Origin of the sequence: Flavobacterium sp. F52, assembly GCF_000278705.1 — a bacterium.
Lineage (GTDB): Bacteria > Bacteroidota > Bacteroidia > Flavobacteriales > Flavobacteriaceae > Flavobacterium > Flavobacterium anhuiense.
Genome location: NZ_AKZQ01000034.1, coordinates 57,672 through 115,342, shown reverse-complemented (window position 1 = coordinate 115,342; position 57,671 = coordinate 57,672). Strand labels below are relative to the sequence as shown.

Genomic DNA, 57,671 nt, shown 5'->3' with positions numbered 1-57,671 from the left:
CAAAGCAAAATGAAAATTAAATACTTACTAATCGCCATTTCAGCACTTATCCTAACAAGCTGTGCAACTAAATACAAGAAAAGAGAAATTACCGAGAGCGTAATGCAGGAGATTTACGAAGAAATCAAAACGCCTTACAAATACGGTTTGGTAATGGTTCCTACCGACAACTCATACAAAATGGATTGTCCAAGTGTGTTTAGAAAAGACGGGAAATGGTATATGACGTATTTAATTTACGATGGAAGAGGTTATGAAACCTGGTTAGCAGAAAGTGATAATCTTTTAGATTGGAAACATCTTGGAAAAGTAATGTCTTTCTCAGAAAACGAAAAACATTGGGATGTCAACCAAAAAGCAGGATATATTTCGTTGCAAGATATGACTTGGGGCGGGAGCTACGAATGGGAAAAATACGATGACAAATACTGGATGAGTTATTTTGGCGGAGACAGTAAAGGTTACGAAGCAGGCGTTTTATCTATCGGAATGGCGTATACGAAAGAAGTGCCGACAAAGCCACATGAATTTCAAAGATTAGAAAATCCGGTTTTGACACCAAAAGACAAAGACGCCAAATGGTGGGATAACAGCACGATGTACAAAAACAGCGTAATTCGTGATAAGGATAAACTAACTGGACACAATTTTATCATGTATTACAATGCCCGTGGAGACAGTATCAATCCTGCTAAAGGAGCAGAACGTATAGCGATGGCAGTGTCAAACGATATGAAAACCTGGAAACGTTATGGCGATAAACCATTAATCAATCATCATAAAGGAATTTCGGGAGATGCTTATATTCAGCGAATTAATGATACTTGGGTGATGTTTTATTTCGGAGCTTTTTGGACGGGTTGGAATCAAGGTGCATTTAACCGTTTTGCCGTTTCAAACGACTTAGTAAACTGGACCGACTGGAAAGGCGAAGATTTAGTAAAATCAACTGAACCATACGACGATTTGTTTGCGCATAAATCATTTGTGGTAAAGCATGATGGCGTTGTCTATCATTTTTATTGTGCTGTTAATAAAGCAGAACAAAGAGGAATCGCCATTGCAACTTCGAAAGATTTAGGGAAAAGTAAATTGAATTTTGTGGCACCGCCGGAGAAAAAGAAGAAGTAGTTATGAGTTATGAGTTATGAGTTATGAGTTATGAGTTATGAAATATCTTAATACTGCCAACTGAAACGACTCCGTTAGGAGGCTCTCGTCGGTAGAAAAAAACGAATTAATATGTATTTATGTCCCTTAGGGACATTTGAAACAATAACAATGAAATACAATATAAAACCAATGTTTACATCAAAATTAAATTATAATAATCCATTTCTCAGATTACGATTTTTGACGTATGCATTTTACATTTTACTTTTCACAATTAACATAAAGGCCCAATCCGTTACAGGAGAACCTGCAGGAGTTCCAGAACTTCACAAAAAATACCAGTTTGCTCCTTGGGAAGACCCAACGATAACAAATATCAATAGACAGCCAGCAAGAGCAACTGCTTATTCTTACGCAAGTGTAGAAGATGCATTAAAAGGCGACAGAACCAAAAGCCGAATCCAAATGCTAAATGGTGACTGGGATTTTAAATATGCTGTAAACCTAAAAGAAGCTTCTAAAGATTTCTATAAAAATACTGTTTCAGGATGGGATAAAATCGAAGTGCCTTCAAACTGGGAAATGAAAGGATATGACAATCCGATTTATAAAAGTGCCGTATATCCTTTTAGACCTATAAATCCGCCTTATATTCCTAAGGATTATAACGGAGTGGGTTCGTATCAAAGAAGTTTTACGGTTCCGGAAAACTGGAAAGACATGACTGTGACTTTACATTTCGGAGCCGTAAGTTCAGGTTTTGAAGTTTGGTTAAATGGAGAGTTTTTAGGATACGGAGAAGACAGTTTTCTACCATCAGAATTTGATATTACGCCTTACTTAAAAGCAGGCGAAAATGTGGTTTCTGTTCGTGTAATTCGTTGGACAGATGGTTCTTATTTAGAAGATCAGGATCACTGGCGTATGAGCGGAATCCAGCGTGAAGTTTTCATTATGGCTGAGCCAAAACTCCGTATTCAGGATTTCTTTGTCCAAACCAAATTAGACAAAGAATACAAAGATGCTATTTTCAAGTTGCGTCCGAAAGTGGAGAATCTGACAGGTGCAAAAATCAAAGATTATACGATGCATGTTCAGTTGTATGATGCCAATAATATAGCCATGTTCAAAGAACCGCTTCAAAGGCCTGTAATTGATTTAATTAACGAAAGTTATCCGCGTCTGGATAATGTTCGTTTTGGATTCTTTCAGGAAACGATCAAAAATCCTAAAAAATGGAGTTCAGAAGAACCAAATTTATACACAATGGTCATTTCCATAAAAGATAAAAATGGCAATGTCACAGAAGCAAAAAGCTGTAAAGTGGGTTTCCGTTCGATTGAATTTTCAAAAGAGAATGGAAAAATGCTCATTAACGGAAAAGAGACTTATGTGTATGGCGTAAACCGTCACGATCATCATCCAACACGAGGAAAAGCCGTAACGAGAGAAGACATCAAACAGGATATTACCACGATTAAAAAGTTCAATTTCAACTTTATACGAACAAGTCATTATCCAAACGATCCTTATTTCTACGAATTATGCGATCAATACGGAATCATGGTGATGGACGAAGCAAACCAAGAAACGCACGGAATTGGTGGTAAATTAAGCAATGATCCGCTTTGGACAAATGCTTATATGGAAAGAATGATTCGAATGGTCGAAAGAGATAAAAACCATCCCTCTGTTGTAATGTGGAGTTTAGGTAACGAAGGAGGAAAAGGCCCAAATCATGCTGCAATGTCAGGCTGGGTTCACGATTTCGACATTACCCGTCCAGTTCATTACGAACCAGCACAAGGAAATGCCAAATTAGACGGATACATCGATCCACTTGATCCACGTTATCCAAAAACAATCGATCACGCGTATCGATTCGAAAATCCGCAGGATGATTGTTATGTCGATATGGTCAGCCGTTTTTATCCGGGCGTTTTCACACCTAAATTTTTAGTAGATCAAAAGAAAGATACAAGACCGATTATTTTCGTTGAATATTCGCATGCGATGGGAAATTCAGTTGGAAATTTAAAAGAATTATGGGATGAATTCCGTTCGCTTCCTAGAGTTATAGGAGGTTGTATTTGGGAATTCAAAGATCAGGGAATCGTGAAATATGATTCTAGATCAGGTCAGAATTATTTTGCTCACGGAGGAGATTTTGGCGAAAAATACCATGATGGAAATTTCAATACCAAGGGAATTGTAGATTCTTACGGAAAACCAAAAGGCTCGATTTTTGAGAATAAATGGGTGTACCAGCCAGCGATTTCAACTTTAAACGGAAATCAATTAGAAATTAAAAATCGTCAGGCTGTTAAATCTTTGGAAGGATATATTCCTGTTTTAAAAGTGTTGGAAAACGGAAATGTAATCAAAACTCAGATTTTAAAACCATTTAAAATAGAAGCAGGACAATCGACAACTTTAGATATCAGTTCTTATCTTCCAAAAATGAAAGCCGATGCAGAATATATTTTAAATATAGAATTCCAGCTTTCAAAAGACGAGCTTTGGGCGTCGAAAGGTTACGCTGTCGCGGAAGATCAGTTTGTGTTGAAAAAGAAAGAAACTTCAATTGATTTTAGAAATGAAAAAGATGCAGCTTATAAAACAACTGAAACAGATTTCGATTTCCAAGTTAAAGGAAAATCTTTTGAAGTAAAAATCAGCAAAGAAAATGGAGCTTTGACTTCGTATGTTTATAAAGGGGAAGAACAAGTTTTTGCTCCTTTACTTCCAAATTTTGTTAGACCTTTAACTGATAATGATAAAAGAGGATGGAAGTCTCAAAAATTATTAAAACAATGGTATAAAGCAAAGCCAAAAGTTTTAAGTACAACAATGGGAATTGGAATTGATGGTACTGTAATTACAAGTGAATATGAAATTATAAAAGACAGTGCGAAAGTGCAAGTTGCTTATAAAATCAATGAGAATGGAGTTATAAAAGTAGATTACAGTTTAAAAGCCTCAGACAAACTGCCAAACATTCCAAAAATTGGAATGCAGATGGGGGTTAAAAGAAGTTTCGACCAGATTTCATGGTACGGAAAAGGCGAATTGGAAAATTACAGCGACAGAAGTTTTGGTTCGTTTGTTGGGAAATATTCGCTTCCAATAAATGATTTTATCGAACATTATCCAAAACCGCAAGAAAACGGAAACCGATGCGATGTAAGGTGGATGGCACTTAGTACTCCACAAAAAAGCAACGGATTTTTAGTAGTAAACGATACCAAAGTTTTAAGTATGAGCGCATGGCCTTACACACAGGAAAACCTAAGCGCATCGGGACATACGTACGATTTGAAAGATCCAGGATTTTTGACCGTAAACATCGATTTAATCCAAATGGGAGTGGGAGGAAATGATAGTTGGACAATTGTAGCACAGCCATTAGAACAATATCAGATTAAATCTGGAAATTATGAGTATAGTTTTTATTTGATGCCTTTCAGAGGTTCGAAGAATGAATTGGAAAGTAGTTTGAAGAAGTTTAAATATTAGTCAATTGATAATTAAAAATTAAGAATTAAAAATTAAAAGAAATCTGCAAAATCAGCTAAATCTGCGAGAGTAAATTTTCCCGCAGATTTTGCAGATTAGCCAGATTTGTAAAAATTAATTAAAAATATAGTTTGTCATTTCGACGTAAGGAGAAATCTTCGCGAGTAGCTCCCTAACGAGAATCCAATCTTTGTGGACTTTCTTGCGAAGATTTCTCCTTACGTCGAAATGACAAAAAAGACGAAAAAAAAAGTAAAAAATCTGCCAAATTTGCTAAATCTGCGGGAAAAATTTGCTCTCGCAGATTTGGCAGATAAAGCAGATTATCAAAAAAAACAATAAAATGTTTCAAAAAAAACATCTCTTTTTTATCCTGCTTCTCGCAAGTATCGTCTCTGCACAGGAGATTCATAAAAAAGAATCTTTTCAGCCAACATTAGAATCCTCAAGACCTTGGGTGTATTGGTATTGGATGAAATCGGCGTATTCTAAAGCGGGAATCACAGCCGATTTAGAAGCTATGAAACAAGCCGGAATTGCAGGCGCTTATTTAATGACCATCAAAGGCCCAGCAAATCCGCCATTGATAGATCCGCCGGTTTTACAGTTGACACCTGAATTTTGGGATATGATTCGTTGGGCATTCAAAGAGGCAGATCGTTTAGGTTTGAAACTGGCTTTTCACGGAGCAGACGGATTTGCGGTTGCAGGCGGGCCGTGGATAACACCAGAAATGTCGATGCAGAAAGTAGTATGGTCAACAACTGAAATTTTAGGCGGAAAAAAAGTTGCGTCAAAATTGCCAATTCCAGCACACTACAAAGAATATTATAAAGACATTGCCACTTTTGCGATTCCGATTAAAGAATACCAAATCACTTCGCAGACGCAACTGCCAAAAGTAACGACATCCAATAACACCGATGCTTTGTTTTTGGCTGATCCTAAAAAAGATGAAAACTTCAAGTTTGCAGATGCAGGTTGGATTCAGTACGAATTTGCGCAGCCTTTTACCTGTAAATCTATTGTAATTGAAACCAAAGGAAGAGATTTTCAGGCACAGCGACTGATTGTAGAAGTGAGTGATGATGGAGTTAATTTTAGATTCCACGAAAGAATGATCGCACCACGTCACGGCTGGCAGGATATGGATTTACCAAATACACATACGATTACGCCTGTAACATCAAAATATTTCCGATTTGTTTATGATCCAAAAGGAACAGAACCAGGAGCAGAAGATTTGGATTTTGCGAAGTGGAAGCAAAACCTGAAAGTAAGTAAAATTACACTTTCGAATCAATCGCTGATCAATAATTATGAAGGAAAATCAGGAGCAATTTGGCGTTTGACTCCGCAGATAACTGAAAAAGAAATTCCAAATTCTGATGCATTCAAAAAATCAGAAATCATCAATATTTCCAATTTTGTTGATGCAGATGGAAATCTGAACTGGAAAGCACCAAAAGGAAAATGGAAAATTATCAGAATGGGACATACTTCTACAGGGCATGAAAATGCTACTGGCGGAGCAGGAAAAGGATTGGAAGTAGACAAATTTAATCCGGAATTAATTCGTTTTCAATTGGATCATTGGTTTGGAGAAGCCGTTCGTTCTGCTGGCCCGGAATTGGCTTCAAAAGTGCTGGAAATCCTTCATTTTGACAGCTGGGAATGTGGAAGCCAAAACTGGTCTTCAATTTTTCAGACTGAATTTAAAAAGAGACGTGGTTATGATCTTGTAGAATATTTGCCAGTAATGGCTGGAATTCCAGTAGAAAGTGCCGATTTTTCAGAGAAAGTTTTATATGATGTACGTAAAACAATTGCCGATTTAGTTGCTGATAATTTCTACGGGACTGTCGCTCAAATTGCAAAAGAATATAACGTTAAGTTAAGTTCAGAAAACGTTGCGCCAACCATGATGAGCGATGCTTTATTGCATTATAAATATGTTGACTATCCAGGTGGTGAATTTTGGCTAAAAAGCCCAACACATGACAAACCTTTTGATATGGTCGATGCCATTTCTGGCGGACATATTTATGGAAAAGACATTATTCAGGCCGAATCTTTTACGGCTCTGCGAATGGATTGGGACGAACATCCCGGAAATCTAAAAACAACGGCAGACCGCAATTATGCTTTAGGAATTAACCGATTATTCTATCACGTTTTTGTCCATAATCCGTGGACGGACAGAAAACCGGGAATGACTTTAGACGATATCGGAACTTTTTTCCAAAGAGACCAAACTTGGTGGAAACCTGGGCAGGCATGGTTTGATTATTGCCAAAGAGTACAGTTTCAATTGCAAAAAGGAAAACCTGTAATTGATTTGGCTGTTTTTATTGGCGAAGATTTCCCTTCTCGTTCTTTTGTTCCAGATCGATTAGTTCCTTTTATTCCGAATGTGTTTGGAAAAGAAAGGTTAAAAAGCGAGAAAATCCGTTTAGAAAATGAAGGGCAGCCAACGGCAAAAATGCCAAAAGAAGTGACCTATTCTAAAAATATCACCGATTTATCACAATGGATTAATCCGCTAAACGGTTATCAATACGATTCTTTCAATGCTGATGTTTTGATCAATCGTGCGAAAGTCGTTAACGGAAAAATTTCATTTGAAGGCGGAATAGAATACGGAGCTTTATTGTTTCCGGGAAGTCATAAAATGGCACCGAATAAAATGCTTTCTTTGGCTTCCGCCGAAAAAATCCTGCAATTGCTACAAGAAGGAGCAACTATTTTTGTGGATGAAAAACCGAATCTTCAACCCGGAATTCATTCAGAAACAGATCAAAAGAAATGGCAGCATGTAATTGATGAAATCTGGAATAATGCCAATTCATCAACATGGAAAATAGGAAAAGGAACAGTTGTCAAATTGCCCTATTTAGGAAGCGATTTTGCTTCAATTGGAATCACGCAAGACGTTTATTTTCCAAATCTAAACAGAGCCGATTCAGAGACATTAGCTTGGACACATCGTAAATCGAATACTGAAGATATTTATTTCATTTCCAATCAAAAAGCGGAAAAGAGAACATTTGAAGCTTCTTTTAGAATAGCTGGAAAAGTACCGCAATGGTACAATCCAGTTACAGATGAAACTTCGGCTTTAGCCAATTGGAAAATAGAAAACGGAAGAACAATTGTTTCAATAACTTTAGAAGCCAACGAATCTGGTTTTGTGATTTTTAAGGAAGGAACAAAAGAAGTTTTAGCAAAAGGAAAAATAGCGGAATTTGAAAAAGTTCAGGTTTTAGATGAAAATTGGGAATTGCAGTTTGATCCAGAATTCAAAGGTCCTAAAGAAGTTGTAAAAACTAATAAACTTTTTGATTGGAGTACTTCGGGAAATGATCAGATTAAATATTATTCTGGTACTGTGATTTATAAAAAAGAATTTGTTTGGAAAGGAAAAGATACCAATAAAATCTGGCTTGATTTAGGTGAAATTTCTAATATGGCAGAGATTTCTATTAATGGAAAGGACTGTGGAACGCTTTGGACTTTCCCTTTCAAAACTGATATTTCAAAAGCTTTACAAAAAGGAAAAAATTCAATAGAAATTAAAGTCACAAATACTTGGGCAAATAGATTAATCGGCGATCAAAAATTGCCAAAAGAAGAAAGATTGACGTGGACAACAGCGCCATTTCGATTAGAAGGAGAACCGTTGTTGAAAGCAGGATTATTCGGACCGGTTACAATTTTACAGGAGAAATAAATATTAGCCACGAATTCACGAATTTTTTATAAAATGAGATTAATAAAAAATTCGTGAATTCGTGGCGAAAAAAAATAGAATATGAAAAAATCAATTATTGCATTATTAACGGTTTTAGCAAGTTTTCAAATCAATGCCAAAATCAAACTACCGGCCTTATTCACCGACAATATGATGTTGCAGCAAAAATCAAATGCACCAATTTGGGGTTGGGCAGAAAAGAACGCCACTGTCGTAATCAAAACTTCATGGGATTCTAAAACCTACAAAACAAAAGCAGATGCTTCAGGAAAATGGAAAACAGAATTACAAACCTCCTCTTTTGGCGGACCTTACACCATTGAAGTTTCGGGAGGAAGTGAAAAAGTAACCATCAAAAATGTATTGTTGGGAGAAGTTTGGCTTTGTTCTGGACAGTCGAATATGGAAATGCCATTAAAAGGATTTCAGGGACAGCCTGTTAAAAAAGGCAATGAAATTATTGTAAGGTCAACCAATAAAAATATTCGTTTAATTACAATTCCGCGTGCGACGGTTTTAGAACCTAAAGATGATTTCGAAGGAAAATGGGAAGAAGCTTCTCCAAAATCAACATCCAATTTTAGTGCAACGGCTTGGTATTTCGGATCGCTTTTACAGGAAGTTTTAAATGTTCCTGTCGGATTGATTCACGTCTCGTACGGAGGTTCAAGCATGGAAGCGTGGATGAATGCGGAAATGCTGAAAGATTTCACTAGTGCTAAAATTCCGACTACAAAAGAAGAATTGGCAAAAGATCCAAATCGTGTTCCAACGACTTTGTTTAACGGAATGCTTTCGCCTGTAATTGGTTATGGAATTAAGGGCTGTATTTGGTATCAGGGAGAATCAAATTACGAAAGAGCTTCTGAATACACCGCTTTAATGAAGAAAATGGTGGGCAGTTGGAGAGCCTTATGGAAACAGGGAGATTTTCCGTTTTATTTCGCTCAGATTGCGCCTTTTAATTATGCTTCATTTCATCCAAAAGATTATCAGGAAAAATACAATTCGGCTTATTTGAGAGAAGCGCAGTTTAAAGCTTCGAAGGAAATTCCGAATTCGGCAATGGCGGTTTTAATGGACGTTGGAGAAGAAAACAACATTCATCCAATGGATAAAGAAAAAGGAGGAAACCGTTTGGCTTTTCAGGCTCTGGCAAGAACATACGGAATTGAAGGTTTTGAATACGAAAGTCCGAAATACAAATCGATGGAAATAAAAGATGGTGCTGTAACCGTTTCTTTTGATGATGTTGCCAACGGAATAACATCTTATGACAAGGAAGTTTTAGGTTTCGAAATTGCAGGAGAAGACAAAGTTTTTTATCCTGCGAAAACGGTCGTGAGAAGAAAATCAGTAGTTCTTACTTCAGATAAAGTAAAAAATCCAGTTGCAATTCGTTATTTATGGAAAGACTTCGCGAAAGCGGAATTGTTTAGTGCTGGAGGTTTGCCGGTTTCTTCGTTTAGAACAGATGAATGGTAATTATGAGTTTTGAGTTATGAGTTATGAGTTTTGAGTTTTGGCGTCTAATTTGTCATTTCGACGAAGGAGAAATCTTCGCAAGTAGCTCCGCAAAGATTTGGACCAAGCATGATGATTTTTAAGGCAACTTAATTTATAACTCTCGCAGATTTGGCAGATTTTGGAGATAAAAATAAATCTGCTCAATCTGCAAAATCTGCGAGAGAAAAATAAAAAATAAATAGCTACAAGGTTTTGAAAACCCTGCAGGAAAACGAAAAAATGAAATATATAAAATACATACTTTTCTTCACCACGCTTTGCCTCAAAGCTCAAATTCCTACGCTTGATAATTACAATCAAATCTGGACAACGCAAAGCAACAATTCATCAGAATCGATGCCTTTGGGAGGCGGGGATATTGGTATGAATGTTTGGGTGGAAAAAGGCGATTTGTATTTCTATTTTTCACGAAGCGGAACTTTTGACGAACATAATACTTTATTGAAATTAGGAAGAGTAAAAGTGACGTTAAGTCCGAATCCGTTTGAAGGAAAAAATGGTTTTCGTCAGGAATTGAAACTGAAAGATGGATATGTTTTAGTTGGACAAAATAATACTAAAATCAAACTTTGGGTAGATGTTTTTAAACCGATTATTCATGTTGATTTAGAAAGTAAAAATCCGTTGAAAATGACAGCTTCTTATGAAAGTTGGCGTTATAAAAACCGTTATCCGAAAGGAAAAGAAAATAATGCCAATTCTTATAAATGGGCTCCTCAGGGAGAACTTATTACGTATAAAGATTCTATTTTATTTGAAAATAACGGAATCAAATTTTACCACAGAAACAGGGAAAATACAGTTTTTGATGTAGCGGTAAAACAACAAAAAATGGAATCGGTTAAAGACCAAATGCTGAACCCGATTGCGAATCTGACTTTCGGCGGATTTATGACAGGGAATAATCTCAAGCCAGACGGAACGTATTTAAGGAAATATCAAAATACCGATTTTAAAGGTTTTAATTTATCGAGTATAAAACCTGCAAAAAAGTATTCGTTAGAAATATATTTAAACACGAATCAATCTGATTTTTCAACTTGGAATAATGGGTTGAAAAGTTTGATTTCTGCTAACAAAAACACCTCGAAACAAGCCGAAAAAAACACGATAAAATGGTGGAATGATTTCTGGAATCGCAGTTTTATTTTTACTCAAAAAAATCAATCGTTTGTTAAAGATTCGGTATATCAAATCGGACAGAATTATCAGTTGTTCCGATATATGCTTGGGTGCAATGCGTATGGAAAATATCCAACAAAATTTAACGGTGGACTTTTTACAGTTGACCCTGTTTTTACCAATAAAGATCTGAATTTTACACCCGATTTCAGAAATTGGGGAGGAGGAACGATGACAGCTCAAAACCAGCGATTGGTTTATTTTCCGATGGTAAAAAGCGGAGATTTTGATATGATGAAATCACAATTGGATTATTACGTAAGTCTTCAAAAAAATGCCGAATTACGTTCTAAAGTATATTGGAATCATAACGGTGCATCATTCACAGAACAATTAGAAAATTTCGGACTTCCAAATCCTGCTGAATACGAATGGAAACGTCCCGCAGATTACGATCCGGGAATGGAATATAATGCGTGGTTAGAATATGAGTGGGATACGGTTTTAGAATTCTGCCAAATGATGCTACAGCAGAAAGAATATGCAGGAGAAGATATTCAGAAATACAATTCATTCATAATCAGTTGTCTTCGTTTTTTTGATGAACATTATCAATATTTAGCCAAACAACGTGGAAGAAAAGCTTTGGACGGAAACGGAAAATTAGTTTTATATCCCGGTTCGGGAGCAGAAACGTATAAAATGGCTAATAATGCCAATAGTACCATTTCGGCTTTGCAGGTTATTACAGAAAGCCTTTTAAACCTTTCGGGGAATCAATTGTCTAAAGAAGACTCAGAATATTTAAAAGCATTTCAAACTAGAATTCCGCCTTTGAATTTTGGACAGATTGAAAATCATAAAGTTTTAGTTCCCGCTAAATCTTGGGAAAGAGTCAATAACTCTGAAGTTCCTCAATTATATCCAGTTTATCCGTGGGGAATTTATGGCATCGGAAAACCAGATTTAGAAACAGCTTTGAATACTTGGAAATACGATGCTGATGCTTTAAAATTTAGAAGTCACATTGGTTGGAAACAAGATAATATTTTCTCGGCTCGTTTGGGATTAACAGAGGAAGCTGCAAAATACAATACCATGAAAATGGCAAACTCAGAAAGACGTTTTCCAGCATTTTGGGGTCCGGGCTTTGACTGGGTTCCTGATCATAACTGGGGTGGATCCGGAATGATTGGTATGCAGGAAATGCTTTTGCAGGAAGCAGATGGGAAAATTTACCTTTTTCCGGCGTGGCCGAAAGAGTGGAACGTTCATTTTAAATTACATGCCAAACAAAATACTACGATTGAAGCCGAGCTCCTAAATGGAGAATTGAAGGTTTTAAAAGTTATTCCAGAAGAAAGAAAAAAAGACATTATAAATCTGCTTGGAAAATCTGAAGCAGAGAAAACGAAATTAAACTAACTATTACTAACAAAAATGATTAAGAAATTAATAAGTGGTGCTCTTTTGTCCATACTTTTAACCACAAACGGACAAGCACAATCAGTTCAAAATACTGATAAACAAATTATAAAAGTCGATTTTGACTTTTTTCAAAGAAGATTAGAAGAAGTTCATGATCCGAGTTATGATTCTTGGGTGATTAACGAAGGAAAAGAAGCCGAAAAATCATTTAACAATGTGTCATTTAAACTAAAAGGAAACTTCACTTCAAAATGGTACAAAGTGGGCATGAATGCTCCGTTTTACAATAAACTAGGAAGCGACGGTTTGGTTACAGCCGAAAATTTAGAATTAAAAATCAGCGGATTGAAAGCTGGAAAACATACGCTTTTGACTTTTCATAACGCTTTTGATGTCATTACGGGAAAAACATTTTCTCCGATAAAAATCTTCGTAAACGGAAAACTAGAGGAAACGGTAAATGCAAGCCAAAGGGCTAATGCTAAAGTTGATGCTTCGATGGCATATATTACTTTTAATGCAGAAAAAGGAAAAGATGTAATCGTCCGTTTTGAAATTGATCCAACTTCAAGCCCTGATATCGTAAAACAGATCGTAATCAATGGTTTTGAATTGGATACGCCAAACTTAATGAATCAGGCGCGTACTCCAGAACCAAAAAATAGAGATGAACATGTTGAAGTAACCAAAAGTTTACTTTTAAAATGGGATGCTCCAAAAAACGTAGTGGCTCATAAAGTTTATTTTGGAACCGATAAGAATGCGGTAGAAAATGCAACAGAAGCTTCAAAAGAATTTAAGGGAAAACTGACTGAAAAGTCTTTTACGGTTTCTGATTTATACAGCGGCACAACGTATTACTGGAGAGTGGATGAAGTAGATAACAATGGAGAGGTTACTTTAGGAAATGTCTGGTCGTTTAAACCAGCCCAATTGGCTTTTCCGGGAGCTGAAGGTTATGGGCGTTATGCCGTTGGAGGACGAGGCGGAAAAGTGGTTGAAGTAACCAATTTAAATGACGACGGACCGGGAAGTTTACGCGATGCCATCAATCAGGAAATTGGACCTAGAACGATTGTTTTTAATGTTTCGGGGAATATAAAACTGGCTTCAAGATTGGTTGTAAATCAGCCTTATATTACTATTGCAGGACAAACTGCTCCTGGAGAAGGAATTACAATTAGCAGGGCGCCAATCGGATTAACAGGAAATGATGGTGTAATTCGATTTTTAAAAGTAAGAATTGGAGGCGGAACGACTTTTGACGGAATGGGATTAACGGGTGCCGATTATAGTATTATTGATCATTGCTCAATCAGCTGGACGATCGATGAATCGTTTAGTTCGCGAGGAGCGCATCATATTACATTGCAAAGAACTTTAATTTCGGAAGCTTTAAATGTGGCTGGCCATGATAAATATGAAGCAGGAAAAATGCATGGTTATGCTGCTACAATTGGCGGTGATATAGGAAGTTTTCATCACAATTTACTAGCTCATAATTACGGACGAAACTGGAGCATTGGCGGTGGTCTAAGCGGCGACGGATTTTATACAGGAAGATTAGATATCACCAATAACGTAGTTTACAACTGGGGAAAAAGAACAACTGACGGTGGTGCAAACGAGGTTAATTTTGTCAATAATTATTATAAGCCAGGTGCTTCGACAGGAATTTTTGTAGCGTTAAATGCACAGCACGAAGGCGTAGGGAAAGGTATGCAGCGTTATTATTTTGATGGAAATGTGATGCCAGGTTATTTTGACGAAAAATCTCAGGAGAAAGGGAGAAAATCTACTGTAACCAATAAAGAAAAAGTGGAATATGAGACTTTCGTAGACAAGCCATTTTTCCCTTCTTATGTAAATACACAATCTGCTAAAGGAGCTTATAAAAATGTGCTTTCAGATGTTGGGGCGAATCAGCCGTTTTTTGACAAACATGATAATCGAATCATAAATGAAACTTTAAAAGGAACTTTCACTTACAAAGGCAGTAAAAGCGGTTTAGGTGGCATGATCGATAATGAACAAGATGCAGGAGGATGGCCAAATTTTGTTGCAGAAACTCGTCCGTCAGATTGGGATACAGATCATGATGGATTACCAAATTGGTGGGAGAAAGCTTTTGGTTTGAATGAAAATTCAAAAGCTGGAGATTTTTCAGATGCTAATCAAGATAACGATAAAGACGGATTTACGCAGTTGGATAATTATTTAGACTGGCTGGCTCAGCCTCATTATTTTATTAATTTAAAAGATAAAAAAGTTTTAAATGTGGCAGATTATTTTAAAGGTTTTGAAAATAAACCCGTTTACACTTTCTCTGAAGTAAAAAATGGAAAAGCAAGTTTAAAAGGAAAGGAAATTCAGTTCACAGCTTCAGATAATGGTTTCGCTTCTTTCATAGTAACAGTAAAAGATGCAGATGGAGATTCTATGAGCAGAACTATTAATTTCTTTGTTAAGTAAAGAGATTTCACGCAGATTTAGCTGATTTAGGCAGATCTGCGCAGATTTTATTTATAGAGAAAAATCAAAAAATAATCTGCTAAATCTGTTGAATCTGCGTGAAAAAATAGACTGCAGAATAGAAGATTATAATAGATTAAAAAAGAAAAATAAATCAGCACAATCTGCTAAATCTGCGGGAAAAATTAATCTCCGCAGATTTGGCAGATCTAGCAGATAAAATTAATATCAAAATGAAAAAGAATATCATTATCTCAAGTTTGTTTCTTTCAACCGTAATTTTTGCTCAGGATAAAGGTTTGGTTGCGAACTCACAAAGTCCGTATTCTAAACTCCAAAGTGTTGGACTTCAAGACGTAAAATGGACCAACGGATTCTGGAAAGAACAATTTGATGTAGAAACCAAAAATACCTTGCCGTATATGTGGGATTTGTATCATAGTGAAACATCTCATGCCTATAAAAACTTTGAGATTGCAGCAGGATTAAGCAAAGGAACTTTCAAAGGACCTTCGTTTCATGATGGTGATTTCTATAAGATTTTTGAAGGAATGGCAGCGACTTATGCTGTTACAAAAGATAAAAAACTCGATGCCGAAATGGATAAGGCTATTGCGCTTTTCGCGAAAGTACAGCGCAAAGACGGTTATATCCATACTCCAGTTTTAATTGACGAACGCTGGGGAACTTTAGGCCCAGAAGAAGTGAAAAAACAACTAGGTTTTGAGAAATACAATATGGGGCATTTAATGACTGCAGCTTGTATTCATTATCGCGCTACGGGAAAAACAAATTTCTTGAATATTGCCAAAGGTGTTGCCGATTTCTTGTATGATTTTTATAAAAAAGCTTCGCCAGAATTAGCGCGAAATGCTATCTGTCCATCACATTATATGGGAATCGTCGAAATGTACAGAACGGTAAAAGATCCGAAATATTTAGAATTAGCTAATAATCTGATTGACATTCGCGGAACTACAAATGATGGAACTGATGATAATCAGGATAGAGTACCGTTTAGACAGCAGACAACCGCAATGGGTCACGCGGTGAGAGCGAATTATCTGTATGCAGGAGTTGCTGATTTGTACGCAGAAACAGGAGAAAAGAAATTATTAGACAATTTAGAATCAATTTGGGATGATGTAACTTATCGTAAAATGTACATCACAGGAGGCTGTGGTTCTTTATACGATGGTGTTTCTCCAGACGGAACTTCTTATGATCCATCTGTCGTTCAGAAAATTCATCAGGCTTATGGAAGGCCTTTTCAATTGCCAAATGCAACGGCTCACACAGAAACTTGTGCGAATATTGGAAACGTTTTATGGAACTGGAGAATGCTTCAAATTACAGGAGATGCTAAATATGCTGATATTGTAGAATTGGCACTTTACAACAGTGTACTTTCGGGAATGAATTTAGAAGGAGATAAATTCTTGTACAACAATCCGTTGAATGTTTCTAACGATCTGCCGTTTCACCAAAGATGGGGAAATGTTCGTGAAGGGTATATTGCTTTATCCAACTGCTGTGCGCCAAACGTAACCAGAACCGTTGCCGAAGTTGGAAACTACGCTTATAATCTTTCAAAAGATGGTTTGTATGTAAATTTGTATGGAAGCAATACTTTGAATACAAAGACATTAAATGGAGAGACTTTAGAAATTGAACAGCAGACTAATTATCCTTGGGACGGAAAAGTAACTTTGAAAATTCTAAAAGCTCCGAAAGATTTACAGAATTTCTTTTTAAGAATTCCAGGTTGGAGTCAGAATGCGGAAGTTTCGGTTAACAATTCAAAAATTTCAGATAAAATCGTTTCAGGTACTTATTTGAAATTAAATCAAAAGTGGAAAAAAGGAGATGTTATTGAATTGAATATGCCAATGCCTGTTGAACTGATGGAAGCCAATCCGTTGGTTGAAGAAGTTAAAAATCAAGTCGCAGTAAAAAGGGGGCCTTTAGTTTATTGCCTAGAATCAGATCAGCTTCCTGCAAATACCAGTGTAAATGATGTAATTTTAAACCTAAATTCCGATTTTAAAACTGATTTTACAGAATTAAAAAACAGAAAGCTAGTTACCATCAAAGCGACTTCGAAAATTGCAGCTGATAATTCTTGGAACAAAATACTTTACAAACCTATTTCGACAAAAGACGGAAAATCGGTAACTGTAAAATTGATACCGTATTTTGCGTGGGGAAACAAAGGGCAGGGAGAAATGACGGTTTGGATGTCGCATTAAGTTTATACGCAGATGAAACGGATTGCCCTTGACAAAACGCGGATTTAAACGGATTTTTAATTTATTGAAATACAATCATCTTTGTCAAAGTTTTAAACTTTGACAAAGATTTTTTGCAGTAACCATAAAGTTTGTCATTTCTCCTTCGTCGAAATGACAAAATAGACTGGAAAAAACAAAAACACATGAAATACATCCTAACCTTATTTTTAATAACAAAAATTTCCCTATCAGCTCAAACGCTCGATAACAAGCTAGCATTAACCGTTGCCCAAGATGGCTCAGGAGATTTCAAAACGATTCAAGAAGCGATAAATAATGTAAAAGACAATTCAGAAAAACGAGTTATAATAACTATAAGGCCCGGAAAATATGTGGAGAAATTGGAAATTCCGGTTTCTAAAACATTTATAACCTTAAAGGGAACAGACAGAAATAAAACCATAATTTCATTTGATGATTATTCTGGAAAACCACTTCGAGAACCAGATCCATCAGGTAAAAAAGAATTTGGAACATCAACTTCCTATTCTTTTTTAATTAAAGGAAATGACTGCACTCTTGAAAATCTTACTGTCGAAAATACTGCCGGTAGAGTAGGACAGGCGGTTGCACTACACATTAAAAGTGATAGAGTTATAGTGAAAAACTGCAATCTTTTTGGGAATCAGGATACGCTTTATTTATCAGAAGGAAATACCAGAACTTATTTTGAAAACTGTTTTATTAACGGAACAACCGATTTTATTTTTGGAGCCGCAACTGCTTACTTTTATAAATGTACTATCGAAAGTTTAATAAATTCTTATATCACAGCTGCTTCAACGCCCCAAGGACAAGCTTACGGTTTTGTTTTTGTAGATTGTAAATTAACTGCAAAAGACAAATCAGTGAATAAAGTGTTTTTAGGAAGACCGTGGAGACCCTATGCACAAACGGTTTTTATTAATACTGATTTAGGTTCGCATATTATTCCAGAAGGTTGGAACGCTTGGATTGATACTCGATTTCCAGATAAAGACAAAACGGCTTACTATGCAGAATTTGGAAGTAAAGGTTTGAGCGCAAAATATTTGTCACAGCGAGTTGCATGGTCGCATCAGTTAACAAAAGAAGATATTAAAAAATACAATAGAGATTTAGTTTTAAACGGTTGGAATCCAAAATAAGTAAGCTCATGAAAAATTTTAAACTTTCAATAATCGGATTATGCTTAGTGACATTACTAGGCTCTTTTAGTTTTAAGTCAAAGGTAACAACCATTTATTTAATTGGAGATTCTAGCGTTGCCGATTATTCACTAGAAGAGAATTATCAAACTAAGAAGTTTCCGCAGGTGGGTTGGGGACAAGTTTTTCAGCCTTTTTTTGAAAAAGATAGTTTAAAGTTGGTGAAGAATATTTTAGGTTCTGCTAAAGAAGTAAAAGTAGATGATCGTGCAAAAGGTGGAAGAAGTACGAGAACATTTTTTCAAGAAGGACGCTGGGCTTCGGTTTATAAATCGATTCAAAAAGGAGATATTGTAATGATGCAGTTTGGTCATAATGATGCTTCAGTTGAAAAAACGGAACGTTACGTAAATATTGAAGGCTACAAAGAATTTCTTAGGCTTTTCATTAATCAGACCAAAGAAAAAGGTGCAACTCCAATTGTTCTAACGCCAGTTGCTAGAAATTATCCATGGAAAGATGGAAAACTTACAAACGTTCACGGAGATTATCCTCAAGCAGCTATTGATGTGGCTAAAGAATTAGATGTGAGATTTATTGATTTAAATGAAGTGTCAATGAATTCCTTTTCGTCTAGAGGACAAGAATTTGTAACTACCAATTATTTCATGAATTTTGAGGCAGGTAAGTACCCTGCTTTCCCAGAAGGACAAAAAGACAATACTCATTTTCAGACACAGGGAGGTATAGAAGTGGCGCGTTTAGTTTTTAACGCTATGAAAAAACTTTAAACAGTAACGAGATAAGAGTTTTAGCAGAAACCGTTGTAAGTAAATTGCAGCGGTTTTTTTTATAATTTTAAATTGAAATATAAAAATAGGCTGTTTAATTTTTGTTGATCAGAATTTACTTTTAAAATTGTGGTTTTTCTTAAAAAATATTTAATTTTTTTCTGCAGTATCCTGTAGCTGTTTTTGTAAGTTTTTTTGACGACAAACAAATGTATTTTTAACAATTATTACTTCATTTTTGATAACGTTTTCGTACTTATAAGCGCTTCTGTATCAGTATTTACAAAAACGTCTTTTAGCGAATATTTAACATAAATAGATTTTTGATGAAAATTTTATTGAATTTTGGTTCAAACAGGTTTCAATATTTTGTTTTACGCAAACAATTGTCTCAAATATTCGATTACGTTTATTTTTTTTGTTCATTTTTTATTAATATTGTTTTTTTTGAGTCTTTTTTTTGAAATTATATGATTAAAACAGGATACAGCAGGACGGTTCTAATATATCATCGTCATATTTTTGGAATACTAAAATAAATGTGATTTAAACATTTAATATGATAATTTTAATATTAATTTAATTTTTGACTATTAGGTATTGCATTTAAAACATGACTAACTAACAATTAATAAACTAACCAAAAAAAACATTTATGAAACAAGCACTTATTAAAAGATGTAGTTTTCTTTTGTTTGCGATGATGAGTGTATTCACTTATGCTCAAAGTACTAGCAGTACAGTAACTGTAACCGGGGTAGTAACAGATAATATATCTGGTTTGGTACCTGGAGTAAACGTAACTGAAAAATCTACAAAGAATACAGTGACCACAGATTTCAATGGTCAATATCAAATTAAGGTTAAACCGAATGCTACTTTAGTTTTTTCTTTTATCGGAATGAAAAAGCAGGAAGTAGCAATTGGAACGCGTACAACTGTAAATGTTAAAATGTCTGAAGATTCTAACGTATTAGATGATATTGTGGTTGTGGCTTATGGCAGCCAGAAAAAGAATAATGTTACAGGTGCGATTGTTACTTTAAAACCAGAAGAGTTTCGTGATTTACCAGTATCAAATTTATCTGAATCATTGAGAGGTCTTACTCCAGGATTAAGTGTATCAGGAGGTGCAGGTCGTCCAGGTGATGCGGCAGCTATTGCAATACGTCAAAATTTTGGATTTTCAAAAGATGGTAATTCTGGTATTCCATTAATCGTTATTGATGATATGGTTCAAGTTGATCCTGCGAATGGAAAACCAACATTGGATACTTTTAACCAATTGGATCCTTCAGAAATTGAAAGTATGACAATTTTAAAAGATGGTTCTGCTGCAATTTACGGATCAAGAGCTTCACAGGGAGCTGTAATCGTAAAGACCAAAAGAGGAAAATCTGGAAAACCATCATTTACTTATTATAGTCAATATGCATTTAATGATGCAGTAAGCCACGGTAAAACAATGAGTGCTTATGAGCATGGAATTTGGAAAAATAGATTTTTGAATTCTAATTTGGAAGCTGATAAAACTAAATATTTTTCTGCTGCAGAACTAGAACAAATGAAAGGTTTGGATTATGACTGGCTTGAAAAAGCTTGGAAACCAGCTACACAGCAAAGACAATCACTTTCAGCAAGTGGAGGAACAGAAAAAGCAACTTATTTTGCTGGTATTACATACTTTGATCAAGGGCCTAACTTAGGAGAACAAGATTATAAAAAATGGAATTATAGAGTAGGAACTACTATAAAAGTATCTAAGGATGTAGATTTTTCTGCTTCGGTTTCGGCTATTTCAACAGATGTTACTAAATCATTTTCTAAAGGTTCAGCAAACTTAAATGATAGTAGTTTTGGTTCTTTGGGAGCAGGAGAACAAGCTGACTACGGTTATTTATTACATATGCCTAAATACATTCCTTGGGAAACTACTGTAAATGGTAAAAACTATTGGATGTCTCCATTCCCACGTACTGATCGTAACTTAGGAAGTGCAAATTCTAACACAACTATTGCAGGATGGAACTATTTTGCGGGTTTGGATGCTGGAAAGCAAACAGAAGAGCAGTTTTCATATAATGTGAATCTGTCTTTAGAATATAGACTGCCATTTATAAAAGGTTTAAGTGTAAAAGGAAGTTATGCAAGAAGCCAATCTAGCAGTTATACAGAGCAATATCAAGTGCCTTATGATTTAGCTAGAATAACAAACCATCATTTAGCTGATAATCACTTAGAAAACCCTAATTCGATTTATTCTATTGATACAAATATCCGTGGATCAAGAGTTTATTATACAACCGATTTGGATAAATTGATTCAGGCAAACTTTTTTGCAACATATGCTAGAACTTTTGGTAATCATAGTGTATCTGCGATGTTTGGTTATGAGCAATCAGAAGCATGGAACAAGAATGTTCGTTTAGCTTATGAAGGTACATCAAAAGACTTTTTAGGAAATAGTACTACTGCTGGGCCAATCAGTACAAATTCACAAGCTATAAAAGTGGAATCAGGAACCCAGTCTTATTTAGGACGTTTAAACTATAGTTTTAAAGACAGATATCTTGTTGAGTTTATTTTTAGAAGTGATGCTTCTACTAAATTTGCTCCAGAAAATTACTGGGGATTTTTCCCAGGCGCACAATTAGGATGGGTTGTATCTAAAGAAGATTGGTTTACCGATAACGTTTCTTGGATAAATAATTTCAAAATCCGTTACTCAATTGGTAAAACAGGTAAAGATAATATCGATTACTGGAGATGGTTGCAGTTTTATGAGCCGTTGCCAGACAAAGGAGCTCAATTTGGATCTAGTGGAGGACTTTTAGGAGGTGGAATTACGCCGCGTCCAAATCCAAATAGAGATGTGCATTGGGATACAACTATCAAAAATAACCTTGGTTTTGATCTTGCTTTCTTAAGAAACAGATTATCAGTTACAGCTGATTTTTACTATGATAAATCTTCAGAGATGCTGATCGGATTAGCGGGAGAAGCAGGTACGCCAATTACTGTTGGAGGTGGTTTTGCCGAAGTAAATTACGCAGCTGTTGATGCATGGGGAACTGAATTTGCATTAAACTGGAATGATAAAATAAAAAATGATATGAGTTATAGTGTTGGGGTAAACTTTGGATTTAATAACAACGAAATTAAAAAATATCCTGAGCTAGCTAGAACTGATGCTAATACTAATATTACAACGGTTGGAGCTTCAACTTTCTTCCCAGTTTGGGGATTCAATACATGGAAAGGAACTTCGACAGGAGATGGTATCTTACGTACAGATGAAGACGTAGTTAACTACTGGAATTATTTAACAGAGAGAGCTACAGCAGTAGGTGGTGTTCCAAACTTTATGGGTATCACTAACGTATCTAATATGAGAAAAGGTATGTTAGCTTATGAAGATAAAGGAGGTGTTTATAACGCATCAACAGGAACTCAAGCAGGACCTGATGGTAGAATTATGAGAAACGAAGATTACGCTAAGCTGGCAAACAACAATAGAACGTATGGTTTTACAACTAATTTGGGATTCAAATATAAAACGTTTTATTTCAAAACACAGATTCAAACTACTTGGGGAGGTTACAATTCTATTGATTTAGTGAAACAAGGAACTTCGTCTGCTCATAATGATTGGGCTCATGAATCTTTCTGGACAGATATGTATGACGCTACCGATAACCCAAATGGTAAATATCCTAATATGGGACAACAAGACTATATTTTTGCACCATCAGATTTTTGGCAATTAGATACTTTTAGATGTTTAGTTAGAAATATGACTGTTGGATTTGAACTTCCAAGAGAGGCAATGAAACAACTAAATATTCAAAAAGCTACTTTAGGGGTAACAGGTAATAACCTTTGGGATTTATACAACCCTTACCCAGATCATTATAGAAATATGTATGATGATTCAGCAACTAGATATCCAACGCTTAGAACTTGGTCAATTAATCTGAATGTGTCATTCTAATTTTAATTAAAAAATAATATGAAAGCAAAATTTAGCACATATATAACAATGATACTTTTAATGGTATTAGGAGTTTCATGCAGTGATGACTTTTTAGAAGACAAAAAGCAATATAAATATTATGACGAAGAATTCTTTAAAAGTGAAGAACGTGTCAATTGGTACGTAAATAACTTGTATTATGATTTCTTTGATGCATATAAAACTCCGACTGCTGTAGTAGTTGGATCTTATACTACAACTCAGACGACTTATACAGAAGAAATTGGGGGTATTTCTAATTTGATTAATCCAAATATGACGTTTCAAAATGCAGCGGATGGATCAGGTTATTTCGGAAAAACATTGGTTGAAAATCCCCAAAACGATCCTTACAACAGAATTAGAGATATTAATGTTATGTTGGAAAGAATTGATGTTGATGGAGCAAATTTACCTCAAACGTTTCGTGATCAAATTAAAGGACAAATGTATTACATGCGCGGTCTTCAATATTTTGATTTAATGCGTACTTATGGAGGGGTTCCAATTGTAACAACTGTTCAGACTCCTTCTAAAGATGATCCTTCAATTAAAATACCGAGAGCTACAGTAACGGAATTGGTGAATCAAATTACTGCCGATTTTGATTTAGCTGCAAGTTTATTGCCAGGCAAATGGCCAGCTAGTGATTATGGCCGTTTTACAAAAGGAGCAGCAATGGCTCAGAAAGCTCGTGTATTATTAACGTATGCAAGCCCATTATTCAATAAAAATTGGGATTCATCTACAGAGCGTTGGGATGCAGCTTTAGCAGCTGGACTAGCGGCTGAAACAGAATTAACGTCTCAAGGACACGGCTTATATGGAACAACTGCAAGAGATTGGGAAAGAATGTTTTATGTTAATGATAACGCATTTATTTCTGAAGCGATAGCGGTTAAGCTTTTAGCAAGCAGTACTACAGTTGCAACTTCTTTACAGTCGAATAACTCTTGGGAGAGATCAATTCGTTTGGCAAGCCAAGGCGGTCAAGGAAGTGGAGGAGTAAAAGCTCCAAAAAGCATGATTGACCTATTTCCTATGGCAAGCGGAAAAAGACCAACTGCAGCTAACAACTATGATCCATTCTTATTTTTCAAAGATCGTGATCCACGTTTTTATAGAACATTTGGATTTTCAGGAAGTTATTGGCCTTACAACAACAGTTTAACAACGGCAGCTGTTCCTACTGTTTGGGCATATCGTTGGTCAACAAATGCAACTACAGGTGTAGCTTTCAGTATGGGTAATGATGTATCGAGTCCAGCTTTTATTCGTAAAATGTCAAGCCCTACAGTAAGTAATGCGTCTAATTATCAACTATCGGGAACTGATATTATGGAATATCGTTTTGCTGAGTTAGTATTAAACATTGCAGAATGTTATGCAGCTAAAGGAGATATCGGAAATACAATTAATTATTTAGGAAGAATTCGTAAACGTGTTGGAATTCCTGCAGCAGATAATTATGGAATCGGTACATTAGGAGATAAATATGCTGCTCTTGAAGCATGTCTATATGAGCGTAGAGTAGAGTTGGCTTATGAAGGAAAACGTTTTTGGGATACTCAAAGATGGATGCTTTATAGTGATGATGCTGCACTTAATGATAATACAAATAGTAAATTAGGTATTCCAATAATTAATGGAACACAGCGTATTGGAAATTATTTACATTATAAAAACGGAACAAGTCCAGCAGGTACTGATCCGCTGGCAAATGCTCGTGCAGCTATTTCTGTTGATCCAGATGCAGCAAATTTCCAGACTCAAATTACAGCTTTAGCTGCTTTTTATACAGCTAATTTTGAGTTGCGTTCTCCTCCAACACCGATGGATAACGTTAGTAGTGTAGCAACACCAATCTTGTGGAGATCGAATTATTATATCATGGGATTAAATCAAAGTGCTTTGGTGAATAACCCTTGGTTAACACAAACTATTGGTTGGAACGATGGTAATGGAGCTGCTGGAACATACAACTACCAAGATTAAATTTAAAAAAACAGAAATTACATATCAAGCTTTTCACCTGTATTTGTCAAAAAAATACAGGTGATTTGTTTAAAAAGAATTACCGCAACTAGAAATTAACATGAAAAATTCCGCATTATTTATCGCATCTCTGCTTTTTTTAGGAAGCGCAAAATGTTTTGCTCAATATCCGAAGATAAGTCCAGAAGTTCAGGCTCAGGAAAAAGCAATTAAAGAAGAAGCGCAAAGACTTTCTGATGAAGCTTGGGCAAAAGCTTTAGTAGTTATTGAAGAAGAAGCAAAACATGGAAAACCTTATATTCCGTGGGCAGCAAGACCAACTGATTTACCTCAAGCTGAAATTCCAGCTTTCCCAGGTGCCGAAGGTGGCGGAATGTACACATTTGGAGGACGTGGCGGAAAAGTATACACCGTAACAAGTTTGGAAGATCGTGGCCCAGGAACTTTGCGTGAAGCTTGCGAACAGGGAGGTGCAAGAATTGTGGTATTTAATGTTGCTGGAATTATCAGATTAAAAAGTCCGTTGATTATTCGTGCGCCATACATTACAATTGCAGGACAGACAGCTCCTGGTGATGGTATTTGTATAGCTGGAGAGTCAACTTGGATTGATACGCATGACGTAATTATCAGACACGTACGATTCCGTCGTGGAGAAACTTTCGTAGGACGCCGTGATGATGCAATTGGTGGAAATCCTGTTGGAAATATCATGATCGATCACGTTTCCGCAACTTGGGGATTAGATGAAAACATGTCAATCTACAGACATATGTACAATCCAGGGCCAGGTTATCCAGATATTAAAGTGGGAACGGTAAATATTACTATCCAAAACAGTTTATTCGGAGAAGCTTTGGATACTTACAATCATGCTTTCGGAAGTACTTTAGGAGGAGAAAACTGTTCTTTCATGAGAAATATGTGGGCCAACAATGCAGGAAGAAACCCTTCTATTGGATGGAACGGAATTTTCAATTTTGTAAATAATGTCGTTTTCAACTGGTATAACAGATCAACAGATGGAGGGGATTATACTGCAAATTACAACATCATTAACAACTTCTACAAACCAGGTCCTGTAACCGATTTGACACAGCCAATCAGCTACAGAATCTTAAAACCAGAATCGGGAAGAAGCAAATTGCCTTATATGGTTTTTGGTAGAGCTTATGTAAACGGAAACGTTATTAATGGAAACGAAAAAGTTACTAAAGATAACTGGGACGGCGGAATTCAGTTAGAAAATAAAAAAGGTGAGTTGATGACGTATGACGAGGCAAAAGAATACTTCGCTAAAATGAAAGTGAATAAACCTTTCCCAATGCCATGGTTCAACAAATTTATGACTGCTGAAGATGCTTATGAATTTGTTCTTAAAAATGTTGGAGCGACTCTTCCAATAAGAGATAAAGTAGACGAAAGAATCGTAAGAACTGTAAAAACTGGAGTTCCTGAATATGCAAAAGGATTAGAGAAAAAAACTTTCTACCAATTTGAACACAGACGTCTACCGATGGATTCTTATAAAAAAGGAATTATTACTGATATTTCGCAAGTTGGCGGCTATCCAGAATACAAAGGGAAACCATATGTAGATACAGACAAAGACGGAATGCCTGATGCATGGGAGAAAAAATACGGTTTAAACCCGAACGACCCATCTGATGCGCAAGGAGATTTAAACGGAGACGGATATACAAATATAGAAGATTATATCAACGGTGTAAATCCTGCGATAAAAGTAGATTGGAAAGATTTGGCTAATAACAAAGAAACATTAGTTAGACCTTTATTAGATTTAAAATAAGAAAAACTGAAATAATTGTTTAACACATAGAAACATAGAATTTTAATATAAAAAAGGAAATAAAAGAAAATAAAAGAAAATCTATGCTTTTATGTGTTTAAAAAAACAAAGACAATGGCACTAAATAAAATAAACGCAGGCTTGTTATCGCTGGTTTTTGCATTTTCAACTTTAAATGCGCAACAGCATTTAGATCCTGAATATGTAAAGGTTACCAACGAAAGAGCTGCAAAAATTGTTACCAAATTAGATTTGAAAAACGAAGCTAAAGAAAAAGCGGTTTCAAACATTATTGCACAACAATTCAGAGATTTAAGTGAAATTCAGGACGGAAGGGACGCTGAAATCAAAAAAGTAAAAGAAGACATCTCTTTAGCTAAAGAAGATCAAAACAAGAAAATTGATAAACTGAAAGCAAAAGCAGACGAATCAATTGCAAAATTGCATAAATCTTACATCAAAAAATTAGGTAAAGAATTATCAGAAGACAAAATTACTGAAGTTAAAGACGGAATGACATACGGCGTACTTCCTATAACAGTGGCAGGTTATAACGATATGCTTCCAAATTTAACAGCAGAACAAAAAGACTACATTTATAAAGCTTTAGTAGAAGCCAGAGAACATGCAATGGATGCTGGTTCATCTAAAGAAAAGCACGGATGGTTTGGTAAATACAAAGGGAGAATCAATAACTATTTATCAAAACAAGGTTACGATTTAAATAAAGAAAGTGCTGATTGGCACAAACGTATTGAAGAAAGAGAAAAGAATAAAGCAAAAGATTCTACTTCAAAAGAATAATCTCTTAAAACTTTACACCAAAAACTATTAACGACACCACACAATTCAATGCAAAATATTTTTCCCAACCGTACTTTAAAGAGAACATTTATGGCGCTGTCATTTTGTTCGCTTGTTTCGTCGGCCTATGCCCAATATCCTGTAATTCCAAAAGATGTTCAAGCAAAAGCAGATGCTATTTTGGCTGATGAAGAAAAAAGACTAAGCGAAATTTGGAATGCTAATCTGCATATAATCAAAGAAGAAGCAAAACAAGGAAAACCTTATTTACCTTGGGCTTCATATCCAAAAGATTTTGTTCAGGCAGATATTCCTGCTTTCCCAGGTGCAGAAGGCGGTGGCGCATACACACAAGGCGGACGTGGCGGAAAAATATTTGTGGTAACGAGTTTAGAAGACAGCGGAAAAGGAACTTTCCGTGAAGCTTGCGAAGCAGTTGGAGCAAGAACAATTGTTTTCAATGTTTCAGGAATAATTCAGTTGAAAAAAAGAATCAGCATGCGTGCGCCGTATGTAACGATTGCTGGGCAAACGGCTCCTGGTGACGGAATCTGTATTGCAGGGGAAACTCTAGAAATCGATACACATGATGTTATCATCAGACACATGCGTTTTAGACGTGGCGCTACAGAAGTTACAAGAAGAGATGATGCATTAGGCGGAAATCCGATGGGAAATATTATCGTTGACCATTGTTCAGTAAGCTGGGGGCTTGACGAAAATATTTCTTTATACAGACATCAATTTGCAGCTAATGCAAAATCAAAATTGGAAAAACTGCCAGCTTGTAATATCACGATTCAAAACACCATTTCATCAGAAGGTTTAGATACGTATAATCATGCTTTCGGAAGTACAATCGGCGGATTAAATAGTACTTTTATGCGCAATCTTTGGGCTGACAACATTTCTAGAAATGCTTCTATCGGAATGTATGGCGACTTTAATTTTGTGAATAACGTAGTATTCAATTGGTGGAACCGTACCTTAGATGGCGGTGATTATCGTTCGATGTTGAACATCATCAACAACTATTTTAAACCTGGGCCAATTACACCGCAGAACGAGCCTATTGCATATAGAATTGTAAAACCAGAATCTGGTTATATTGAACCAAAACAATACGGAAGAGCTTATGTTTCAGGAAACTTCATTGTAGGTTCACCTGAAGTTACAGCAGACAACTGGAATGGCGGCGTGCAGTTGGAAAATCTTCCAGAAGCAGAAACGGCAGCATTTTTAGCAGCAATCAAACAGCCAAAACCTTTTTCAATGCCAGCATTCAAAATTATGGGAGCTGAAGAAGCATACGAATATGTTTTAGCGAATGTTGGAGCCACAATACCAAAAAGAGATGCAGTCGATGAACGTGTTATCAAACAAGTTCGTACAGGAAAAATCGAAGTTAAAGACGGTTTAGAAAATAACATCGGAAAAGAATATATCAAAAGAAGATTACCAGCTGACTCTTATAAAAAAGGAATTATAACACATCCTGACCAAGTTGGCGGATATCCAACTTACAAAGGAAAAGCGTATAAAGATTCAGACAATGACGGAATTCCAGATGCATGGGAGAAAAAATACGGTTTAAATCCGAATGATGCTTCAGATGCTAATAAAGATGCAAATGGAGACGGATATACCAATATCGAAAAGTATTTTAACGGAATCGATCCAACCAGCAAAACAGATTGGACGAAAATCGAAAATAATACGGATACTTTGGCGAAATTAAAGTCTTTATTGCAATAATTCAACATAAAGCATAAACCCAAAGTTTGTCATTCCGAGGAACGAGGAATCACACTTGAAGCTCCACAACAGTGCGTAAATCCTACGTGAGATTTCTCCTTCGTCGAAATGACAAATTGTGGAAATGCTTATCTTTAGAAAATTGAAAAATATACTAAAAGTGAATTTCATTAAACAAAATATAATTCCTTCCTTCAAAAACACATTAGTGATAATGTGTTTTACTACGTTTATATCTGGTAACATCACAGCTCAAAACAATTTTCCAGACATCGTTAAAAACAAAGAAGGCAAACTTTCTTTTACGACAGATAATCAAGGAAATCAAATTCCAGACTTTTCTTTTGCAGGATATAAAAACTATGAAGTTGCAATTCCGAATCTGGATAACAAAATTTTTGTTTCCCAGCAAGAAGAAGATGCAACTCAGAAAATCCAAAATGCAATTGATTATGTGAGTTCTCTAAAACCAGACAAATCAGGTTTTCGTGGAGCGGTTTTGTTAGATAAAGGAACTTTCAAAATCAGCGGAACATTATACATCAGAAAATCAGGAGTTGTTTTAAGAGGAAGCGGTAATAACGAAAACGAAACTGTACTTTTAGGAACGGGATTAGAAAGAGAAGCCTTAATTAGAATTTTAGGGTTAAACGATAAAGTGTATAAAGATTCATTTGAATTTGCAAACGCTTACACACCGCTTGGAGCTCAGAAAATCCAATTAAAAAACACAGCAAAATTAAAAGTTGGCGACGAAATCGAAATCAGTAAACCTTTAACGGATAATTTCATTAAAGAAGTAAACATGCAGGATTTCGGCGGAGAAACTTCTTGGATTGGCTGGAAAAAAGGAGACTGGACTACAACTTGGAATCGTGTCGTAACCAAAATAAATGAAAACGAAGTAACTGTAAATGCTCCAATCACAATGTCTTTGGATGATGTTTTCGGAACTTCAAAAGTAACCGTTTATTCTTGGCAGGGAAGAATTGAACATATCGGAATTGAAAACATATTAATAAAATCAACTTACAATCCTTCAAACTTAAAAGACGAAGAACATAGATGGCAGGCTATCAGCATTGAAAACACCAGAAATGCTTGGGTAAAACAAGTTAATTTCAAGCATTTTGCAGGCGGAGCCGTTACGGTTTTAAAAACAAGTCAGCAAATTACGGTTGAAGATTGTATCGCTACAGAACCAATTTCAGAAATCGCTTCATTCAGAAGACATACTTTTTATACCGAAGGTCAGCAGACACTTTTCCAGCGTTGTTATTCAGAATTTGGATATCATGATTTCGCCGTTGGCGGATTCGGTACAACTGGACCAAATGTTTTCGTACAATGCGAATCACATTTGCCATTCGAAAACAGCGGTGCAATCGGAAGCTGGGCAACAGGAGTTTTATTTGATATTGCCAATATCGACGGAAAAGCATTAAGTTACAACAACAGAGAACAAGGCGGAAGAGGAGCAGGATGGACAGCAGCTAATTCTGTAATCTGGGAATCATCGGCATCAAAAGTAGAATGTTACAGCCCGCCAACAGCACAAAACTGGGCTTTTGGAGTTTGGGGACAATTTGGAGGAAACGGACATTGGAAAAACGTAAACGAACATATCAGTCCAAGAAGTTTATTCTACACACAACTAGAAGCAAGATTAGGAAAACTTCCAATTCAGCCTTTTATCTATGATTTAGGTTCAGAAGCTTCTTCAAGTCCAAGTATCGAAGTCGCTGCAGAACTGACTAAAAACGCTGCTACAACCGCAAAAAGTCTGCAGGAGTTGATTGTAGAAGCTTCAAAAGCAAATCCGATTAACACAGATAGTAAAGGTTTAAAAAATGCAAACGATTTAAAAGTTGCTTCAAATAAAACAGAAAAATCAGCTTCAAAAGTAACAACAGAAAATGGATGGCTAACTTTTGAAGGAAAAGTAATTGCAGGAAAACAAACGAATGTAGCTTGGTGGAGAGGCGATTTAACGGACGATTTCGTAAACAAATCGACACCGCACATCACTCGTTTTGTTCCAGGAAGAACAGGAAACGGATTGACCGATAAAGTACAAGAAACGGTAGATTATTTAACTAAAAATAATATCGTTGCCTTAGAACATAATTATGGTTTGTGGTATGACAGAAGAATGGATGATCACGAACGTGTTCGCCGAATTGATGACGATGTTTGGCCACCGTTTTACGAACAACCTTTCGCGAGAAGCGGAAAAGATTTCGCTTGGGATCATTTAAGTAAATACGATTTAACAAAATTCAACGATTGGTACTGGAGCCGTTTAGCGCAGTTTGCAACGCTTGCAGAACCAAATGGACAATTATTAATCAATCAGCAATATTTTCAGCATAACATTTTAGAAGCTGGTGCACATTGGGCAAGTTCACCTTGGCGTTCAGCAAACAATATCAACAGCACAGGATTTCCAGAGCCACCGCCTTACGCAGGAGACAAACGTATTTTTATGGCGGAGCAGTTTTATGATATTACGAATGCGCAAAGAAGAAAATTACACGAAGGTTTCATCAGAAAATCATTTGAAAACTTTCAGGAAAATAGCAACGTAATTCAGTTAACAAGTGCCGAATATACAGGTCCGTTACATTTCATGGAATTCTGGATTGATCAGGCGAAAAAATGGAAAGACGAAACTGGCAAAAAAGGCCTAATTGGTTTAAGCGCAACAAAAGACGTTCAGGACGCTATTTTGAATGATGCTAAAAGAGTAAAAACAGTTGATGTAATCGATATTCGTTATTGGTATTACAAAGAAGACGGTTCGGCTTATGCACCGCAAGGAGGTGTAAATTTAGCGCCAAGACAGCACGCTAGAAAATTAAAAACCGGAAAAGAAACAGATAGCCAAGTGTATCGCGCTGTTCGTGAATACCGAGAAAAATATCCTGAAAAAGTCATTTTATATTCAACAGATGGTTCGTCAAGATTCGGATGGCCGGCTTTAATGGCGGGAGCTTCATTGCCAAATATCCCAAAAATTGAACTTCCTCAGTTTTATGCCGCTTTAAGCGAAATGAAATTAGTTGACGGAAATGCGTTCTCAGACAATCTTTGGAAATTGGAAAACAAAGGAAAAAGTTATCTTTTTTATCAGAAAAACGACCAAGATATTACAATCGATTTATCAAACGAAAAAGGAACATTTGAAGTATTTGCAATCAATGCATCAACAGGAAATATAACCAAAAAAGCAAACGTCAGCGGAGGAAAGCAAGTCACAATTCCGCAAGCCGAAATAAAAGAAAAAGTGCTTTTTGTAGTAAGAAAGTAAAAGTTTATTCGCCACGAATTCACGGATTATTTTTAAATAAATCTGCTTAATTTTCCAATCTGCGAGAGTAAAAAATTTTCACGCAGATTTAAAAAGATCAAAGCAGATTCAAAAGATTTTAAAAATTTAATCTGCGCAAATCAGCTAAAATCTGCGAAATCTGCGTGAAAGAAAAACACAAAGTGAATAAAAGTAATTCGTGAATTCGTGGCTATAAAAAAAATTAAAACACATAAAATGAATCTGAAAATTAAATCTTTATGCGCCCTTTGTATAAGCTTTGTGTTTACAGCACAAAGCGGATTTTCGCAATCTGCTAAAGCAAAAGCATCTCTGCCTCAAATCAAAGTGTCTAAAAATCAGCATTATTTTGTTACCGAAAATGAAAAACCATTTTTCTGGCTAGGTGACACAGGCTGGTTGGCATTTGGAAAATTGGATAGAGCAGGAATTGAGAAATATTTTAAAGACAGAAAAGACAAAGGATTTAATGTAGTTCAGGTCATGGTTTTGCATAACATCAATGCCGTTAACGTTTATGGCGCTTCAGCTTTAATCAACGAAGACGTTTCAAAACCGTTGATTACGGCTGGAAATGATTTCAAAGATGCGAAGCAATACGATTACTGGGATCATGTAGATTATACTTTAGACGTGGCTCAGAAAAACGGAATTTACTTAGCAATGGTTCCAGTTTGGGGAACCAACGTCTCAAAAGGAAATAAAGTAAGCAAGGAACAAGCAACAGAATATGCTCAATTCTTGGCTAATCGATATAAAAACAGAACCAACATAATTTGGTTAAACGGTGGAGACACACACGGAAACGAATTTCAGGATATTTGGAATGCCATCGGAAATACTTTAAAAACCAATAATCCAAACCAGTTAGTGACTTTCCACCCGTTTGGAAGAACCGATTCTTCTGAGAATTTTCATAATGCAAAATGGTTGGATTTCAATATGTTCCAATCTGGACATAGAAGATACGATCAGGATTCTGTAAAAACGAATTTCAAAGAAGACAATTACAAATTTGTTCTTAGAGATTTCGAATTAAAACCAACAAAACCTACACTTGACGGAGAACCATCTTACGAAGGAATTCCACATGGTTTGCACGATACCTTACAGCCAAAATGGACAGCAAATGACGTACGCCGTTACGGATATTGGTCGGTTTTATCAGGCGGAGCAGGTTATACCTACGGGCACAACGCCGTAATGCAGATGTTCAGAAAAGGCGATAAACCCGCCTATGGAAATAAAGAATTATGGACATCAGCCATCAATGCGCCTGGTGCAAAACAAATGGTTTACATCAAGAAATTAATGGAAGAATTTCCATTTTTAGAAGGAACTCCAGACGTTTCTTTAGTGGTGAATCAGGGAGAAAAATACGATTATATTCCAGCGATAAGAGGTGAGAAATATGCTTTGCTTTACACATACAACGGTAGAATAATAGAAGTAAAACTTGGAAAAATTGCCGGTGATAAATTCGAAGCAATTTGGTACAATCCAAGAAGCGGCAAGAAAATGAAAATCGGAATATTTGATAACAAAGAAGGAACTCAAAACTTTCAACCAGAAGGTAAAAAAGAAGATGGCAATGACTGGGTTTTGATTTTGAGATCTATTTAAACACAAAGTTTTGTCCTCTTGAGTGAAGTCGAAGGACCGCAATGATTGGACATAAAGTTTGATATAGCATACGCCCTTTTACTTCGCTCAGGGTGACAAAGAATGAGAATATAATACTCTCGCAGATTTTGCCGATAAAGCAGATAAAAAAAATCCATTTAATCTGTGGCAGAAAAAAAATCTGAACAATCTGCTAAATCTGCGAGAGAACAAAAAAAACACAACTATGAAAAACATACTAATAATACTCTGCTTCATAACCGGATTAAACACCACTTTCGCAAACGACGGCTGGTACAACATGCTAAAGGAAGGCGGAAACAACAAAGGAATAAAATGCACGCAAGCCATTCAGAATGCCATTGAAAAAGCATCTAAAAACGGCGGAGGAACTATCTTTTTTCCTGCTGGAGAATATTTAACCGGAGCTTTAACATTAAAAAGCAACATCACGATTCACTTAGATTCTGGAGCACTTTTAAAGTTTTCAGAGAACTTTGATGATTTTCTGCCTTACGTAGAAATGCGTTACGAAGGAATTGTAATGAAAAGTTTTCAACCTTTGTTTTATGCCAAAGATGTAGAAAATATCGCGATCACAGGAAGAGGTATAATCGATGGACAAGGTAAAGCTTGGTGGAATGAAGTATACCGAATTGAAACGGCAAAAGAACCGCTTCCTCCAACAAAATACCAAACCATGTGGGAAGAGCAAAACAAAGGCCTTTACACAGAACCATACTACAAAAGAACAGTTGATAAGAAATTTTTCAGACCTTCTTTTTTTCAAGCATATAACTGCAAAAACATTTTGATTGAAGGTGTTACTTTTAAAAATTCGCCTTTTTGGACGATTAACCCAGAGTTTTGTGATAATGTCAGAGTAACTGGAATTTCAATTTTTAATCCGCATTCACCAAATACAGACGGAATCAATCCTTCTTCTTGTACCAATGTTCACATTTCTGATTGTCATATCAGTGTTGGAGATGATTGTATTACTATTAAATCAGGAAGAGACGGCGACGGACGTAAATATGGAAAAGCAACAGAAAATGTAACGATTACAAACTGCACTATGTTAAGCGGTCACGGCGGAGTGGTTATTGGAAGCGAAATGTCAGGCGGAATCAAAAAAATCACGATTTCAAACTGTGTTTTTGACGGAACAGATCGCGGAATCCGTATCAAATCGGCTCGTGGAAGAGGTGGAGTTGTAGAAGATATTCGTGTGGATAATATTGTCATGAAAAATATCAAAGAGGAAGCAATTGTACTAAGTCTTTTCTATGATAAAGGTACCACAGTTGAGCCTGTAACCGAGAAAACACCGATTTTCAGAAACATTCATATGAGTAACATCACGGCTTCAAACGTAAACAAAGCTGGACAGATTTTGGGAATTACTGAAATGCCAATTCAAAACATTACTTTCTCTAACATCAATATGGACGGAAAAGAAGGTTTTACCGTAAGTACAACAACAGATGTTGAATTTCATGATGTAAAAGTAAACGCAACGGTTGGTTCTTCTTTCAAAATTTCAGATTCAAAAAATGTGATTTTAGATAATGTCGGTTCTTCAACAGCAATAAAAGGCGTTCCGGTTATTAAATTAGATAACGTTTCGAATGCGTTGATTAACAATAATTTTCCATTTAATCCAACCGATATTTTTATCGAAGCTGATGGAAAAGACAGCAAAAATATTTTCTTGAAAAATAATGTGTTTAACAACGTAACAACAAAGATTAAAAAAGGAGCTTCTCTAGATAAAAAAGCAATTACAGAATAATAAAATTGTCGAGTCAACTTTGTCAAAGTTCGAAAATCTGACAAAGTTGTAAACGGAACACAATATGAAAAAAATATTCATCATACTAACCCTTACGCTTTTTGCGATATCTTACGCACAGAAAGAGAAAGAACTCTATCTTTTTACGTCGTTTAGGGAACCAGCAACAGAAGGCTTGTATCTCGCATACAGCGAAGACGGTTACAACTGGAAAGGACTAGAAGGGTCATTTTTAAAACCCGAAATCGGAGCCAGTAAAATTATGCGTGATCCGTCAATTACAAAAGGAGCTGACGGAACCTATCACATGGTTTGGACAACCGATTGGAAAGGTGGAAATGGTTTTGGCTACGCAAGTTCAAAGGACTTAATTCATTGGTCAGAACAAAAATATATTCCGGTAATGAAAAATGAGCCTGAGGTTGTAAATGTTTGGGCACCAGAGATTTTTTATGATGATGTAAAAAAGGAATATATCATTATTTGGGCATCGACAATTCCGTTCCGATTTGAAAAAGGGGTGGAGGACGAGAAAAACAACCACAGAATGTATTACGTAACGACTAAGGATTTCAAAACGTTTTCAGATACAAAATTGTATTACGACCCAGGTTTTAGCGTAATTGATTGTGTGATTGTCAAAAAAGGAAAGAAAGATTATGTTTTGGTTTTAAAAGATAACACAAGACCAATGAGAAACATAAAAGTAGCTTTCGGAAAATCGCCTTTAGGGCCTTTTCAAAAAAAGTCTGAACCTTTGACAGAATATTTATCAGAAGGGCCAACAGTAGTGAAAGTCGATAAAAACTGGTTGCTGTATTATGATAATTACGGTTCAAAAAATTATAAAGCATTAAGCACAACAGATTTTGTTCATTTTGAAGATGTTTCGTCCAAAATAAGCCTTCCAGAAGGACACAAACACGGAACGATTACAACAATCTCTGCAGACGTTTTAAAAGGATTAATTGATAGAAAATAAAGAGTTTATTCTCAATAAGCCCCAGAGGGGTAAAATATTTATAGAATTTCAATAATAGATATAGAAAAAGCTCCAGCGGAGCGACATATATGATTATAGATTATAAAAAAAATATGCCACTCCTCCGGAGCTCTATATTGTAAACATTTATTCTTTGCTATAAATATTTCGCTTTTCCAAAGCTTACAAAAATGAAGCTACCCTTTTAGCTAGCTTTTTATTAGGATGAAAAAATAAATAAAATGATTACTTTCCAAAACATAAAAACCAACATCATCACAGTCACAATTCTTTTAGCTTGTACCGTTGTAAATGCTCAAAACGATACTGTTCGTTATGTTGGTAAAACACTTTCAAACATAGATTACCATCACGGACAGTTAAGTCCAGCAGTTGGAGTTCACGCCACACAAATTATGCGTGCTAGCCGTGAACACCCAGAAAAAGCAGATGGTTTCGGATGGACATACAACCACCAGCCAATGATGGCGTATTGGAATAATACTTTTTATCTGCATTATTTAAGTGATCCTTCTGGGGAACATATTCCGCCAAGCCAAACTTTATTGATGACATCTAAAGACGGTGTAACATGGACAAAACCAGAAGTGATTTTCCCGATTTATAGAATTCCTGACGGTTGGAAAAAAGAAGGTGTAGAAGGCATTGCCAAAAATCTGGATGCGATTATGCACCAGAGAATGGGTTTTTATACCTCAAAAGACAAACGACTTTTTGCTTTGGCTTATTACGGAATTGCCATGGATGAAAAAGATGATCCAAACGACGGAAAAGGAATTGGTCGTGTAATTCGTGAAATCAAGAAAGACGGAAGTTTTGGCGAAATCTATTTCATCAGATACAATAAAACTTGGGATAAATCGAAATCAAAATTCCCTTTTTATGCCGCATCAAAAGATAAAGGCTTGAAAAAAGCCTGCGAAGAAATTTTATCTGAACCACTAGTTTTACAACAATGGGTAGAAGAGGCTGATCGCGACGATGAACTGATTCCGTTGCAGAAACCTTACAAAGCATTTAGTTATTACCATTTGCCAAACGGAAATGTGGTGGGTTTATGGAAACATGCTTTAACTTCAATCAGTAGAGACGGCGGAAAATCGTGGGATTATATGCCATTACGTGCGCCAGGATTTGTAAACAGCAATGCTAAAATCTGGGGACAAAAAACGTCTGATAATCGTTATGCAACCCTTTACAATCCATCAGAATATCGTTGGCCTTTGGCGATTTCAACTAGTGATGATGGACTGAATTATAAAGATTTATTGTTAGTTCACGGAGAAGTAAGTCCAATGCGTTACGGCGGAAACTACAAATCGGCAGGCCCTCAATACGTTCGTGGAATCACAGAAAAAAATGGAACTCCGCCCGACGGAAAAATCTGGGTGGGTTACAGCATGAACAAAGAAGATATTTGGGTGGCATCGATTCCCGTTCCAGTAACTTCGGTGGTCACAGAACAAGCAAATGATGTTTTCAATACGCTTCCAGACGGAGAAGAATTAAAAATGTGGAATACGTACGATCTTTCATGGGCATCAACAAAAATCGAAAAGAAAGCCGATGGCAAAAAATGGCTGACTTTGAGAGACCAGGATTATTTTGATTATTCTCGTGCTGAAAGAGTAATTCCTTTTACATCAAAAATGGAAGCCATTTTTACAGTAAAACCGGAACAAAACAATCACGGTTTATTGCAGATTGAATTTCAAAACAAACAAGGTCTGCCTTCAGTAAGATTGGTTTTTGACAGCGACGGACAATTGAAAGTAAAAACGGGAGCACGTTTTAATACAATTGCTAAATACGAAGCCAATAAAACGTATAAAGTAGTTGTAAAATTAGATGCTAAAAACCGTCAATATACTGTAAAAGTAAATGACGAAAAAGAATCATCCAAGATATTTTATGCGCCAACAGATGGTTTTGAGCGGATTATGTTCCGTACAGGAGAGCAGAGACATAATCCAAATCCGGACACAGCGCCAGATACAGACGATTATGACGATTTGCCTCAAACCGGAAAATTAATTCCAGAAGCAGTATTTAATATTGAATCGTTGATTACTAGAAAATTGTAAAAGTTGAAATAGCCACGACCCGAGGGAAAGCGAACGGGCGAAGCAATTCACGAATTGTTTTTATAATCGATACCTAGTTTTTGTCATAAATTAATCGAATTATATTTTGGGTAAAAATTAGAGAAATAAAACACAAAGAATAATTAGATAAAATCCGTGAATTCGTGGCAAAAAAAATAGAACGAGAATGAAAATGATTTGCTATCACGAAGACGCAGATTTGCACGGATTTTATATTTTTAGACAAAAAAAATCGTTTTATCCGCGTCTTTACGAAGTAAATCCGTTTCATCAGCGTTCAATTTAAAAGTTATAATGAAGAATTTCAAAAACATATTATTAGGATTTAGCTTTTTAATCACTTTCATCTCGAATGGACAAATTTTGCCTGTACGTTTAACAACAGAAATGGCAGAAAACCCATTGGTAGTTGTGGAGAATCAACCGAGATTGAGTTGGCAATTGATTTCAAAAGAATCCAATGCATCGCAAATTGCCTATTTGATTTTAGTTGCCTCTTCTGAAGAAAAGCTAAATAATGACGATGGAGATATTTGGAATACAGGAAGAGTTAATACCGATAAAAACCTGCATATTGTTTATAACGGAAAGCCATTGAAAAGCGAAACCAAATATTTTTGGAAATTGAAAGTCTGGAATCAGGAAGGTAAAGTTTCAAAATGGAGTAAGAATGCTTCTTTTAGAACTGCTCCGTTAGAATCAGATTTAAATCCAACTTGGATTGGTGCGATTACAAAAGCAGACAGTCATTTGCCGGAAGGAAGAACCTATCACACAGCCACTTTCAATAGAGAAAAAAAGAATTCGTTTATCAATGCTTCCGATTCTTTGGCGCGAAGAAGTATCATGCTTCGTAAACCTTTCGAAGTTGAAAAAGCAGTCAAAGAAGCCTTTGTTTATATTTCAGGTTTAGGACATTACGAATTGACAATCAACGGTAAAAAAGTGGGCAACAGTCAATTTGCTCCACTTTGGACAGATTATGATAAAACGGTTAATTACAACGTTTACGAATTAAGCGCAAAAGATTTTCAAAAAGGCGATAACGTAATTGGCGTTTTGTTAGGAAACGGAATGTACAATACGCTTGCCGAAAGATATACCAAATTCTTCGTGAGTTTTGGTCCGCCGACTTTATTCTTCAAAATGAAAATCAAATACAATGATGGCTCGGAAGAAATTGTAAAATCAGATGGAACTTGGAAATACAGTAAAAGTCCGATTACCTACAACAGTATTTTTGGGGGAGAAGATTACAATGCTAACCTAGAACAAAAAGGCTGGGGAAATAAAGGTTTCAAAGATAGAGATTGGAAAAAAGTTGTCGTTCAAGAGGCCCCAAAAGGAGTTTTAAGACCACAAACTGCTCCGCCAGTTACAATTCAAAAACAATACGAAGTTAAAACGGTAAAAGAGCTCAAACCGAATTTCTATGTTTTTGATATGGGACAGAATCTTTCTGGATTTCCAACGATTAAAGTAAAGGGAAAAAGAGGACAGTCGATTCGTGTTTGGGTTGCGGAAGGATTAAATGAAGAAGGTACAATCGCACAAGGAAGATCTGGAAAACCCTATTATTACGACTATACTTTAAAAGGTGATGGAATAGAAGAATGGACGCCAAAATTCAGTTATTATGGATATCAGTATGTTCAGATTGAAAGCATTAATTATAAAGAAGATAAGAATAAGGAACTTCCAACTTTGGTTGATTTAAAATCAAATTTCATTTACAATTCGGCTGGAGAAGCGGGAAGTTTTGCATGTTCAAATGAGATATTCAATAAAACACACGAACTGATCAATAACTCGATAAAAAGTAATTTCCAAAGCGTTTTTACCGATTGTCCGCAACGTGAAAAGTTAGGCTGGCTGGAAGAAATTCAATTGAATGGCCCAGGTTTGATGTTCAATTATAATTTGCAGACTTTCTTTCCTGCAACGATGCAGAATATTTCTGATTCACAGCGTGATAATGGTTTAATCCCGACAATTGTTCCCGAATATGTAATCTTTGGAGGTGATTTTACCGATTCTCCAGAATGGGGCGTAACAGGCGTGATTTTGCCTTGGATGTACTATGAATATTACGGAGATGTTTCATTATTAGAGAAATATTTTCCTGTAATGAAGAAGTATGTGGATTATTTAGGAACCAAAGCGACAAACAACATCGTTTCTCACGGATTAGGCGATTGGTACGATTACGGAACACATGCAGCTGGATATTCAAAAAATAGTCCGATTGCGCTTTCGGCGACTTCGCATTATTATTACGGAGCTTATTTGACGGCCAAAGCAGCTAAATTATTAGGCAAAACCGAAGATTTTGAAAAATACAATGCATTGGCTTCGGAGATTAAAACAGCTTTCAATAAGGAGTTTTTCAACGAAGAAACTAAACAATACGGAACCAATAGTCAGTTTAGCAATGCTGTTCCAATTTTTATGGACATTGTAGAACCGCAGTATAAAGAGGCAGTTATGCAGAATCTTTTAGCCGATATCAAAGAAAAAGGAGATCGTCTGACAACGGGAGATGTTGGAAATCGTTACTTATTCCAAACTCTGGCACAGAACGGCGAAAACGAAACGATGTACAGAATGCATAATCATTACGATGCACCAGGTTATGGTTTTCAGATTAAATTTGGCTTGACCACTTTAACAGAACAATGGGATCCGAGAAAAGGAAATTCGTGGAATCACTTTATGTTAGGACAGATCGAAGAATGGTTTTACCAAAGTTTAGCCGGAATCAAGTCGGATCTTGACAAACCGGGTTTCAAACACTTTTTTATTCAGCCAGAAGTGGTTGGTGATATGACTTTTGCGAAAGCTGAATATCAATCGGTTTACGGAAAAATTGCTTCTTCTTGGGAGAAAAAAGACGGCAAATTTATTTTGAATGTTAGAATTCCTGTGAATACGACAGCTACGATAAAACTTCCTGTTTCTAAAAGTTCTGAAATAAAAATTAATGATAAAAGGGCTAGAGCAAGTTTTAATGAAAAAGATAAAAAACAGATTTTAGAATTAGGTTCAGGAGTTTATACAATAGAATGTCAATTGTAATTATGAATTATAATTAAGCTCAAAAAAAAAAAAAGAGAATCAATTGCCTCCAGCTTTAGCTGGAGGTTCAAAACAAGACAAGTGAAAGGGCTTTAGCCAAATGAATAAGTTAGGCTAAAGATAATTTAGAAATCAATTTGTTTTCCTCCAGCTAAAGCAGGAGGCAATTCAAAAAATGTGTTGAATTATATCAAAATGAAAAAAATAAAATACATCTTAATAGTTTCCATTTTTGCTTTGACATTTGCTCATGCGCAAAGTACTTCTGATACTAATTTTAGAAAACCGGTATCAGAAACGCTTAAAAAAATAGAGACGGTTTTTAACGTAACCATCAACGATGACAGAGGTTTGTTGAAAGGAAAAGAACTGGACTATGCCGATTGGAGAATTGAACCGGGAAACCTGCCGCTTTCGCTGACAAATATTTTAGCACCGTTTGAATTGATGTATTTCAAACAGCCAGACGGAATCTACATCATTCGTAAATATGAAAACCATAAAGTTTCGGTAGATAAAGGAAAAGAACGCTTATTTTATTTAGAAAGCCTTTATTCAACTAAAGAAGAATGGGAAAAACGTAAAACGGAGTTAAAAGCTTGTATGATAACCTCATTTGGATTAGAAAAGGCTCCCCCAATGCCAAAATCTAAACCACTTTTAACTCCAAAAAGAATCTACAAAGACTATAGTGTCGAAAATATTGCTTTGGAAATCCTGCCTGGGGTTTATGCTACAGGATCGATTTACAAACCGTATCCGTTAAACAAAAAAGCAGCTGTTATTCTAACTCCTGACGGACATTTTGGTGACGGAAGATATAGAAAAGACGAGCAGTACAGATGTGCGATTATGGCAAAAATGGGTGCAATTGTTGTAGCTTACGACTTATTTGCGTGGGGAGAATCGTTATTGCAGTTTCCTGAAGAAACGCACAGAAACAGCATCGCATCTACCGTTCAAGTTTTGACTGGAATTCGTTTTCTGGATTATTTAGCAACGGTTAAAAATGCGGATATGTCAAGAGTTGGTGTTACTGGAGGCTCTGGCGGAGGTTCGCATACGATGTTTTTGGCAGCGATTGATGATAGAGTGAAAGTTTCGGCTCCGGTTGTAATGGTTTCATCACACTTTTCAGGCGGTTGCCCTTGCGAAAGCGGACGCGGCATTCACTTATGCGGAAACGGAACTAATAACGCCGAAATTTCAGCAATGATGGCGCCAAAACCGCAATTGATTGTTTCGGATGGAAAAGATTGGACATTGGCGGTTCCAGAATTGGAATTTCCTTTTATCCAAAGAACGTATGAATTGTACGGAAAGAAAGATTTAGTAGAGAATGCCCATTTTGCCAAAGAAGGACATGATTTCGGAATCTCTAAGCGCATGGCTTTGTACCCGTTTATGGCGAAATATTTAGATCTAGATTTGAATAAAGTGAAAAACGATAAAGGCGAAATTGACGAATCAACTTGTGTGATTGAACCAAAAGAAAAGTTGCTGGTTTTTGGAGATAAAGGCGAAAAACTGCCTAAAAATGCTCTGAAAGACATCAACAAATTATATGAAATGTTCGGAGAAAAAAATCTGAAAGTTTGCGAAGTTAAAAAATAGCCACGGATTCACGAATTATTTTTTATATACGATGCTTTTTGTTTTAAATTACTTGAATTCAGGGTTTTGGTGAAAATTGGAGAAATAAAACGCAAATAATAATTAGAGCAAATTCGTGAATTCGTGGCGAAAAAAAATATACTATGAAGTTAAAAATTAAAATAACGGCGATTTGTCTTGGGATTTTTACCATAACTGCAACCGCTCAAAACGATCTGAAATTATGGTACGATAAACCTGCGTCTATTTGGAACGAAGCTTTGCCTTTGGGCAACGGACGTTTAGGCGCAATGGTTTTTGGTGATCCAGCAGTGGAACGTTTGCAATTGAACGAAGAAACGATTTGGGCGGGTTCTCCAAACAGTAATGCGCATACAAAATCAATCGAGGCTTTGCCAAAAGTGAGACAGTTGATTTTCGAAGGAAAATTTGATGAAGCGCAGGATTTGGCTACCAAAGATATCATGTCGCAAACCAATGACGGCATGCCGTATCAGACTTTCGGAAGCGTTTATATTTCATTCAACGGACATCAAAAATATACCGATTATTATCGTGACTTAGACATCAGCAATGCTACGGCAAAAGTAAAATACAAAGTAAACGGAGTTGAATTTACAAGAGAAATTCTAACCGCATTTTCAGATCAGGTCATTGTGATGAAGCTTTCTGCGAGCAAACCAGGACAGATTACTTGTAACGTTTTCATGAACAGTCCGATTGATAAAACGGTAACTTCGACAGAAGGAAATCAGATTATACTTTCTGGAACGGGAACTAACTTTGAAAATGTAAAAGGAAAGGTAAAATTTCAAGGAAGGCTTACAGCTAAAAACAAAGGCGGAGAAATTGACGCAAGCAATGGCGTTTTAAGTATTAACAAAGCAGATGAAGTGATTTTATACATTTCTATTGCAACAAACTTCAAAAACTATAAAGATATTTCTGGAGATGAAATTGCAAAAAGCAAAGACTATTTAGCGAAAGCGGAAATAAAAGATTTTGAAAACATAAAAAAAGCGCATGTTGACTATTACCAAAAATTCTTCAACAGAGTGGCTTTAGATTTAGGTTCAAACGAATTGGTAAAGAAACCAACAAACGAAAGAATCAGAGATTTTTCGAAACAATTCGATCCGCAGTTAGCCTCTTTGTATTTCCAATTCGGGCGTTATCTTTTAATTTCAAGTTCTCAGCCGGGCGGGCAGCCAGCGAATTTGCAAGGAATTTGGAACGATATGGTCACTCCGCCTTGGGACAGTAAATATACCACAAACATCAATGCCGAAATGAATTACTGGCCGGCACAAGTAACTAACTTGCAGGAATTGCACGAGCCGTTTGTGCAAATGGCAAAAGAGTTAGCCATTACAGGCGCAGAAACTGCGAGAATGATGTACAATGCCAACGGATGGGTTTTACACCACAACACCGATATTTGGCGCGTAACCGCTCCCGTAGATTCTGCTGCTTCAGGAATGTGGCCGACTGGTGGTGCTTGGGTTTGTCAGGATTTATGGGAAAGATATTTATATACAGGCGATAAAAAATATTTAGCAGAAATTTACCCAATCATGAAAGGCGCCGCTGATTTCTTTTTGGATTTCATGATTGTGGATCCAAACACAGGATATTTGGTTGTAGTGCCTTCAAGTTCTCCAGAAAACACACACGCTGGCGGAACTGGAAAATCAACAATTGCATCGGGAACAACAATGGACAATCAGCTAATTTTTGATTTGTTTACGCACGTTATGGAGGCTTCTGCATTGATTTCACCAGATGCAGCTTATGTGAAAAAAGTAAGCGAAGCTTTGGCTAAAATGCCTCCAATGAAAATTGGAAAACACAGTCAGTTACAAGAATGGCAGGACGATTGGGACAATCCGAAAGACAATCACAGACACGTTTCGCATTTATACGGATTATACCCAAGTAATCAGATTTCGCCAATAAAAACACCTGAATTATTTGAAGCAGCAAAACAATCCCTGATTTACAGAACAGACGAATCTACGGGCTGGTCAATGGGATGGAAAGTGAATTTATGGGCAAGATTGTTAGAAGGAAATCACGCTTATAAATTGATTCAGGATCAATTACATTTGGTAACAGCAGATCAAAGAAAAGGTGGCGGAACGTATCCGAATATGTTAGATGCGCATCAGCCTTTCCAAATTGATGGAAATTTTGGTTGCACTGCTGGTTTTGCCGAAATGCTGATGCAGAGCCAGGAAGATGCGATTCAGTTACTGCCTGCTTTGCCAACGGTTTGGAAAGACGGAAGCATAAAAGGTTTAGTAGCAAGAGGCGGTTTTGTAATCGATATGACTTGGAAGAACAATAAAGTTTCGGAGTTGAAAATCTATTCTAAAATTGGAGGAAATTGCCGATTGAAAGTGGAAAATACTTTAAAAGGTTCTTCGCTTAAAAAAGCAAAAGGGAAAAATACAAATCCGTTGTTTTATGATGTAGAAGTGAAGAAACCGATTATTTCGAACGAAGCAAAACTGGAGAAAGTAAAACTGCCAAATTACAATATTTACGATGTGAATATGAAAGCTGGGCAGACGTATGTTTTTACAGGGAATTAATATAAAATTAAGTCTAGTTTGTCATTCAGAGGAACGAGGAATCGCACTCGAAACTCGTCAAAGAAAAGCCAAACTGTGTAGATAAACTAGTGTGATTTCTCCTTACGTCGAAATGACAAAACTGTGAGAAAAGATATAAATTATAAAAATCATGTTGACAAATTTCAAACATAAAATAATAACACTTTCAATAGTAATCGCTTGTATAAACAGTGGTTGCAAATCTGGTGCAGGATCTTCACAATTAGGAAAATCGGCTATTTTAAAAGAAAAAAACTTCAAACATTATGTGGATTATTTCAACACGATGGAAGATGAGAATTTAAAATTTGCGATTCCGAATGACAGTGCTTGGGCTTGGATGGAAAAGAATATTCCGTTGTTTGAATGTCCACAGCAGAATTTTGAGGAGATTTATTATTATCGATGGTGGACAGCTCGAAAACACATTAAAAAAACACCGCTAGGTTTCGGGATTACAGAGTTTTTGGTAGACCGTTCATACGCCGATAAATACAATTTGATTGCTTGTGCTTTGGGACATCATATAAACGAATTCAGATGGGTTCATGATCCAAAATACATCGAGCAGGATGTGAAAATTTGGTACCGAGGAAATGATGGAAAACCAATGAATAAATTGTATAAATTCAGCAGTTGGACAGCCGACGCTTTATACAATCGTTATTTGGTGAATAAAGATGAAAAGTTCTTATTGGATTTGTATCCAGACATGGTTACAGATTATGCCGTTTGGGAAAAAGACCGCCAGCGCAAAGATGGTTTGTTTTGGCAGCATGACGTAAAAGACGGAATGGAAGAGTCTTTAAGCGGAGGACGAAAAGTTCAAAATGCAAGACCAACGATTAACAGTTATATGTATGGCAATGCAGTAGCGATTTCTAAAATGGCTGCTATGAAAGGTGATAAAGAAACGGAAGTAAAGTTCAAAGCTAAAGCTGATGAGCTACAGCAGTTAGTAGAAACAAAATTGTGGAATCCTAAAAGTGAATTCTTTGAAACTTTAACACAAAAAGATACGCTGGCGCAAGTTCGCGAGGCCATAGGATTTATTCCGTGGTATTTTAATCTTCCTGAAAAAGGAAAAGGTTTTGAAAAAGCTTGGGAACAGATTAAGGATGAAAAAGGATTTTCGGCTCCGTTTGGTTTGACAACCGCAGAACGAAGAAGTCCGCGTTTTAGGACTCATGGAACAGGAACTTGTGAGTGGGATGGTGCCATCTGGCCTTTTGCAAGTTCACAGACGTTAACAGCTTTGGCGAATGTTTTGAATAATTATAATCAGGATTTTGTTGGTAAAACGGATTATTTTAAACAAATGGAATTGTACGTACAATCGCAGTATTACAGAGGAAAACCTTATATTGGAGAATATTTAGATGAGACTACGGGATATTGGTTAATGGGCGATAGAGAAAGAAGCCGTTATTATAATCATTCGACTTTCAACGATTTAATGATTACAGGATTGGTTGGTTTACGCCCAAGAGAAGATGAAAAGATTGAAGTAAATCCTTTGATTCCGCAAGAAAAATGGGATTGGTTTTGTCTGGATAATGTTTTGTATCACGGCAATATTATTACCATTCTTTGGGATAAAACAGGAGAAAAATATAAAAAAGGAAAAGGATTTAGAATCTTTAAAAACGGGAAGGAAATTGCAGTTTCTGAGAAATTGGAGCGAGTTGTTTCTGAGTAAAACTTCAATGTTAACGGTTAGTTTGTCATTTCGACGCAAGGAGAAATCGCACACGCAAATCGACAAAGATTGGAGACATGGATTGTAGAAATTCTGGTGCGATTTCTCCTTCGTCGAAATGACAAAATGAACATAAAATTTACTCTCGCAGATTTTGCAGATTGAGCAGATTACTATTTTGCTATTTAAAAAATCTCCTAAATCTGCAAAATCTGCGAGAGACAAAAAAATCTAAAGCCAAAAGCTTAAAAATACAATCATGAAAAAGTTTTTTTTACATCTTACACTAATCATTTTGCTTTTTACCATTTCGATGAAAGCCCAAAACAAAATAATTGTAAGTGACTTAAAATGCGAAATGCTGACCAATCCAGAAGGAATTGATGTTTTACAGCCAAGATTAAGCTGGAAAATAAAAGCAGATATTAATGATGTAAAACAAACGGCGTATCAAATTATTGCTTCTTCAAGTTTAGAGAAATTGAATGCTGGAAATGGTGATTTATGGGATAGCGGGAAAGTGCAAAGTGATGCTTCTATAAACGTAATTTACAACGGAAAAAAACTAAAAGACCGACAAGACGTTTACTGGAAAGTAACTGTTTTTACCAATAAAGGTGAAGCTCAATCAAAAGAAAATGCTCATTTCAGTATCGGGATTTTGACTTATGCCGACTGGAAATCGACTCGATGGATTGGTTATGAAAAAACTTCAAAGGGAGATAGTATTTCCCAGTATTCGAGATTATCAGCTAGATATTTACGAAAAGAAATCGACTTAAAAAAGAAAGTCAAAAATGCCAAGGTCTATATCATGGGAATGGGCTTGTATGAGCTATACATTAACGGAAATAAAATTGGAGATCAGGTTTTGGCACCCGTTCCGACCGATTATACCAAGAATGTAAAATACAATGTTTTTGATGTGACTTCGCAGTTACAGGAAGGAAAAAATGCGTTAGGAACGATTTTAGGAAACGGACGTTTTTTTACCATGCGTCAGGATTATAAACCGTATAAAATCAAAACTTTTGGTTATCCGAAAATGGCTTTGCAGTTATTTGTAGAATATACGGATGGGAGCAAAGATGTGATTCGCACAGATGATACTTGGAAAATTACAACTGATGGACCAATCCTATCCAACAACGAATACGACGGAGAAGAATACGATGCCCGCAAAGAAATGAAAGGCTGGAATACCATCAATTTTGATGATAAAAAATGGCTTTCGGCAGAATACGTTCAGGAACCAGGCGGATTCTATGAAGGACAGATGTCGGCTAATATGAAAGTGAAGCGTGAAGTAAAACCGATTTCAATCAAACAAACACCAAAAGGAACTTATATCTTGGATATGGGACAAAATATGGTGGGCTGGCTGCAATTGAAAGTGAAAGGAAATGCGGGTGATAAAATCACGATGAAGTTTGCTGAATCTTTACAGCCAGACGGTTCGTTGTACATTGCCAATCTTCGTGATGCCAAAACAACTGATATTTATACTTTAAAAGGCGAAGGGGAAGAAGTTTGGGAACCTCGCTTTGTTTTTCACGGATTCAGATTTGTAGAGATTTCAGGATTTAAAAGCAAACCCGCTTTAGAAAATTTTATTGGGAAAGTGGTTTATGATGATATTGCAACAATAGGAACTTTCGATTCTTCAAATCCGATGATGAATCAGATTTTTAAGAATGCGTGGTGGGGAATCAGCGGGAATTACAAAGGAATGCCGATTGATTGTCCGCAAAGAAACGAGCGTCAGCCTTGGTTGGGAGACAGAACAACGGGAGCTTACGGAGAAAGTTTTTTATTTGATAATCAGACTTTATATGCAAAATGGCTGGACGATATTAAAAATTCACAAACCATAGATGGCGGAATTCCAGATGTGGCACCTGCTTTCTGGCGTTATTACGGGGATAATGTGACGTGGCCGGGAACGTATATTACCGTTGCAGATATGCTGTATCAACAGTTTGGAGATGCGAAAGTGGTGGAAAAACAATATCCGTACATGAAAAAATGGATGGATTATATGGAAGAAAATTATTTGGTCGATGATATTATGACCAAAGATAAATACGGCGATTGGTGCGTTCCGCCTGAATCCTTAGAATTAATTCGTTCGAAAGATCCTTCTCGTTTAACTGATGGGGAATTGATTTCAAGCGCTTTTTATTATCAGCTTTTAAATATCATGAGAAAGTTTGCTGTGATTGCAAATGCTCAAAATGATATCAAACATTATGGTGAATTAGCTTCACGAATTAAAAAAGCATTTAATACCAAATATTTCAATGCATCAAAAAATAATTATGCTAATAATACAGTAACGGCTAATTTACTGCCTTTGACTTTCGGAATGGTTCCAGAAGAATTAAAGCAAAAAGTTTTTGAAAATCTGGTGCACGAAGTGGAAGTAACCAAAAACGGTCATGTCAGCACAGGCGTTATCGGAACACAGTTTTTAATGAGAACGTTGACTAATTTCGGTCGTGGCGATTTGGCTTTCAAATTGGCATCCAACAAAACCTATCCAAGTTGGGGTTATATGGTCGAAAATGGTGCAACTACGATTTGGGAACTTTGGAACGGAAACACGGCAGATCCGGCTATGAATTCGCAAAACCACGTGATGCTTTTAGGTGATTTATTGATTTGGTATTACGAAAATATGGCAGGAATCAAAAGCAATCCTGAAACTCCGGGTTTCAAGCAAATCATCATGAAACCAGATTTCAATGCGGGATTGACTTATGTAAATGCTTCTTACGAATCGGCTTACGGAACAATTAAAAGCGATTGGAAAAAAGATAAAAAAGGTCTGGTTTGGAATATTGCTATTCCAGCCAATACTTCTGCAATTGTTTATCTTCCTACAAGCGAAGCTCCGGCTGTTTCTATTAATAAACAAAAGCTGGATAAAACTTCTTATACTTATTTTATAGAAAAAAATCAGATAGCAGCTACACTTTCGTCAGGAAATTTTGCGATTAACGTTAAATAAGAGGCATTTTTAATAATTCGGGACAGTACAGGATACATTGTTAATTTTTCAGTGTTATTTTTACACTTATTAAATATTTTTACCTAAAAAAATGCTAGGTATATATTTATAGCCAGAAAAAATAATTCATAATTTAAATTGATAATGAAGGTAACAAAATTAGCATTTGTCTTGTTTGGACTTATCCTTTTAGGAAGTTGTAAATCGGCTTTAGAGAAAAAGACTTGGAAAGAAGGGATTTTAGTAGATCAGTTTGTTTACGATAAAGCACCTTATCCGTCTTGTCACGCGATTACAATCGTCGAAGCTACAAATGGTGATTTAGTTGCTTCTTGGTTTGGAGGAACTCACGAAAGAAATCCTGATGTCTGCATTTATGTTGCCATCAAACCAAAAGGAAGCGATACTTGGAACGAGGGCATAAAAGTTGCCGATGGCGTGATGAAAGACGGACCAAGATTACCAACTTGGAATCCGGTGTTATATCAAATTCCGGGTGGCGATTTAATGCTTTTCTACAAAATCGGACCAAAACCATCAGAATGGTGGGGTGTAATCAGAACTTCATCTGATGGCGGAAAAACTTGGTCAGAGGCGAAAAAAATGCCTGATGGTTTCTTAGGGCCAATCAAAAATAAACCCGTTTTATTAAGCAACGGAACTTTATTGTGTCCGTCAAGTATCGAAGGCGATGGCTGGAGATTACGCATGGAATCTACTCCAGATTTCGGTAAAACCTGGGTAATGGGTGACACACTTCCAAGAGGAAAACAAAAAATCAATGCCATTCAGCCAAGTATTTTATTTCATAAAGACGGAAGCATTCAGGCTATCGGAAGAACTAGAAACAGAGCTATTTTTAGCACTTTCTCAAAAGACAACGGAAAAACTTGGTCAAATGTTGAGTTAATCGGACTACCAAATAACAACTCAGGAACTGATGCTGTAACTTTAAAAGATGGAAGACATTTACTAGTTTACAACCACGTTTTGCCTCCAGGAAAAGAAGCTAAAGGGCCACGAACTCCTTTAAACGTTTCGGTTTCAAAAGATGGAATTCACTGGAACGCAGCTTTGGTTTTAGAAGATTCAAAAATCAGCCAATACTCTTATCCATCGATCATTCAGAGTTCAGACGGAATGGTGCATATCGTTTATACTTGGAGAAGAGAAAAGCTGAAATACGTAAAAGTTGATCCGAGTAAATTAGTGGCGCTTCCAATTAAAAACGGAATCTGGCCAGGCGAAGAAGGAAAAGTGGTGACAGCGGTAAAAGCGGAAGAAGAATAAATGAATTGAACCATTAAGAGATTAAGAAAGTTAAGTTGCTGTGTTTAATATATTTTTAAAGAACATTAAGCTTAACTTTCTTAATCTTCTAATGCAGAAATAATAAAAGTATTTAAGCTTAATTTCCTTAATATCTTAATGGTAAAACCAATTAACATGAAGCTAAATAAAAACTTAATTGTTGCAATACTTGTTCTTGTAGCATCAACATTCAACAGCTGTGCAACGGCTCAGTTTTCGAATAAAAAGCAGAAATATAAAGTGGCGGTTTGCGACTGGATGATTTTAAAAAGACAAAAACTAGGCGCTTTTGGTTTGGCTTCTGAAATAAAAGCGGACGGAATCGAACTGGATATGGGAGGTTTAGGAAATCGCCCGACTTTTGACAGCAAACTAGGCGATCCTGTAGAAAGACAAAAATTCTTGGACAAATCAAAAGAAACTGGAGTTGGAATCAGTTCGATAGCGATGTCTGGATTTTATGCACAATCATTTGCAACAAGAGAAATTACTCCAATGATAACAGATTGTATTCAGGCAATGAAAAACATGAAAGTAAAAGTGGCCTATCTTCCACTAGGAACTCAAACCGATTTGGTTAAGAATCCTGAATTACGTCCGGAAGTAATTAAAAGACTGCAATGGGCAGGAAAAGAAGTGGGTAAAATAGGAGGAGTTATCGCAATTGAAACTTCTTTGAGCGCGACAGACGAGAAAAAACTTTTAGACGAAATCGGTTCAAAATACATTAAAAGCTCTTTCAACTTTGCGAATGCTTTAGACAATAAAAGAGATATTTCTTCAGAATTAAAGATATTAGGAAAGAAATATTTAGCGCAGATTCACGCTTCCAATACCGATCAATTTTGGTTAGAAAACGATCCTGTGATCGATATGCCAAAAATCAAACAGACTTTGGACGAAATGAAATGGAGCGGATGGCTGATTGTAGAGCGTTCAAGAGACGTGACACAAGTACACAATGTAAAAGCCAATTACGGAGCAAATGTGGCTTATTTGAAGAAGATTTTTCAGAATTAATTTTTTTTAGCCACAGATAAAATGATTAAAATGATTTTTTAATCTGTGGAAATCTTTTATCCCGATAGCTATCGGGAGTGGCAAAAGAATCAATATAAAATCTGCCAAATCTGCTGAATGTGCGAGAGATAATTTTTTCACGCAGATCTAGCAGATTATTTTAGAATGAATACCCAAAAACAGCATACCATGAAATATTTACAATTACTTTTTTTATGTCTTTACGTTTCTTTCGCGACAGCACAAAACATCACAATTGTTAGTGATGCCAATTCGCCTAGAGCAAAATTTGGCGCAGAGAAATTATCTGAAACACTTACAGCAAAAGGTTTCAGCGTAACGTCTTCTGCTAAATTCAAAAAATCAAAAGATAATGTAATTGTAATAGGAGAAAAAGGAACTGACTTTTGGAAGAAAAATGCTAAAAGCGCTAAAATCGACGATAGCAAATTAACCAAGAAGGAAGGTTTTCAGATTCGTACTCAGAATAATGTAATTTATGTTGAAGGAACAGATGCAAGCGGAACATTATATGGCGCATTAGAATTGGCAGACAGAATCAAAAATTCAGGTCAGCTTCCGTCAGAAATCAATATTGAAGACAGTCCGGAAATGGTTTTACGTGGCGCTTGTATCGGAATGCAGAAACCGGTTTATCTTCCAGGTCGCGATGTTTACGAATATCCGTATACGCCAGAAACTTTTCCTTGGTTTTATGATAAAGCGCTTTGGATTAAATATTTAGATATGCTGGTAGAAAACCGCATGAATTCTTTGTATTTATGGAATGGACATCCTTTTGCATCTTTAGTAAAATTAAAAGAATATCCGTTTGCAGTTGAAGTAAGTGATGAAGATTTCAAAAAGAACGAAGAAATCTATAAATTCTTGACGGTTGAAGCCAACAAACGTGGAATTTGGGTCATTCAGATGTTCTATAACATTCTTGTTTCTAAACCATTTGCAGAGCATTACAATATTAAAACACAAGATCGTTCTAGACCTATTACGCCATTATTGTCAGATTACACCAGAAAATCTATTGCCGCTTTTATCGAAAAATATCCAAATGTGGGTTTAATGGTTTGTTTGGGGGAAGCAATCAATACGGTTGATGACGACGTAGAATGGTTTACCAAAACGATTATTCCAGGTGTTCGCGATGGTTTGCAGGCATTAGGAAAAACAGAAGAACCTCCGATTATTTTACGCTCTCATGATACAGACGGACCTTTGGTAATGGAAAAATCGCTTCCATTATATAAGAATCTCTATACTGAAAGTAAATATACGGGTGAATCTTTAACGACTTACACTCCAGGCGGACCTTGGGGAGAAACGCACAAACAACTGAGCGCTCTAAAATCGATCCATATTGAGAATGTTCACATTTTAGCCAATTTGGAACCTTTCAGATACGGTTCGCCCGACTTCATTCAGAAAACGGTAAAAGCCATGCACAACATTCATGGAGCAAATGCACTGCATTTATATCCGCAGGCGTCGTATTGGGACTGGCCTTATTCAGCAGATAAAACAAAATCAGGCGAACGTTTATTAGAAATGGATCGCGACTGGATTTGGTACAAAGCTTGGGCAAGATATGCTTGGGACAGTAAAAGAGATAGAAACGAAGAAGTTCAGTTTTGGGATAAAGATTTAGCGAAGAAATTCGGAACAAGTCAAGAAGCTGCCAATAACATTTTAAAAGCTTATGAAGAAACAGGAGAAATTGCTCCAAAAACACTTAGACGTTTCGGAATCACAGAAGGAAACAGGCAGACTTTATTGCTAGGAATGTTCGAAAGCCAATTGGTAAATCCATCAAAATGGAGAGTGTATCCTGGATTCCACGAATCTTGCGGGCCTGCGGGAGAATTGCTTTTGGAATATGCTAAAAAAGAATGGAACAAAGAACCGCATTCTGGCGAACTACCAACGCAGATTATTGCTGAAATTACAGAGCACGGAAGACTGGCTGTTGAAGCCATTGATAAAGCCGAAGCAAGTGTAACAAAAGACAAAGAAGAATTTGCGCGTCTTAAAAATGACATTCACGCTTATAAAGCTTTCGCCGATTTCTTCTCAGAAAAAGTAAAAGCAGCTTTATTGGTTTTAAGATACAGTTATTCCAACGATATTGTCGATTTAGATACAGCTTTGCCTCATTTAGAAAAAAGCATCGAGTACTATGAATTATTGGTAAACTTGACAAAAGATACGTATTACTATGCCAACAGTATGCAGACTGCTCAACGCCGAATCCCAATTGGAGGAGACGACGGAAACAACAAAACGTGGGCTGAATTATTACCACACTACGAACGAGAATTGGCTAATTTCAAAAGAAATTTAGAAAAGCTAAAAGCATCAAAAGATGGTAAAATTGAAACCAAAGAAGGAAAACCTTGGAAAACTGCTGATGTAACTTTTATCGACGAAAAACCGGGAAGTTATTTAGTAAAAACAGGAACAAAAGTATATGGAACAGATATTTCGGAATTAACGAAAATTGCTCCAGAGCTTCAAAATTTAAGAGGATATTCGTTTGTAGAAAATGAGCAAAACGAAAAAGGAACGCATTTGAAGTTTAGAAACACAAAAGCGGTTAAATTAGTGGTGGGGTATTTCAATTCAGATCAAAAGAGATTTTTATTACCGCCGAGTTTGGAAACTGATGCTGCAGGAAATGCTCATGGCCAAGCCGAAGTTATTCTAGCAAGTGCCATGAATTTAAAAGAGCTTCCAAGAGTAAATATTCATACGTATACTTTCCAGCCAGGCGAGAATAAATTAGATTTAGGAAAAGGAAGGGTATTGATTTTAGGTTTTATCGACGCAGATCAAACCATAACACCACGTGATGTAGGCTATATCGATGCAGGAGAAAAAGCAGCTATTGACTGGTTGTTTTATTAAAGACAATGTTAAACCTAACAGGTTTTTAAAACCTATCAGGTTTATTCAGGAAGTATAAGCACAACTTGTCATCCCGAGAAACGAGGGATCTCTGCAAGAAGCTCGACAACAGTTTGTCGAAATTTCCTATGCGGAGCTACTTGCGGAGATTTCTCCTCATGTCGAATGACAAAAAAAGCGAGACAACTTCGTAGAAATAAAAACTTAAATTACCTTATATATCTTATATGGTTTAGAAAATATGAATAAAATAGTTTTTTTTATTTTTTGTTTTTTCTCAAGTTTTTGCTCTGTTTGGAGTCAGAGCAAAGATTCGGGGAAGTTTCGTAAAGAAATTTCGCTGAATTCATCTTGGGAGACCGTAATACTGGATAATCTTCCGCTGAAAGAAGAAGATTTTGTAGAAAATCCAAAAACTGGTTCCAATTGGCAAAAGGTTAGTGTGCCTCACAATTGGGATCAGTATTATGGTTTCAGAAGAACAAAACATGGAAATTTGCACGGTACTGCTTGGTACAAAAAAACATTAAAACTCGACAAAACTGCTGCTGGAAAAAGACTTTTTTTGTTTTTTGAAGGCGTTAGTTCTTACGGGACAGTTTGGGTAAACGGCAAAAAAGTGGGCGAGCACAAAGGTGGGCGAACCACTTTTACGCTTGATATTACCAAATCTGTTTCTTTAGAAAAAGAAAACCAGATTCTGGTAAAAGCATCGCATCCTTCCTTTATTGCCGATTTGCCTTGGGTTTGCGGAGGCTGTTCGGGTGAATGGGGATTTTCAGAAGGTTCTCAGCCAATGGGAATTTTTAGGCCTGTTACTTTGGTCATTACAAACGATGTTAGAATTGAGCCTTTTGGCATTCATATTTGGAATGATAAATCGGTTTCAAAACAAAAAGCAATTCTTCATACAACTACAGAAGTCAAGAATTACAGTACTTCAGACCGAAATTTGACGATCGAAAATATTCTTTTGGATGCCTCAGGAAAGAAAGTTGTTATTATAAAAAGCGACAACAAAATCAATTCGGGAGAAA

At 36.2% G+C, this 57,671-nt stretch carries 28 protein-coding genes (1 of these 28 only partly in view); all 28 read left to right on the top strand.

Annotated features, from left to right (window positions below):
• The first annotated feature begins 9 nt into the window (after positions 1-9).
• Positions 10-1,131 carry a glycosylase gene (locus FF52_RS17190; RefSeq protein WP_008467497.1) on the top strand — a complete coding sequence of 374 codons (1,122 nt, stop codon included), beginning with the start codon at positions 10-12 and terminating at the stop codon, positions 1,129-1,131.
• 150 nt (positions 1,132-1,281) lie between these two features.
• Positions 1,282-4,629: a glycoside hydrolase family 2 TIM barrel-domain containing protein gene (locus tag FF52_RS17185; RefSeq protein ID WP_237718559.1), complete on the top strand. Its 3,348-nt coding sequence runs from the start codon at positions 1,282-1,284 to the stop codon at positions 4,627-4,629.
• Positions 4,630-4,972: 343 nt separating this feature from the next.
• A complete protein-coding gene (locus FF52_RS17175) occupies positions 4,973-8,359 on the top strand; it encodes a glycosyl hydrolase (RefSeq protein ID WP_008467490.1) in 3,387 nt (1,128 codons plus the stop codon).
• 81 nt (positions 8,360-8,440) lie between these two features.
• Positions 8,441-9,865 carry a sialate O-acetylesterase gene (locus FF52_RS17170; protein WP_008467487.1) on the top strand — a complete coding sequence of 475 codons (1,425 nt, stop codon included), beginning with the start codon at positions 8,441-8,443 and terminating at the stop codon, positions 9,863-9,865.
• A 261-nt stretch (positions 9,866-10,126) separates the two neighbouring features.
• Positions 10,127-12,454, top strand: coding sequence for a DUF5703 domain-containing protein (locus FF52_RS17165; RefSeq protein ID WP_035691845.1), 2,328 nt, complete (start codon positions 10,127-10,129; stop codon positions 12,452-12,454).
• A 15-nt stretch (positions 12,455-12,469) separates the two neighbouring features.
• A complete protein-coding gene (locus tag FF52_RS17160) occupies positions 12,470-14,929 on the top strand; it encodes a pectate lyase family protein (RefSeq protein ID WP_008467483.1) in 2,460 nt (819 codons plus the stop codon).
• Between the two features lie 233 nt (positions 14,930-15,162).
• Positions 15,163-17,178 carry a glycoside hydrolase family 127 protein gene (locus FF52_RS17155; RefSeq protein WP_083847515.1) on the top strand — a complete coding sequence of 672 codons (2,016 nt, stop codon included), beginning with the start codon at positions 15,163-15,165 and terminating at the stop codon, positions 17,176-17,178.
• A 185-nt stretch (positions 17,179-17,363) separates the two neighbouring features.
• On the top strand, positions 17,364-18,347 hold the full coding sequence (locus FF52_RS17150) for a pectinesterase family protein (protein WP_008467479.1): 984 nt from the start codon (positions 17,364-17,366) through the stop codon (positions 18,345-18,347).
• Positions 18,348-18,355: 8 nt separating this feature from the next.
• Positions 18,356-19,138 carry a rhamnogalacturonan acetylesterase gene (locus tag FF52_RS17145; RefSeq protein ID WP_008467478.1) on the top strand — a complete coding sequence of 261 codons (783 nt, stop codon included), beginning with the start codon at positions 18,356-18,358 and terminating at the stop codon, positions 19,136-19,138.
• A gap of 655 nt (positions 19,139-19,793) precedes the next feature.
• Positions 19,794-23,129: a SusC/RagA family TonB-linked outer membrane protein gene (locus FF52_RS17140; RefSeq protein ID WP_008467475.1), complete on the top strand. Its 3,336-nt coding sequence runs from the start codon at positions 19,794-19,796 to the stop codon at positions 23,127-23,129.
• Positions 23,130-23,147: 18 nt separating this feature from the next.
• The gene (locus FF52_RS17135) at positions 23,148-25,145 is read left to right on the top strand and encodes a RagB/SusD family nutrient uptake outer membrane protein (protein WP_008467473.1); all 1,998 of its coding nucleotides are present in this window, start codon (positions 23,148-23,150) and stop codon (positions 25,143-25,145) included.
• A 100-nt stretch (positions 25,146-25,245) separates the two neighbouring features.
• Complete coding sequence (locus FF52_RS17130) at positions 25,246-26,955, top strand: polysaccharide lyase (protein ID WP_008467471.1); 1,710 nt, start codon at positions 25,246-25,248, stop codon at positions 26,953-26,955.
• A gap of 114 nt (positions 26,956-27,069) precedes the next feature.
• Positions 27,070-27,759 (top strand): DUF3826 domain-containing protein, encoded by a 690-nt coding sequence (locus FF52_RS17125; RefSeq protein WP_008467468.1) that lies wholly within the window; start codon positions 27,070-27,072, stop codon positions 27,757-27,759.
• A gap of 48 nt (positions 27,760-27,807) precedes the next feature.
• A complete protein-coding gene (locus tag FF52_RS17120) occupies positions 27,808-29,514 on the top strand; it encodes a polysaccharide lyase (RefSeq protein ID WP_008467465.1) in 1,707 nt (568 codons plus the stop codon).
• A 214-nt stretch (positions 29,515-29,728) separates the two neighbouring features.
• Positions 29,729-32,824, top strand: a complete 3,096-nt coding sequence (locus tag FF52_RS17115) for a DUF6298 domain-containing protein (protein ID WP_008467463.1) — start codon at positions 29,729-29,731, stop codon at positions 32,822-32,824.
• Between the two features lie 237 nt (positions 32,825-33,061).
• The gene (locus FF52_RS17110) at positions 33,062-34,468 is read left to right on the top strand and encodes a glycoside hydrolase family 140 protein (protein WP_008467461.1); all 1,407 of its coding nucleotides are present in this window, start codon (positions 33,062-33,064) and stop codon (positions 34,466-34,468) included.
• Positions 34,469-34,694: 226 nt separating this feature from the next.
• Entirely contained in the window at positions 34,695-36,263 is a 1,569-nt protein-coding gene (locus tag FF52_RS17105) for a glycoside hydrolase family 28 protein (protein WP_008467459.1), read from the top strand.
• A gap of 64 nt (positions 36,264-36,327) precedes the next feature.
• On the top strand, positions 36,328-37,245 hold the full coding sequence (locus FF52_RS17100) for a glycoside hydrolase family 43 protein (protein WP_008467457.1): 918 nt from the start codon (positions 36,328-36,330) through the stop codon (positions 37,243-37,245).
• A 242-nt stretch (positions 37,246-37,487) separates the two neighbouring features.
• Positions 37,488-39,350 carry a hypothetical protein gene (locus FF52_RS17095; RefSeq protein ID WP_008467456.1) on the top strand — a complete coding sequence of 621 codons (1,863 nt, stop codon included), beginning with the start codon at positions 37,488-37,490 and terminating at the stop codon, positions 39,348-39,350.
• A gap of 315 nt (positions 39,351-39,665) precedes the next feature.
• Complete coding sequence (locus FF52_RS17090; protein WP_008467455.1) at positions 39,666-42,446, top strand: glycoside hydrolase family 78 protein; 2,781 nt, start codon at positions 39,666-39,668, stop codon at positions 42,444-42,446.
• Positions 42,447-42,641: 195 nt separating this feature from the next.
• A complete protein-coding gene (locus FF52_RS17085; protein ID WP_008467454.1) occupies positions 42,642-44,060 on the top strand; it encodes an acetylxylan esterase in 1,419 nt (472 codons plus the stop codon).
• A 143-nt stretch (positions 44,061-44,203) separates the two neighbouring features.
• Positions 44,204-46,654 carry a glycosyl hydrolase family 95 catalytic domain-containing protein gene (locus FF52_RS17080; RefSeq protein ID WP_008467453.1) on the top strand — a complete coding sequence of 817 codons (2,451 nt, stop codon included), beginning with the start codon at positions 44,204-44,206 and terminating at the stop codon, positions 46,652-46,654.
• 151 nt (positions 46,655-46,805) lie between these two features.
• Entirely contained in the window at positions 46,806-48,374 is a 1,569-nt protein-coding gene (locus tag FF52_RS17075; protein WP_008467452.1) for an MGH1-like glycoside hydrolase domain-containing protein, read from the top strand.
• 259 nt (positions 48,375-48,633) lie between these two features.
• Positions 48,634-51,384 carry a glycoside hydrolase family 78 protein gene (locus tag FF52_RS17070; protein ID WP_008467450.1) on the top strand — a complete coding sequence of 917 codons (2,751 nt, stop codon included), beginning with the start codon at positions 48,634-48,636 and terminating at the stop codon, positions 51,382-51,384.
• Positions 51,385-51,528: 144 nt separating this feature from the next.
• Positions 51,529-52,674, top strand: coding sequence for a sialidase family protein (locus tag FF52_RS17065; RefSeq protein WP_008467448.1), 1,146 nt, complete (start codon positions 51,529-51,531; stop codon positions 52,672-52,674).
• 156 nt (positions 52,675-52,830) lie between these two features.
• Complete coding sequence (locus FF52_RS17060) at positions 52,831-53,715, top strand: sugar phosphate isomerase/epimerase family protein (protein ID WP_008467445.1); 885 nt, start codon at positions 52,831-52,833, stop codon at positions 53,713-53,715.
• A gap of 189 nt (positions 53,716-53,904) precedes the next feature.
• Positions 53,905-56,634 (top strand): glycoside hydrolase family 20 zincin-like fold domain-containing protein, encoded by a 2,730-nt coding sequence (locus tag FF52_RS17055; RefSeq protein ID WP_008467444.1) that lies wholly within the window; start codon positions 53,905-53,907, stop codon positions 56,632-56,634.
• Positions 56,635-56,875: 241 nt separating this feature from the next.
• On the top strand, positions 56,876-57,671 hold the beginning of the coding sequence (locus tag FF52_RS17050; protein WP_008467443.1) for a malectin domain-containing carbohydrate-binding protein. It continues 2,726 nt past the right edge of the window; the window shows 796 of its 3,522 coding nt (coding positions 1-796); it begins with the start codon at positions 56,876-56,878; its stop codon lies off the right edge, out of view.

Coding starts and splice junctions, on each gene's coding strand:
- FF52_RS17105 (WP_008467459.1), top strand. CDS start 34,695: ATGAAAAACATACTAATAATACTCTGCTTCATAACCGGATTAAACACC.
- FF52_RS17110 (WP_008467461.1), top strand. CDS start 33,062: ATGAATCTGAAAATTAAATCTTTATGCGCCCTTTGTATAAGCTTTGTG.
- FF52_RS17125 (WP_008467468.1), top strand. CDS start 27,070: ATGGCACTAAATAAAATAAACGCAGGCTTGTTATCGCTGGTTTTTGCA.
- FF52_RS17150 (WP_008467479.1), top strand. CDS start 17,364: ATGAAATACATCCTAACCTTATTTTTAATAACAAAAATTTCCCTATCA.
- FF52_RS17185 (WP_237718559.1), top strand. CDS start 1,282: ATGAAATACAATATAAAACCAATGTTTACATCAAAATTAAATTATAAT.
- FF52_RS17130 (WP_008467471.1), top strand. CDS start 25,246: ATGAAAAATTCCGCATTATTTATCGCATCTCTGCTTTTTTTAGGAAGC.
- FF52_RS17190 (WP_008467497.1), top strand. CDS start 10: ATGAAAATTAAATACTTACTAATCGCCATTTCAGCACTTATCCTAACA.
- FF52_RS17120 (WP_008467465.1), top strand. CDS start 27,808: ATGCAAAATATTTTTCCCAACCGTACTTTAAAGAGAACATTTATGGCG.
- FF52_RS17155 (WP_083847515.1), top strand. CDS start 15,163: ATGAAAAAGAATATCATTATCTCAAGTTTGTTTCTTTCAACCGTAATT.
- FF52_RS17135 (WP_008467473.1), top strand. CDS start 23,148: ATGAAAGCAAAATTTAGCACATATATAACAATGATACTTTTAATGGTA.
- FF52_RS17085 (WP_008467454.1), top strand. CDS start 42,642: ATGAAAAAAATAAAATACATCTTAATAGTTTCCATTTTTGCTTTGACA.
- FF52_RS17160 (WP_008467483.1), top strand. CDS start 12,470: ATGATTAAGAAATTAATAAGTGGTGCTCTTTTGTCCATACTTTTAACC.
- FF52_RS17100 (WP_008467457.1), top strand. CDS start 36,328: ATGAAAAAAATATTCATCATACTAACCCTTACGCTTTTTGCGATATCT.
- FF52_RS17175 (WP_008467490.1), top strand. CDS start 4,973: ATGTTTCAAAAAAAACATCTCTTTTTTATCCTGCTTCTCGCAAGTATC.
- FF52_RS17065 (WP_008467448.1), top strand. CDS start 51,529: ATGAAGGTAACAAAATTAGCATTTGTCTTGTTTGGACTTATCCTTTTA.
- FF52_RS17095 (WP_008467456.1), top strand. CDS start 37,488: ATGATTACTTTCCAAAACATAAAAACCAACATCATCACAGTCACAATT.
- FF52_RS17090 (WP_008467455.1), top strand. CDS start 39,666: ATGAAGAATTTCAAAAACATATTATTAGGATTTAGCTTTTTAATCACT.
- FF52_RS17080 (WP_008467453.1), top strand. CDS start 44,204: ATGAAGTTAAAAATTAAAATAACGGCGATTTGTCTTGGGATTTTTACC.
- FF52_RS17075 (WP_008467452.1), top strand. CDS start 46,806: ATGTTGACAAATTTCAAACATAAAATAATAACACTTTCAATAGTAATC.
- FF52_RS17055 (WP_008467444.1), top strand. CDS start 53,905: ATGAAATATTTACAATTACTTTTTTTATGTCTTTACGTTTCTTTCGCG.
- FF52_RS17070 (WP_008467450.1), top strand. CDS start 48,634: ATGAAAAAGTTTTTTTTACATCTTACACTAATCATTTTGCTTTTTACC.
- FF52_RS17170 (WP_008467487.1), top strand. CDS start 8,441: ATGAAAAAATCAATTATTGCATTATTAACGGTTTTAGCAAGTTTTCAA.
- FF52_RS17165 (WP_035691845.1), top strand. CDS start 10,127: ATGAAATATATAAAATACATACTTTTCTTCACCACGCTTTGCCTCAAA.
- FF52_RS17145 (WP_008467478.1), top strand. CDS start 18,356: ATGAAAAATTTTAAACTTTCAATAATCGGATTATGCTTAGTGACATTA.
- FF52_RS17060 (WP_008467445.1), top strand. CDS start 52,831: ATGAAGCTAAATAAAAACTTAATTGTTGCAATACTTGTTCTTGTAGCA.
- FF52_RS17115 (WP_008467463.1), top strand. CDS start 29,729: ATGTGTTTTACTACGTTTATATCTGGTAACATCACAGCTCAAAACAAT.
- FF52_RS17140 (WP_008467475.1), top strand. CDS start 19,794: ATGAAACAAGCACTTATTAAAAGATGTAGTTTTCTTTTGTTTGCGATG.